The sequence below is a fragment of the Amycolatopsis sp. NPDC114504 genome, from assembly GCF_055633595.1.
The window spans coordinates 1-56,009 of record NZ_JBVKDU010000005.1 but is presented as its reverse complement, the minus strand read 5'-3'; the positions used below and the strand labels follow the sequence as shown (position 1 = coordinate 56,009).

The following is a 56,009-nucleotide window of genomic DNA, read 5'->3' as shown; positions in this document are numbered from 1 at the left end:
AAGTGGGTCGGCAACACGATCAGCGGCCCGCAGGACATCCAGTCCGCTGCCACCGACCAGACCGACTTCGGCGGCGCCTTCACCGGCGCGGTCGTCAAGCTCGCCGAAGCGGGCGCGCCGATCAAGGCGGTCGTCAACTACTACGGGTCCGACGACAAGGCGTTCATCGGCTACTACACCAAAGAGGACAGTCCGATCCGGACCGCCCGTGACCTGATCGGCAAGAAGGTGGGCGTCAACACGGCCGGGGCCAACCTGGAGGCCGCGCTCGACACCTGGCTGAAGGGCCAGGGCCTGTCCGGCGACGAGATCAAGCAGGTTCAGCTCGTGGTCATCCCGCCGATCAACGCCGAGCAGGCGCTGCGCAACGGCCAGCTCGACGTCGTCGCGCTGCAGGGCATCCTGCAGGACCACGCCCTCGCCGCCGGCGGGATCCGCCGGCTGTTCAGCGATGTTCAGGCGTTCGGCCCCTACAACGGCGGCCCGTACGTGCTGCGCACCGACTTCATCAAGAAGTACCCCGAGACCACGAAGATCTTCGTCTCCGCCGTGGCGAAGGCGATCGAGTGGGAGCGCACCACGCCGCGCGACGAGGTGATCGCCCGCTTCACGAAGATCATCCAGGCCCGCGGCCGCAACGAGAACACCGCCACCCTCAAGTACTGGAAGAGCGTCGGCATCACCCGCGGCGGCCTCATCGGCGACCAGGACTACACGCTCTGGGAGCCGTGGCTCAAGCAGCAGGGCTACATCAAGGGCGACCGGATCGACACCTCGAAGCTCTACACCAACGAGTTCAACCCCTACCGCGACGGCGCGCCGGCGGTGACCAAGTGATCAGCATCCGCTCGGTGACCAAGACCTTCGGCGCGCTCACCGCCCTCGACGCCGTCTCCCTCGACGTCGCCGACGGCACGTTCCTCTCCCTCGTCGGGCCGAGCGGCTCGGGCAAGTCGACGCTGCTCGACCTCCTCGGCGGGCTCACCACGCCGACGTCCGGCGAGGTGCTCATCGACGGCGTCCCGGTCCGCGGCCCGGGACTCGACCGCGGCGTCGTCTTCCAGCAGTACGCGCTGTTCCCGTGGCGCACCGCCCGCGCCAACGTCGAGTTCGGCCTCGAAGGCGGGCCGCTCGGCAAGCGGCAGCGGGCCGAGCGGGCCCGCGAATACCTCGACCTGGTCGGGCTTTCCGGGTTCGAGGACCGCTACCCGCACGAGCTGTCCGGCGGGATGAAGCAGCGGGTCGCGATCGCCCGCAGCCTCGCCTACGACCCCGCCGTGCTGCTGATGGACGAGCCGTTCGCCGCCCTCGACGCGCAGACCCGCGAGCAGCTGCAGGACGAGCTGCTGCGGATCTGGCGCCGCACCGGCAAGACGATCGTGTTCATCACCCACGGCATCGACGAAGCCGTCTACCTCGGGCAGCGGGTCGCCGTGCTGACGTCGCGGCCCGGCCGGCTCAAGGCCGTCGTGGACATCGACCTCGGCGACCGCACCGGGGACGTCCGGTCCGACCCGGCGTTCGGGCGGCAGCGCCACCGGCTCTGGGAGTTGCTGCACGACGAGGTCCGCAAGGCGGCCGAACACGAACGGAGCGCGGTCGGATGACCACCACCCTCGAGAAGCCGACAGTCCACATCGGACCCCCGGCCCGACCGGCGAAACCACGGCGCTGGCGCAGGAGGTTCACCCGCGCGGTCCACGCGTCCGCCGCGGTCGTGCTGTTCGTGCTGCTCTGGGAGCTCGTCCCCCGGTTCGTCCTCGACGAGAGCACGCGGACGTTCCTGCCGCCGCTTTCCGAGGACCTGCAGGCGTTGGGGGACCTCGCGCTCGACGGCCAGCTCGCCGACCACCTGCTGGCCAGCGTCGGCCGGTCGGGCGCCGGGTTCGTGATCGCCGTGGCGGTCGCGGTGCCGCTCGGGCTGCTGATCGGCTGGTACCGGCCGGTCGCGCGGTTCCTGCAGCCGCTGCTGGAGCTGGCCCGCAACACCGCCGCACTGGCGCTGCTCCCGGTGTTCACGCTGCTGCTGGGCATCGGCGAGCTGTCGAAGGTCACGCTCGTGGTGTACGCGTGCGTCTGGCCGGTGCTGCTCAACACGATCGCCGGCGTCAACACCGTCGACCCGCTGCTGGTCAAGGCCGCCCGCTCGCTGGGCCTGTCCAGCCCGCGGCTGTTCCGGAAGGTGATCCTGCCCTCGGCCGTCCCGACGGTGTTCACCGGCATTCGGATGGCGGCGTCCTACTCGATCCTGGTGCTGGTGGCCGCCGAGATGGTCGGCGCGAAGGCCGGGCTCGGCTACCTGATCAACACCAGCCAGGTGAACTTCCAGATCCAGCAGATGTACGCCGGGATCATCGCGGTCTCGGTGCTCGGAGTGCTCGTCAACTCCGGCTTCGTCGTCCTCGAACGACGGTTTTCGACCTGGCGTCCCAAGGAGAAGGCATGATGCACCTCAACGCGTTCGTGATGCCGAACGGCCACCACGAAGCCGCGTGGCGGCACCCGTCGACCGACCCGCACCGGGCGCGGACGCTGCGGCACTACGCCGACATCGCACGCACGGCCGAGCGCGGCAAGCTCGACTCGCTGTTCCTCGCCGACGGCGTCGCGCTGTGGGGCAACGTGAAGCACAACTCCCACAGCCACTTCGAGCCGTTGACGCTGCTCTCGGCGCTGGCCGCGAGCACGGTCCACATCGGACTCATCGCCACGGCGTCGACGACCTACAACGAGCCCTACCACCTGGCGCGCAAGTTCGCCTCGCTTGACCACCTCTCCGGCGGGCGCGCGGGCTGGAACATCGTCACCTCGGCGGGCGTCGACGAAGCCCGGAACTTCAACCTGGCCAAGCGGCCGTCGCACGCCGCGCGCTACGAGCGGGCGGACGAGTTCATCGAAGTCGTCAAGAAGCTGTGGGACAGCTGGGACGACGACGCCGCGCTCGTCGACCGGGCCAGCGGGATCTACGCCGACACCGGCCGCATCCGGCCGATCGCGCACGACGGCGAGCACTTCCAGGTCCGCGGGCCGCTCAACATCGAACGCCCGCCGCAGGGTCATCCGCTGCTCGTGCAGGCGGGCTCGTCGGAGACCGGCAAGGAGTACGCGGCCCGCCACGCCGAAGCCGTCTTCACCGCGCAGCAGACCTTCGCCGAGGGGAAGGCGTTCTACGACGACGTCAAGGGCCGGCTCGCGAAGTACGACCGGACGCCGGACGAGCTCAAGATCCTGCCGGGCATCTCGCCGATCCTCGGCCGCACCGAGGCGGAAGCCCGCCGACGCGAGGCCGAGCTGAACGCGCTGATCACGCCGGACTACGGGCTGCGGCAGCTGTCGAAGATGCTCGACCACGACGTCACCGGCTACCCGCTGGACGGCCCGCTGCCCGACGTCGGCAGCTTCACCGAAGGCGGCCAGAGCCGGTTCGAGCTGGTCGTCGGCCTGGCCCGGCGCGAAGACCTGACCATCCGGCAGCTGCTGGAACGCCTGGCCGGCGGGCGCGGGCACCGCGTCTTCGCCGGGACGCCCGTCCAGGTCGCCGACGAGCTGGAGGCCTGGTTCACCGGCGGCGCGGCGGACGGCTTCAACGTCATGCCGCCCACCCTGCCCGGCGGGCTCGACGACTTCGTCGACCTCGTCGTCCCGGAACTGCAGCGGCGCGGGCTGTTCCGCACCGAGTACGCCGGCACCACCTTGCGCGAGCACTACGGCCTCGCGCGTCCCGTCAACCGCAACCGAGTCAAGGAGCCCGCATGACCGCGATCAGCACCGACGTCCGCAAGATCACCGGGAGGATCGGCGCCGAGATCATCGGCCTCGACCCGGCCGGGGACCTCGACGCCACCCAGGTGGCGTTCCTCGCCGACGCCCTGCACGAGCACAAGGCGCTGGTGTTCCGGAACACCGAGCTCGACGACGAGGGCCAGCAGCGGTTCGCCGCGCGCTTCGGCGAGCTGACCAAGGCGCACCCGACGGTGCCCGCGGCCGACGGCGCGCCGACGATCCTGCCGGTCGACAGCGAGCTGGGCCGGGCCAACCACTGGCACACCGACGTCACCTTCGTGCTCAACCCGCCGAAGGCCAGCACGCTGCGCAGCCTCGTGGTGCCGCCCTACGGCGGGGAGACGCTGATCGCGAACGCGGGCGCGGCCTACCGGGACCTGCCGGAGCCGCTGCGGGCGTTCGCCGACACGCTGCGGGCCGTGCACACCAACGACTACGACTACGTCCGGCCGCCGGAGGACGTGGACGACAAGGAGCAGGCGCGGCGGGCCCAGTTCGTCTCGCGCAAGTACCGGACCGTGCACCCGGTGGTGCGGGTGCACCCGGTGACCGGCGAGCGCGGGCTGTACATCGGCGGGTTCGCGCAGCGGATCGAAGGCCTGTCGGTGAGCGAGTCGCGGGACCTGCTGCGGCTGCTGCAGTCCTACGTGACGCGGCCGGAGAACATCGTGCGCGTGGCGTGGGAGCCGAACCAGCTGGTGCTGTTCGACAACCGCATCACGCAGCACTACGCGATCGACAACTACGACGGCCTCCCCCGCCGCCTCAACCGGGTGACGGTGGCCGGCGACGTCCCGGCCGGTATCGACGGGCGGCCAAGCGAGTCCCTGGAAGGGGACGCCTCGCACTACACGTCGGTGGCGTGACCCCGGAGCGGGACGGGCGTGTGCTCAGCGCCCGTTCCGCCGCATCTCCCGGAAGTGGTCCCAGGCCCGGCTGACCAGCGCGGGGTGCGTCCGCAGGTCGATCGCCGTGCGGGCCAGCGCCGCCGCCGAGGCCAGCATCGCCGCTCGCCCTCGGGCGCTCACCGACGCGGCCGCGAACTCCTCCGTGTGCACCGCGTACTCCTCCGCCGTGATCGCCACGAACGGGTGGATCGCCGGGACGCGGGCGCTGAGGTCGCCGATGTCCGACGAACCCGGGTACACCCCCGGCTCCGGCGGCGTCGCGTGGATCCCGCGTGCCGCCAGGTGCTCGGTGAACCGCTCGGACAGCACCGGGTTGTCGCGGAAGTGCGCGTAGCCGCGCCCGAGGCGTTCGACGTCGACCTTCGCGCCGGTGGCCAGCGCCGAGCCCTCCGCGGCCGTCGTCACGTCTTCGACCAGGCGGTCCAGCGCGCCGGTCGTGAGCGCGCGGAGCCCGAAGCGGCCTTCGGCGCGGTCGGGGACGATGTTCGTCGCCTCGCCGCCGTGGGTGATGATCCCCTGGACGTGGGAGCTCGCGGGCAGCCGCCGGCTCAGGGCGGCGATCGCGCCGAACGCCTGGATCAGCGCGGCGAGCGCGTCGACACCGGCCTCCGGGTCGCCCGTCGGGTGGGCGGCGCGGCCGTGGAAGGTCACCTTCAGCTCGACCTGCGCGGTCAGCGGGGCCCAGGACCACGAGTGGACGCCGGGGTGGATCATCAACGCCGCGTCGACGTCGTCGAAGACGCCCGCCTCGGCCAGCGCCACCTTGCCGCCGCCGCGTTCCTCGGCGGGACACCCCACGGCGAGCAGCGAGCCCGGGCTGTCCGCGAGGATCTCCTTCGCGGCCAGCGCCGCCCCGAGGCCGGCCGCGGCGATCAGGTTGTGCCCGCACGCGTGCCCCAGTCCGGGCAGCGCGTCGTACTCCAGCAGCAGCGCGACGCACGGCCGCCCGCTCCCGGCCCGCGCGACGAACGACGTCGGCAGGCCCGCGACGCCGGTCTCGACCTCGAAGCCGTCCGCGCCCAGCTCGGCCGTCAGACGCTCGGCGGCCGCGTGTTCCGCATAGGACAGTTCCGGCCGCTCGTGCAGTGCGGTGGCGACCGCCCACAGCCGGTCGTCCAGCCGCTCGATCCGCTCGTCCGCCCGCTCGTGCAGCTCTTCGTGCCATTCCATGCCCACCGGAATACCCCCAACCGGCACGATCACGCCACTGCCAGTCTTGCACGAGGTCCATTCGCCGCCGGGGAACGCCGTTTGCGCCCCACCGCGCCCGGGTATTCCTCCGGCTCCCCCACCCCCAGGAGAACACCGGTGAATCCAGACGTGCTGACTTTCGGCATCGAAGAGGAGTTCTTCGTCGTCGACCGGCGTGGCCACCTTTCCCAGGCCGGCGACGACGTCGTCGACGCCGCGGAAGCCGCCGCGGACGTCCGGGGCGAGGTGCAGCACGAGCTGAACCGGTCGCAGGCCGAAGCCGCCACCGACGTCTGCAGCACGCACGACGAGGCGTTGCGCCGGCTGACCGGGCTGCGCGAAGACCTGGGCCGGTCGGCCCGGGAGCGCGGCTACCGGCTGCTGCCCGCCGGCGCGCCACCACTGTCCGAAGTGGAGCCGCCACGCATCACGCCGAACCCGCGCTACCAGCGGATGGCCGACCACTTCGGTGCCACCGCGTGGACTTCGCTCACGTGCGGCTGCCACGTCCACGTCGCGATCCCCGACCGGGAAAGCGGTATCCACGTCCTCGACAGCGTCCGGCCGTGGCTGCCGGCGCTGCTGACGATCACCGCGAACTCGGCCATCGTCGACGGTTACGACACCGGCTACGCCAGCTGGCGGTACCACCAGTGGAGCCGATGGCCCTCCGCCGGGCCGCCGCCGCGGTTCGCGTCGCTCGACGAGTACGAGAGCGTCGTCGACGGCTGGCTGCGCTCGGGGGCGATCCTGGACCGCGGGATGATCTACTGGGACGTCCGGCTGTCGGAGAAGCAGCCCACGCTCGAGTTCCGCATCGCCGACGTCGCCGCCACGCCCGTCGAAGCGGTGCTGCTGGGAGTGCTGGCGCGAGGTCTGGTCGCGACCGCGCTGGCCGAGCGCGTCCCGTCGCCGGAGCTGTCGAACGAGGTACTGCGCGGGCAGCTCTGGCGAGCGTCGAAGGAAGGGGTGACCGGGCCTTGCCCGCACCCGCGGACCGGCGACCTGGAGCCCGCGAAGGTGGTGCTCGACGACCTGATCGAGCTGATCGCGCCGGCGCTGGAGGCGGCGGGAGACCTGGACTTCGCCCGGGAGGGAACGGCGCGGCTGGTCGCCGAGGGCGGCGGCGCCGACCGCCAGCGGCGCGCCTTCGCCGCGGAGAACCGGGCGGAAGCGGTCGTCGACCTGCTGACCGACTGACCACGTTCCGGGCAACCGGAGCGCGCTCGGCGGCACGTGAGCGGCCGGGGTCGCGTTCGGACAGTCCGAACGCGACTTCGGCCGGCGCGGTGAGCTCGGTGCTCCCGGAGATGTCGTGGCGGGCTCCTACCCGCCGTCGTGGCCGCCGAGGGGATTGGTTCGCCTGGTCAGCACCGCCCACACGACCTTGCCGCCGGACCACGACCGGTTGCAGCCCCAGACCTTCGCGACCTGGGCGACCATGCGCAGCCCGAGGCCCGGTTCGAGGGCGCTGAGCCGCTCGCGCAGGACCGCCTGCTTCGGGTCGTCGTCGCTCACCGCCACGCTGAACATGCCGTTGCGCAGTTCCAGCCGCAGCCGCGGGGGTGAATCCGTGTGCCGGATCGTGTTTTCGACCAGTTCCGTCGTGACCAGGAGCGCGTCGTCGGTGAAGTCCGGGACCTCCCACTCGGCGCACACCCGCCGGACGAAGTCGCGGGCGAGGGCCGACGAGTTCGCCGACCGGGCCAGCAGCTGCGCGGCCCGGCGACGCCGGGGCCGGGACAGCTGGTGCTCGGCCGACTCGCGGTCGCCGTGCACCGGCACGAACCTGTCGACCGTCCGGTCGGCGAACATCGTCCGGTGCTCGGGATGGCCCGTGACGACCGTGAACGAGATGCCCGGCCAGTCGCCGATCCGCATCGCGACCAGCGAGAACACGGTCACCAGCGCCGGGTCGCGGATGGCCAGCCCGTCGATGTCCGCGATGAGCGCGTCCGGCGCTTCCGCGGCCAGCTTGAGCAGCCCGTCGCGGAGGTCGGGGTACGACTCGACGTCGAGGACCCCGGTGACGACGGCGGTCATCGCCCCGGCCCGGTACCGCGGAGCCAGGTGCACGTGACCGGCCACGGCGCTCACGGCACAGGCCCGTCCCGCGCGTCCGCCATCGCCGGGGCCGGGCCGGGTGACAGGTGCACGGTGACCGGGATCGAAGCGGGGAAGTCGAGCGACCGGGCCGGCGCACGGAGCGCATCGACGTCGCCGCCGGACGCGCCGACGACAACGTTGTCCCGCAGGGACGCGGGCACGGTCACCACCTCCTGCCACCACGTTAGCGCCCGGCCTTGCCCACGGGTAGCCCGGCGGCAACGGGGCGAAACCCGATGGTCACCCGTCGCGAACGGCAGCGCGTCGTGGATCCCCGCCCACGGCAGGCGGGGCCCCGGGCCCGAACGGTCCGTACGGCCTGGTTTCGGCGCACGGGAAGCGGGCACCCCGCGCGCATGGCCGCACTGCCCGAACCGCTCTCCCTCTGGGTCGACACCGCGCCCGCGCCGGACCGGACGGGGGTGCCGGTCCCCGCGGAGGCCGAGGTCGCGGTGCTCGGGGCGGGCATCGCCGGGCTCACCACGGCCCTGCTGCTCGCCCGCGCCGGCCGCTCGGTCGTCGTGCTGGAGGCCGAGCGGGTCGCCGCCGGGGTGTCCGGTCACACCACGGCGAAGGTCAGCGCCCAGCACGGGGCGAAGTACGCGGAGCTGACGTCCCGTCACGGCGCGGAAGCGGCCAGGACCTACGCCACGGCGCAGACGGCCGCCCTCGAGTGGATCGCGGCGACGGCGGCCGAGGCCGGGATCGACTGCGGCTTCACCCGCGAAGACAGCTACGTCTACACGACGCGGGAAGGCACCGTCGACTCGCTCAAGCGGGAGGCGGACGCCGCCGCGGCGGCCGGACTGGCCGCGTCCTTCGTCGGCGAGGTCGCGCTCGACGTGCCCGCGCTCGGCGCCGTGCGGACCACCGGGCAGGCGCACTTCCACCCGCGCCGGTGGCTGCTCGCCCTCGCCGCCGAGATCGAGCGCGCGGGCGGCACGGTCGTCGAACACGTCCGCGCGACCGCGCTCAACGGCCAGACGGTCCGCACCTCACGCGGTGACGTCGTGGCGGGCGAAGTCGTCGTCGCGACCCACTACCCGGTGCTCGACCGCGGCCTGTACTTCGCCCGGCTCGAGCCGGTCCGCGACCTCGTCGTGGCGGGCCCGGCGTCCGGGAACGCGTTGCCGGACGGCATGTTCCTCGACGCCGACACGCACCACTCCGTGCGCGGGTACACGGAGAAGGGCACACCGATCGTGATCGCCGGCGGCGAGCACTACCGGGTCGGGGCGCACGTGCACGTCGAGCGCCGGTACCGGCGGCTCGCGGACTGGGCGGACGCGCACGCGGGCCTGCACCGCGTGACCCACCGCTGGTCGGCCCACGACATGTCCACTCCGGACGGCCTGCCCTACATCGGCCGGTATCTGCCGGGGACGAAGAACCTCTGGGTGGCCACCGGCTTCGGCCAGTGGGGCATGACCGGCGGCACCGCGGCCGGGCACGTCCTCGCGGCGCGGATCCTCGGCGAGCCGCACCCGGCGGCGGACCTGTTCGACCCCAACCGGTTCGACGCCCGTTCGGTGCTCGGCGTGGCCGAGGACAACCTCACCGTCGCGCGGTACCTGATCGGCGACCACGTCGCCGCGCTGTGGCGGTCGGACAAGCTCGACGACCTCCGTCCCGGCGACGCGGAGGTCGTCCGCGTCGGCGGCGAGCTCGTCGCCGCCCACCGCGACGAAGCCGGACGGCTGCACACCGTCGGTGCGCACTGCACGCACCTCGGCTGCCTCGTCTCGTTCAACGACGCGGAACGGACGTGGGACTGCCCCTGCCACGGGTCGCGGTTCGGCGTCGACGGCGAAGTCGTGCAGGGCCCGGCGGTCCGCCCGCTGCGTCGCGGGCCCGCATGAGCGTCCTGCGCGTCCTCACGATGAACGTGCTCGCGCCCGAGTACGCCGGCTGGCCGGAACGCCGCCGCCTGCTCGCCGGGCGCCTGCGGGCCCTGGAACCGGACGTCGTGGCGCTGCAGGAGATCGCCCCGGACGGGGTGGCGGAGCTGCTCGGCGACGGCTGGCACGTCGTGGCCCACGCCGGCGTCTCCGACGGCGTGGGAGCGGCGCTCGCGAGCCGGTGGCCGATCGGCGAGACCCACGAGATCGACCAGCGGCCCGCCGGACGGGCGATCCGGCCGGCCTGGTGCGCCACGGTCGTGGCGCAGGTGCTCGCGCCGCCGCCGTGGGGTCCGTTGTGGATGGTCCACCACAAGCCGAGCTGGCCCTACAGCTACGAAGCCGAGCGCGAGGTGCAGGCGTTGCGGGCGGCCCGGTTCGTCGAGGAGCTGCTCCCCCGCGCCGAAGAGCACGTGGTGCTCCTCGGCGACCTGGACGCGACGCCGGACTCGGCGAGCATCCGGTTCCTGACCGGCAAGCAGGCGCTGAACGGCACGAGCGTCTGCTACACCGACGCCTGGGCGAGCCGGTACCCCGAGGAGCCCGGGCACACGTTCACCCCGGCGAACGCGCTGGTCCGCGCCGGTGACATGCCCCTGGAGACGGGCCGCCGGATCGACTACGTGCTGGTCCGCGGCGGCCCGTGGGGACCGCCCCTCGCCGTCTCCGCGTGCCGCCGGGTGCTGGTCGACGCGATCGACGGCGTCCAGGCCAGTGATCACTACGGTGTGTTCGCCGAGCTGACCGTCCCACCGCACCCGCCGGGCGCCTGGCCGGGGTGACGACCGGGTTTCCCGGCGCGCGGCGCGGGTATTCGCGCCGATGGGACGCACCCGACTCCGCCGCAGCGACCTGCGTGGCCCCGGCATCCGGCGGGTCCGCCGCGGCCGAGGGTTCTCCTACACCTCCTCCGACGGCGAGCCCGTCGCCGACGCGGAGCTGCTCGACCGGATCAAGGACCTGGTCATCCCGCCCGCCTGGCGCGACGTCTGGATCTGCCCGCACCCCAACGGGCACGTCCAGGCCGTCGGGACCGACGACGCGGGGCGGCGCCAGTACCTCTACCACGGGCAGTGGCGCCGGGACCGTGACGAGGAGAAGCACGACCGCGTGCTGGCGATGGCCCGCCGGCTCCCGGAGTGGCGGGCGGCGGTCGAGGCCGACCTGGCCGGGCGCGGGCTCACCCGGACGCGGGTCCTCGCGGCGGCGCTGCGGATGCTCGACCGCGGGATCTTCCGCACCGGCGGCGAGGAGTACGCGGAGGAGAACGGCACCCACGGCGTCGCGACGCTGCTGCGGTCCCACGCGTCGGTCCGCGGCGACGAGTGCCGGTTCCGCTACGTCGCCAAAGGCGGTCTCGACCGCGAGGTGGCGATCCGGGACGCCGCGCTGGCTTCGGTGGTGAAGTCCCTGCTGCGCAGCCGGTCCGGCAGCGACCGGCTGCTCGTCCACCGCGTGGGCCCGACCTGGCACGAGGTGCACGCGGCCGACGTCAACGAGCGGTTCAAGGAGCTGGCCGGCGACGACTGCACGGCGAAGGACCTGCGCACGTGGAACGCGACGGTGCTGGCGGCGGCCGCGTTCGCCGCGGCGGACCCGCCCTCGTCGGAGACCGCCCGCAAGCGCGCGGAGGCGGGCGTGATGAAGGAGGTTTCGCGGGCGCTCGGCAACACCCCGGCGGTGTGCCGAGCGTCCTATGTGGACCCGAGGCTGGTCGAGGCGTACCGCGGCGAGCGCACGATCGCGGCGGCGCTGAAGCGGGCGGCCCGCGTCGACGGGGACGACGCGCGGGCGGTGCTGGAGAAGGCGTGCGCGCGATTGCTCAGCCGCGCGTGATTGAACGTCACCCGGTCGGGGAAACCGCCCGGTGATCCGGAGCTGACGAGTGACAGGAGACACGGTGAGTGAGCGCCGATCCACCCGTCCGTGTACTGGCCCGCCGACCCGCCAGTCCGGGAACCTGGGACCGATGAACCCCGATGCTTCCCCCGTGCGCTGGCGCGCGTCGATCGGCCTCGCGGTCGGCGGCGGCGGGCCGGTGTCGAGCATCGTCGAGTCCGACCACGGGAGCGAGGGCTCGGCCCGGGAGTGGATCGAGCGGAAGCTGCCGGGGACGAGGTTTCCGGCGTGGATCCCGGCGGCCCGGCGCGCCGACGGGGTCGAACTGTTCGGCCGGGTCGCCCGCGGACGCGTCGTCACGGGGCGGCTGCTGCCGACGTGGGAGTCCGAAGAGACTCAGGTGTGGCACGCGGACCGGGCCGGGGACCACGTGTCGTGGCGCCGCTGCGCGGCCGAGCCCCCGGTCGGTGCCGACGGCCGTCAGGCTCCCACATCCGTGCGCAGCAAGCAGAACTCGTTCCCCTCGGGATCCTGCAGCACTTCCCAGGACTCGCTGCCGTCCTGACCGACGTCGGCCGGCCGCGCACCCAGTGCCAGCAGCCGCGCCAGCTCCGTCTCCTGGTCGCCGCCCGCCGGGCTCACGTCCAGGTGCAGCGGCAGCTTCCCGCGGCGGGGGTTCTCCGTCCGAGCCAGCACCAGCGTCGGCGGCCCCTGGCCGAAGCGGCCGCCGGGCGGGCCCAGCTCGAGACCGTCGGGCTCGTGGCCGATGACCTCGTAGCCGAGCACCGCGCACCAGAACTCGGCGAGCCGGTCCGGGTCCCGGCAGTCCAGCACGAGTTCGGTGATCCGGCAGGCCATCCGCTCAGCTCCGTTCGGTTTCCTTCGCCACAGCCGCGGCTTCGTCGTCGTCCATCGCCTTCGTGTCGCGCGGCGGCAGGAACGGCTCCTCCTGGTCTTCCTCGCGCCCCGCCTCGATCGTGCGGCCGCGGGCGACCTCGGCGTCCAGCTCCGCCCCCAGCAGCACCGCGAGGTTCGAGATCCACAACCATACAAGGAACACGATCACCCCGGCCAGCGAACCGTAGGTCTTGTTGTAGGAACCGAAGTTCGCGATGTACAACGCGAATCCCGCGGACGCCAGCACCCACAGCACCACGGCCACCAGCCCGCCCGGCGTCAACCACTTGAACCCCGGCTGCCGCACGTTCGGCCCCACCCAGTACAGCAACGCGAACGCCAGGCTGACGAGCAGCGCGATCACCGGCCACTTCGCGATCTCCCACACCAGCACGCCGGTCGAGCCGAGCCCGATCAGGTCGCCGATCCGGCGGGCGACCGAGCCGGTCGCGACCACGCCCAGCGCGCACGCCGCCAGCAGCACGACGATGCCGACGGTCAGCCCGATCCGCAGCGGGATCGTCTTCCAGATCGGGCGTCCTTCGGGCATGCCGTAGATCGAGTTCGAGGCGCGCATGAACGCGCCGACGTAACCGGACGCCGACCACAGCGCGCCCAGCAGGCCGATGATCGCCAGCGGCCCGGCCAGGCCGCGTGAGCCGGCCAGCTCCCTGATCGCACCGACGAGGATGTCCTTGCCCTGTCCCGGGACGACCTGGTTGATGTTGTCGATCACGGTCTGGATCGCGCTCGGGCCCAGGAGTCCGAGGATCGCCGTGAGCACGATGATGCCCGGGAACAGCGACAGCACGGCGTAGTAGGTGAGCGCCGCCGCCCAGTCGGTCAGGTTGTCCCGGTTGAACTGCTTGAACGTGCGCTTGAGCACCCCGCCCCACGTCGACTTGGACAGCTCACCCGGCCCGTCGGGTGTTTTTCGTCGTCCGGCCACCATCGCCACCTCCGCTTTCCGCGGCGGGCATACCCCGTCCACGACGGGGTACTCCTGATTCGTCCCGACAAGCAGGAGGAAACCGTGACCGAGGTCAGTCGTGTGATCGACGTGCCACCCGAGGCCGTGTTCGAGGTGCTCGCCGACGGCTGGCTCTACGCCGGCTGGGTGGTCGGGAGTTCTCACATCCGCGACGTAGACCTCGACTGGCCGGCCGTGGGCGCGCGGATCCACCACAGCGTGGGCCCGTGGCCGGTGCACATCCAGGACGAGACGGTGGTCCGGGCGGTCGAGCCGGGGCTTTCGCTGTCCCTGGAGGCCCGAGGCTGGCCCCTCGGCGCGGCGGCGGTCGGGCTCACACTCGTCCCGCACGGCGAAGGAACCCTGGTCCGCATGACCGAGCACATCGTCCGCGGCCCGGGGAAGGTGCTGCCGGCGGCGGTGCAGTCGCTGCTGGTGAAGCCACGCAACACGGAGTCCCTGGCCCGGCTGGCGGACCTGGCGACGGGCAAGCACGCCAGAGCCAAGAGCGGCCACCCGCGGCCTTAGTGCCGAACCGCTGCCCTCGGCAAGCGTCGCAGGCCGGCGCGGCGGCTGGTCACGATGGTCGGCCGCCCCGCGCCGGAGTCAGCCGTAGATCGCGCGGTGCGCGGCCCGGATCACCACCGCACACCCGGGCCGCCGCCCCGCGCCGGAGTCAGCCGTAAATCGCGCGGTGCGCCGCGCGGATCACCGCCGCGTACCCGCCGCCCAACCGCCCCGCCCGGGCCAGCGCCGCCCGGGCCGCGTTCGCCCCCGGCCCACCGTGCACCGCCCCTCCCGGGTGGGCCGAAGCCCCTGCCAGGAACAGGCGGTCGACCGGGGTGTCTGCGCGGCCCGTTCCCGGTACCGGGCGGAAGAACAGCTGCTGGTGGATCGCCGTCGTCCCCGCGTTGATCGCGCCGCCCACCAGTCCCGGGTTGCGGTCCGCCAGCTCCGCCGGCCCTTGGACGTAGCGGGCCTTGATCAGACCCGTGAACCCCGGCGCGTTCGCCTCGACCGTCTCCTCGATGCGCTTCGCCCGCCGCTCCAGGGCCGCGCGGCTCTCCATCGTGCCGCGCGGCACGTGCGTGTACGCCCACGCCGCCTCCGTGCCCGCCGGCGAACGCGTCGGGTCCGTCGTCGTCATCTGGCCGAGCAGCAGGAACGGGCGACGCGGGGTCCGGCCGCGCGCGAGCTCGCCGCCGAACGCCGACAGCCCGTCCAGGTCCGTGCCGAGGTGGACCGTCCCCGCGCCCCGCGCCCCCTCGGCCGTCCACGGGATCGGGCCGGACAGCCCCCAGTCCACCTTCACCGTCGCACTGTCCCATTCGAACTTGCCCAGGTCCTCGACCAGCCGCGACGGCAGCCACTGCTCCCCCACCAGCTCGCGGTACAACACCGGCGCGGGGACGTCGGCCAGCACGGCCTTGCGGGCCCGCACCGGAGACCCCGAACTGTCCCGCACGCCCAAAGCCCGGCCGTCACCGATGAGGATCTCCCGCACCGGACGTCCACAGTGGACCTTCCCGCCGCGGGACTCCAGCCGGCGCACCAACGCCGAGATCAGCTCGCCGGCGCCGCCTTCGGGCACCGGGAACCCTTCGTCCTGCCCGATCATCGCCAGCAGCCAGCCGAAGACCGCGCTACCCGCGTTGTCCACGGAAAGGTCGCTGTGCGCGGAGTTCCCGGCCACCAGGAGCCGGGCGCCTTCGCCGTCGAAGAGCTCGTCCCCGAACCGGCGAGCCGGCAGCGTCAACATACGGGCCAAGCGCAACGCGTCGGCCGAGCCGGTGCGGCGCAGCAACTTCAGCGCCGGGCGGACCGGCGGGAACGGCGTGAACAACGCGTTCAGCAAGGGCTCGCGGATGTCCCGCCACTGCTCGAACAGCCGGCGCCACGCGTCGCCGTCGCCGGGCGCGAACTCCTCGACCGACGCCGCAGTGCGGTCGACGTCGCGCGAGAGCACCACGCTCCGGTCGTCGGGCAGGACGTGCGCCAGGACGTCGGGCGCGTGCCGCCAGCGCAGGCCGTGTTCCTCCAGCCGCAGGCTCTTGATCGCCGGTGACACCGCCGTCATCGGGTAGAACGCGCTGAACAGGTCGTTGCGGAAGCCGGGTTCGGTGACCTCGGCGGTGCGCACCGCGCCGCCCGGGTGCTCCGTGGCCTCCAGGACGAGCACCGACCAGCCCGCGTCCGCCAGGACGTTCGCCGCCACCAGGCCGTTGTGCCCGGCGCCGATCACGACGGCGTCGACGGCTTCGGTACTCACTGGCGGCCTCCCGGCGATCAGGACTGTGACTGGTGGCTCGGCCCGACCCGCGTGAGGGAGCGGAGCCGGGCCAGTGCCCCGTCGCGGCGCGGCGGGGCCAGGGGCGCACTCGCCGCCCCCGCGCCCGACCGGAGCCCGGCGACCAGCTCGGCGAGCGCGGACGCGGCGTCGTACCGAGGTTGCCAGCCCAGCTCGATCTTGGCCAGCGCCGGATCACCGAGCGCGGCCCGGTCGGCGAGCTCGAGCCAGCCCGGGTGCAGCGGCAGCGCGCCGGTCCACCACGCGGCCCGCGCCGCGACCTGCACCAACGGCTTCGGGACCGGCACGCGGACGCCGCCGAGGACCGCGGCCAGCGCGTCGGCGTCGAGTACCTCGGGCGCGGCGAGGTTGACCGGGCCGGTGAAACGGGCGTCAAGGATCAGCCGGATCGCCTCGGCGACGTCGGAGGTGTGCACGATCTGCGCGCGCAGGTCCGTCCACAGCGGAACCGGCAGCACGCGGCCGCCGACGAGGCCGGCGGGCACCACCGGGTCGAGCAGCCAGCGCGCGAACTCGCCGGCCGCGCGCCGGTGCAGGATCGCGCACGGCCGCAGCCGCGCCACCCCCACCTCGGGGTGGCGCTCTCCGAACCGGTCGAGCAGGGTCTCCAGCGCGGCCTTGCCCCGGCTGTAGGCGCTGGAGGCGATCCCGGTGCACGGATGCGTTTCGGGCACCTTTTCCCAGCGCGGCGCCGGTCCGTAGGCGGCGACGGACGACGCGACGACCAGGTGCGGCACCCGAGCCGCCGCGACCGCCGACAGGACGTGCCGGGTGCCGTGGTCGTTGGTCCGCCACATCGGCGGATCGCCGCGCACCGGCGAGATCGCCCAGGCGAGGTGGACGACGGCGTCGGCACCCTCGAGCAGGCTGGTCAGCTCGCGGTCCGCACCGGGCTCGCCGATGTCGACGGCGCGCCAGCCCGCGGCGCGGTAGGGCTCGGCCGTCGTGTCGGGCAGCCGCCGGGCCAGCCCGACCACGTCGTGGCCGGGTTCGAGGGCGTCCAGCAGGGCCGTTCCGACGTTGCCGGTGGCTCCGGTGATCACGATGCGCACACCCGACGCGTACCCCGTGTCGCGGCGGCGAAACTCAGACCAGGTCGCGCGGGATCCGCCGTCGTCGGCGTGACTACGGCTGCAGCAGGATCTTCTGGGCGCCGTCGAGCTTCTTCTGGAAGATCTCGTACGCGCGGGGCGCGTCTTGCAGGGGCAGCTTGTGCGTGGCGAAGCCCTCGACGCCGAGCGGGTCGCCGTCCGCGGTGAGCACCGGCATGATGTCGTCGAGCCAGTGCCGGACGTTGGCCTGGCCCATCCGCAGCTGGACCTGCTTGTCGAACAGCTCCATCATCGGCATCGGGTCGACCATGCCGCCGTAGACGCCGGACAGCGAGATCGTGCCGCCGCGGCGGACGCTGTCGATGGCCGCGTACAGCACGCTCAGGCGGTCGATGCCGGCCTTCTCGGTGATCTTCGCGCCGAGCTGCTGCGGCAGCAGGTTGACGAAGTTGTGCGCAAGCTTGCCGATCGGGGCGCCGTGGGCCTCCATGCCGACGGCGTCGATGACCGAGTCCGCGCCGCGGCCGTTCGTGAGCTGGCGGATGCCGTCGCCGATGTCCTTGTGGTCGCGGGTGTCGATGGCGGTGGCGCCGTGCTCGCGGGCCCGGGCGAGCCGCTCGGGCACGAGGTCGACGCCGATCACCTGGCCGGCGCCGCGGTGCCGCGCGATGCGGCAGGCCATCTGCCCGATCGGCCCGAGCCCGAAGACGACGACCGTGCCGTCCGCCGGGACGTTCGCGTACTCGACGGCCTGCCACGCGGTGGGCACGACGTCGGAGAGGTACACGAACCGCTCGTCCGGCGGGCCGTCCGGGACCTTGATCGGGCCGTACTGCGCCTGCGGGACGCGCAGGTATTCGGCCTGGCCGCCGGGAACCTGGCCGTAGAGCTTGGTGTAGCCCAGCAGCGCGGCGCCCTTGCCCTGCTCCTTGACCTGGGTGGTCTCGCACTGGGACTGCAGGCCGCGCTCGCACATCCAGCAGTGGCCGCAGGAAATGTTGAAGGGGATCACGACGCGGTCGCCGGGCTTGATCCCGGTGACGGCGTCCCCGACCTCTTCGACGATCCCCATCGGCTCGTGGCCGAGGATGTCGCCTTCGGTCATGAACGCGCCGAGGACTTCGTACAGGTGCAGGTCGGAGCCGCAGATCCCGGTCGAGGTGACGCGGATGACGGCGTCGGTGGACTCCTCGATCTTGGGGTCCGGTACGTCCTCGACGCGGACGTCGCGCTTGCCGTGCCAGGTCACTGCCTTCATGGCTCTCCCTTGTCCGCGTGCGGGTCTCGGACCCGGTTTCCCGCACGCGGGTCAGGCAAACGCCCCTCAGGTCAGCGCGTCGGCCACCAGGTACACCGCCGCCGCGACGGCCGCCGCGGCCGGGAACGTCAGGACCCAGCCCAGGACGATGTCGCGGGCGATCCCCCACCGCACCGCCGACAGCCGCCGCGTCGCGCCGACGCCCATGATCGCCGCCGTGATCACGTGGGTCGTCGAAATCGGAGCCTTCACCGCGAACGCCGTCACGTACAGCACCGACGACGCCACCGACTCCGCGACGAACCCGTGCGGCGGGTCCAGGGGGAACACCCGTCGTCCCAGGGTCCGCATGATCCGGAGCCCGCCCGAGTAGGTGCCCAGCGACAGGGCCCCGGCGCACAGCAAGGTGGCCCACAGCGGGACGTCGAACGTCTTCTGCTCACCCGCCGCCACCAGCGCCAGGACGATCACGCCCATGCCCTTCTGGGCGTCCTGGAGACCGTGGCCGAGGGCGAGCGCCGACGCCGAGAGGATCTGGAACCGGCGGAACACCCGGCCGCTGCGGTGCGGGTTGGCGCGGCGCAGCAGCCACAGCGCCGCGACCATGGCGAAGTAGCCGAGCCCCAGCCCGAGCAGCGGCGACGCGACCATCGGGATCAGCACCTTCTCGCCGATCCCGGCCCAGTGCACGGTGCTCGCGGCGGCCAGCGCGGCGCCGACCATCCCGCCGATCAGCGAATGCGAGGACGACGACGGGAGCCCGAAGTACCAGGTCGTCAGGTTCCAGGTGATCGCCCCGGCGAGCGCGGCGAAGACGACGGTGAGCGCGTCCGGGCCGGCCGGGACGTCGATGATGCCCTTGGCCACCGTCGCGGCGATGCCGGTGGACAGCAGCGCGCCCGCCAGGTTCATCACGGCCGCCAGCAGCAGCGCCGCGCGCAGGGTCAGCGCCCGCGTCGACACCGCGCTCGCGATCGCGTTCGCCGCGTCGTGGAAACCGTTGGTGTAGTCGAAGAAGAGCGTCAGGACGATGACGACGACCAGGGCGGCGGTGCCCGTCACTCACGACTCCTTGACGGCAATGGTCTGCACCACGTCGGCGACGTGCTCGAACGCGTCGGCCGCCAGCTCGAACTGCTCGACGACCTCCTTGGTCTTCAGCACCTCGAGGGCGTCGCCACCGGGCTCGAACAGGTGCGCCAGGATCCGCCGGTAGATCCGGTCGGCCTCGTTCTCCAGCTCGTTGATCTCGATCCAGTACGGCTCGAGGTCGCCCACCTTGGCCAGGCCGGGCATCGAGGCCGCGGTCAGCTCGGCGCACCGGGACAGCACCCGCACCAGCAGGTCGGTACCCGGCGGGAACGCCTCGATGCGGTACAGCACGGCCAGGTCCGCGGCGGTGTCCATGAAGTCGAGCGCGTCGTCGATCTTCCCGGCCAGCGCCTGGATGTCCTCGCGGTCGAACGGGGTGACGAACGAGCTGTTCAGCTCCACCATGATCGTGTGCATCAGCTCGTCGCCCTGGTGCTCGACCTCGTGCAGGCGCTTGGCGAGGGGCTCGCGATCGGCCGGTTGGGCGGCGACGAGGTCGTGCAGCACCGCGGTGGCGGTCACCAGGTTTCTCGCGGCGTCGGTGAGCAGGTCGAAGAACCGGGTACCCCGCGGGGTGAAGCGCATGAAAAGCCGTCCCTTCGTCGACGCGACCGCCACGAACCGGGTACCCCCCGATCCGGCGCCCGAGCGTACTGCCCGGCCCCGCACCCGGCGCGCGGAGGCACGATGACCAGGCGCGCCGGGCTTGCGGGGACCGGAGCCGGGTGGCCGCGTACCGGCAGCTCGACCCCTTCGGCGAACGCGACGCTGGTCTGTACGGCCTGCCGCCGGTATCGCGCCGAGGCGGAAGCCGTCGCCGTCCGCTGAGCCGGTCAGCGGTCCTCCAGCTTCTCCACCAGGAGCCGGGCGGGGAGCGTCATCGTGCCCAGGCCGAGGCGGGCCGGGACCCCGTCGCCCTCCGCCGTCACCAGCCGCAGCTCCAGCTTCTCCAGCAGCGCGCGGCACTCCTCCAGGTCGACCGGCTCGCCGGCCACCGCCACCGACTGGACCGCGCCGGCCAGCAGGTGCACCAGGTCCGCGAGCGCGTCCCGCGCGTCCGGCCAGGGGTATTCGAACGGGTGCTGTTCGCGCCGGACCGCCGTGGTGCGGACCGCGGCGATCAGCTGCGCCACCGAAGGCCACAACGCGATCAGTGTCCGCAGTGGACGCTCGTGGCGCGCCCCGGCCTTCGGGCGGCCGCGGCGCAGGTTGAGCCGCCGCCCTTCCCGCGTGAGGCCGGCCGCCTCCTCGGCCGCCAGCACCTGGCTCCGCGCGTCCTGGGCCTGCGACAGCAGGTCGTCGAGGTTCCCCGGCTCGTCCCGGCGGACCAGGTCGGACAGCGACTCGAGCAGGTCCGCCAGCGCCGTCCCGAGCCGGTCGGCCGCGGTGGCCAGGCGTTCGCCGTAGAGCGGCGGGAAGATCAGGGTGTTCACCGCGACGCCGATCGCCGCGCCCAGCGCCGTCTCCAGGAGCCGGTCGCCCATCAGCGCCGAGTCCCGCGCTGTGCCGTAGGAGACCAGCAGCATGCCGGTGACGCCGACCCAGACCCCCGAGGTGCCGAAGCGCCGCCAGTTCCCCGCGAGCAGCCCCACGAAGACGACGACGGCCAGCGCGACCGCCTGCGACGGGATCAGCCGACCGGCCACGGCCGCGAGGAGCACGCCGGTCGCCACCGACCCGACTTGCTGGAGCCACCCGCGCAGCGACCGGTACACCGTCGCCTCGACCAGGAAGATGGCCGCGTAGGGCGCGAGAAACGGCTGCGGCAGCTCGAGCAACAGCGTCGCCAGCAGCCACGCCCCGGTCGCGGCCAGCGTGGCCTTGGCCGCCTGGACGACGATCCGGCGTTCCCGGCCCGGCACCCGCAGCGCGCGGGCGATCCACGTCACGGGAGTCCGGTCGTGCTGCTCGGTTTCCGCCGGGGCGAACGCGGCGGCGAGGCCGCGCTTCACGTCGTCGCCCGCCTTCAGCCGGAGCGCGCGGACGCGGGCACGCCGTCCGGTCATCCCCACCTCGCTTCGTGTCCCTGTCCGGTTACCCGCGCGCCCCGCGGTCGACACGCCGGGTTCTCCCGTCCACTTCGGATCCCGTGTTTAGTCCGTCGAGGACGTGGTAGCCGCCGAAGAGAGTTTCCCCGAGACCAGGGGCTCGCGTTCCGGCTGCAGGGACCGGCGCGGGTCCCGGCCGCGGGCCGGACGACGGATCTCCCAGCCCCGCCGTCCGGCCCCTCCCCCTTGCGCGAGGAGGTCCCATGACGTCCGCCGAGACCCGCTCTCGGATCGGTGCGGCCTGGCTGCGCCCGGTCGGCGGCGGCGCATGACGAACGGCGAGACGGCGGTCGTCGTCCAGCACCGCCTGCACGCCGGGTTCGCGGTCCGGTTCCCGTGGCTGCGCCGCGCGCTGGGTCCCCGTAGCGGGCTGGAGCTCGACGCCGGCGGCCTGCGCGTCCGGCTCGGGCCGTGGCTCGTTTCGACCCCGCTGAGCAACGTCGCGGGCGCCGAGGCCGGCGGTCCGTACAGCCCGCTTCGCGGTCTCGGCGTGCGGCTGTCGCTCGCCGACCGCGGCCTGACCTTCGGCACGACGACCGGCGGCGGCGTGTGCGTGCGGTTCCACGAACCGGTGCCGGGCATCGACCCGTGGGGCCTGATCCGCCACCCGGGCCTGACGGTCACGGTCGCCGAACCGGACCTGGTCGCCGCGGCGATCAACCGGGTGGTGACGGGGGCGTGAGCACGGTGAAGAACCGGCTGCACCTCGACCTCGCCCCGGGGTCCCGCGACGAGCGCGCGGAGGTGGAGCGGCTGGTACTGCTGGGCGCGAAGGTTCTCCGGCCGCGCTGACTCAGGCTTGGCCCTCGGGCAGGCAGACGTCGTCGCTCGCGTACGTCGCGAGGCGTTCGTCGAAGCCGTCCTGGGCCCCGGGTCTCCGGAAGTCCGGTGGGTCCGGCTGGCCCGGGTAGCTGTCGCCGTAGAGACCTCGCACGAACGCCACCACCGTCCTCGGGGACGGCAACACGTCTTCGCCGAGGTACGCGAGCACCACCACGTCCTCGCCCGTCGCCGACTCCACCGCCGCCGCCCAGCCGTCGCGCTCGTCCCACAGCAGCGCCGTCTCGTGCTCCGGGAACCGCGCCAGCCGCTGCTCCAGCGCGAGGTACGCCGTGGCGGGTGCGTCCACCTCGCAGAACCAGGCGGGCGCGTCCAGCTCGGCCGCGACGGCCAGCAGGTACTGCCTCAGCCCGCGCGCCGCCGCGCCGAGCCCGTCCCGTTCGATCATCGCGCGCCTGCCCATCCGGTCGGAACCCCCGCCGGGTGGTACCCCGCCGCCCAGCCCGTCAACCCCGCTGTTCCCCCAGGTGGAGCAGCAGGTCAAGGACATCTTCGTCACTCGTCTGACGGAAATCCGCGTACCACTGGCCGACCGCGCGAAAGTCCGGCGGTTCGGTCACGCAGACGACGTCGTCGGCTTCGTGCCGCAACCCCGCCACCGCGTCCGGGGCACCGACCGGCGCCGCGAACACGACGGTCCGCGGGTGCCCGGCCCGCACGTCGCGCAGGGCCGCCGTCGCGGTGACGCCGGTCGCGAGCCCGTCGTCGACGAGGATGACGTCACGACCGGTGACGCCGATGGCGGGCCGGCCGTCCCGGTAGCGCCCGAGCCGGCGGCGTGCCTCCGCGCGTTCCCGGCGCTCCGCCCGCGCCATCCGGGCGGCGGTGAGCTCGAGCCCGCGCAGGATCGCCTCGTCGTAGATCGCGGGGCCGTTGGGGGTCACCGCGCCGACGCCGAACTCGCGCCGGCCGGGCGCGCCGATCTTGCGCGCCACCGCGACGTCCAGTTCGGCGCCGAGCCGCCGCGCGACGACGGCGGCCACCGGCACGCCGCCGCGGGCGAGGCCGAGCACGAGCGGACCGGTCCAGGTGCGGCGCGCCAGCTCGTCGGCCAGCCGGCGGCCGCCGTGCTCGCGATCGGCGAAGACCCGCTGACCGGCCATCCCCGCTCCCTCCGCGTCGGTCGCCAGGGTAAGCCCGCTCAGGCCCGACGAGAGAGCGCGGAGTGCGTGAATTCCTGTCCGAAACCTGTCTCGGTGAGGACTGGACCAATATTATTAGCTCCCGAGAATGGAGACATCGCCCTTCAGCGCGGAAGGTGACCGATGAACCTCCTCCTCCCCCTGCTGTCCGTGGTCCTCGCGGCCACCCCCACTCCGGCTCCCTCGCCCGCCGCCGCGGCACCGCTGGCGACGATCTGTGACAAGTACTGCGACGCCAGGGATCCCGCCCTCTCCCCCGGCGATCGCGAAGGCGCGTCGGCGTCCATCAGCGGCCGCCGGCTGTCCCTGCACCTCGACGACGGCGACGACATGGGCTGGGCCGCGATCACCGGCGGTGCGGCCGGCGACCACGTCTGGCTGGACCGCTCGTTCGACGCCGGGCGCACGTGGGCGTCGGGCAGCAAGCTGGGCGACACGGCGACGCCGTCCGGGTCGACCGGCTGGCGGACCCTGATGTACAACGCCGACGACTGGAACAACCGCGGCGTCGGCCTGCTGCGCGCCTGCGGGCAGCCCGCGGGTTCGGGGAGCATCGCCTGCACCGGGTGGGCCCGCCCGACGTGGAACGCCTGGGACCGGCGCACCGCGGCCGCGACGGCGCTGATGGAGCGCTACAACCAGGGCACCGGCCTCTTCGACACGACCGGCTGGTGGAACTCGGCCAACGCGCTGACCGCGGTCATCGACAACGCCCGCATCAGCGGCATGGACAGCTACCGCTACGCGATCGACACGACGTACACGAAGAACCTCGGCGCGCAGGGCGGCCAGTTCCGCAACGACTACATCGACGACACGGGCTGGTGGGGCCTGGCGTGGGTGGACGCGTACGACCTGACGGGCGACAGCAAGTACCTGAACACCGCGCGCGCCGACGCGGACCACATGTTCGCCTACTGGGACGGCGTCTGCGGCGGCGGAGTCTGGTGGAGCACGAGCCGCACCTACAAGAACGCGATCCCGAACTCGCTGTACATCCAGCTCAACGCGGCGCTGCACAACCGCATCGCGGGCGACACGACGTACCTGGCGCGCGCCCGCGCGGGCTGGACCTGGTTCGCCGGCAGCGGCATGATCAACGGCTCGAACCTGGTCAACGACGGGCTGACCACGTCGTGCGCCAACAACGGCCAGGCGGTCTGGTCGTACAACCAGGGCGTGCCGCTGGCGGCGCTGACCGAGCTGAACCGCGCGACCGGGGACGCGAGCCTGCTGACGAAGGCCCGCGCGATGGCGAACGCGTCCACGACGAACGGCTCGCTGAACCCCGGCGGCATCCTCCGCGACCCGGGCGAGTCGGCGGGTGGCGGCGGCGCGGACGGGCCGACGTTCAAGGGCGTGTACGCCCGGGATCTGGCGGCCCTGAACAAGGTGCTGTCCGACCACCCGTACACGGCCTACCTGCAGCGGCAGGCGAACTCGGCCTACGCGAACGACCGGAACAGCGCGGACGCGTACGGCCTGCTGTGGGCCGGCCCGTTCGACCAGGCCGACGCCGCGCGCCAGCAAAGCGCCCTCGACCTGATGAACGCGGCCCCCTGACCGGGTCGTGAGTGAGAAACAGGGTTAGAACACTGTTTCTCACTCACGACCTCTCAGAGCGTCTTCTCCAGGCGGCTGGCCAGGAGCTTGATGAAGCGGGCCGGGTCGCCCAGCTCGCCGCCTTCGGCGAGCAGCGCCATCCCGTACAGCAGCTCCGCCGTCTCGGCCAGGCCCTCGTCCTCCGGACGAGCCGTGTGCGCCTCGCGCAGGCCCGTCACCAGGCCGTGCTCCGGGTTCAGCTCCAGGATCCGCTTGATCGGCGGCAGCTCCTGCCCCATCGCGCGGTACATCTTCTCCAGCGTCGGCGACAGGTCGTGCGTGTCACCGACGATGCACGCCGGCGACGTCGTCAGCCGCGACGAGAGCCGGACCTCCTTGACGTCCTCGCCCAGCGCCGTGCCCATCCACGACAGCAGGCCCTCGAAGTCCTTGTTCTGCTGCTCGCGCGCGACCTCGGTGGCCTTCTTGTCCTCGTCCGACTCGAGGTCGACCTGGCCCTTGGCGATCGACTGGAACTGCTTCCCGTCGAAGCCCGGCACCGCGTCGACCCACATCTCGTCGATCGGGTCGGTCAGCACCAGCACCTCGTAGTCCTTGGCGCGGAAGGCCTCCATGTGCGGCGAGTTCTCGATCGACGAACGCGACTCGCCGGTCATGAAGTAGATGTGCTCCTGGCCGTCCTTCATCCGCTCGACGTACTCGCGCAGCGAAGTCGGCTTCTCCGCGTCGTGCGTCGAAGCGAACGACGAGATCTCGAGGATGGCCTCGCGGTTCTCGAAGTCGTCGAGCAGGCCCTCCTTGACCGCCCGCCCGAACTCCCGCCAGAACGTCGCGTACTTCTCGGCGTCGGCGGTCATCATCGTCTTGACCGTCGAGAGGACCTTCTTGACCAGGCGACGGCGGATCAGCTGGATCTGCCGGTCCTGCTGCAGGATCTCCCGCGAGACGTTCAGCGAGAGGTCCTGGGCGTCGACGACGCCCTTGACGAACCGCAGGTACTCGGGGACGAGCGACTCGCAGTCGTCCATGATGAAGACGCGCTTCACGTACAGCTGGACGCCGCGCTTGCGCTCCCGCAGGAACAGGTCCATCGGCGCGTGCAACGGCAGGAACAGCAGCGCCTGGTACTCGAACGTCCCCTCGGCCTGCAGCCGGATGGTCTCCAGCGGGTCCTGCCAGTCGTGGCTGACGTGCTTGTAGAACTCGTGGTACTCGGCCTCGGTGACCTCGCTCGACGAGCGCGCCCACAGCGCCTTCATCGAGTTGACGGTCTCGACCTTCGGCTCTTCGCCCTCGGTGGCGTCGGTGGCCTCGGTGGCCATCCGGATCGGCCAGGTGATGAAGTCGGAGTACTTCTTCACGATCTCCCGGACCTTCGCCGGGGACGTGTAGTCGTAGAGGTGGTCCTCGGCGTCCTCGGGCTTGAGGTGCAGCGTGACCGCGGTGCCCTGCGGCGCGTCCTCGACCGGCTCGATCGTGTACGTGCCTTCGCCGGACGACTCCCAGCGGACGCCCTCGGTGGTGCCGGCCTTGCGGGTCACCAGCGTGACCTTGTCCGCGACCATGAAGCTCGCGTAGAACCCGACGCCGAACTGACCGATGAGGTCCTGCGACGCGGCGGCGTCCTTGGCCTCCTTCAGCTTGCTCAGGAAGTCGGCGGTGCCGGACTTGGCGATCGTGCCGATGAGGGCGACGACCTCGTCGCGCGTCATGCCGATGCCGTTGTCGCGCACCGTCAGGGTCCGCTCGGCCGGGTTCGTCTCGAGCGCGATGTGCAGGTCTTCGGTGTCCGCGCCGAGGTCCTTGTCGCGGTACGACTCCAGCCGCAGCTTGTCGAGGGCGTCGGAGGCGTTGGACACGAGCTCCCGCAGGAACGTGTCCTTGTTCGAATAGATCGAATGGATCATCAGCTGGAGCAGCTGACGCGCTTCCGACTGGAACTCGAGCGTCTCGATCGGGGTGGTCACTTCCGGTCCTTTCCGGTGCGGGGTGCCGAGCGGGCCGATCCTACCGAGGCGGTCCGACATTCCCGGTGCTCACCCGGTCGCGCACTTTATGAACGCAATGTAGGTGGGCCCCGGCTCCCGGGGTGATGCTGGCCACGCCCCGCTGTCGATCAAGGAGGATCGAGTGCCCGGACCCCTGCCCCGGTTGGCGGCCGTTTTCGCCGCGGCCTGCGCCCTGACCACCGCTTTCGCCGCTCCCGCCGCCGCGTCGACCGTCGTCGACCACCCCGTCCGCACCACCGGCTGCGGCCGCGCCGCGCCGGTGCCGTCCGGGGTGACGACCACCCGGCACGTCGGCTCCGGCGGGCTCGACCGCGAGTACACCGTCCACCTGCCGGCGCACTACGACCCGCGCCGGGCGTACCCGCTGCTCCTGTCGTTCCACGGGCACAAGCGCACGTCGCAGTACCAGGAGGAGCTCTCCGGCTTCTCGGCGCTCGACGCGATCTCGGTCTACCCGCAGGGCCTGATCGGCACCGACGGCGAGTCGGCCTGGACCGGCGCGCCCTACTCGGCCGCCGCCGACGACGTCCTGTTCACCAGCGACCTGCTGAACTCGCTGCAGCGCGAGCTGTGCGTCGACAACGACCGGATCTTCGCGGCGGGCAAGTCCAACGGCGGCGGGTTCGTCGGCCTGCTGGCCTGCCGGCTGCCCGGCCGGATCGCGGCGTTCGCCCCGGTGTCGGGCGCGTTCTACCCGCAGGCGGCGCCTGCCACCCGAGCCGGCCCGCGCCGATCCTCGACTTCCACGGCACCGCCGACACGACCATCCCCTACACCGGCAACCCGGCGAAGGGCCTGCCGTCGATCCCGGACTGGCTGGCCGGATGGTCCACAAGGGACGGTTGCTTCCCGAAGCCGGTGTCGTGGACGCCGGTGCGCGGGGTCGTCGCGCAGAAGTGGCTCGGCTGCGACCGGCGGAGCACGCTGGAGCACTACCGCGTCGAAGGTGCCGGGCACGTCTGGCCCAGCACTCGGCCGAACAACGACTCGGCCACGCCGACGGTGATCGACGCGACGCCGGTCATCTGGCGGTTCTTCCGCACGCATCCGCTGCGGTGAAACACGATTGACGCACCACTTTCCTCTCGGCGACGATTTCCGCCGAGAGGAAAGAAGGTGTGTTGTGAAGGTGCTCGTCCTGAACGCCGGATATGAGCCGCTGCAGACGGTCTCGGTGCCGCACGCGATCCGCATGCTGGTCCGGCACGTCGCCGAGATCCACGAGGCCGAAGACGGTCTCGCGTACGGGCTGTTCCCGCGCCCGAAGATCGTGCGGTTGCTGAGGTACGTCGTCATGAAGTGGCGATATACGCAGCCGCCCCGCTGGTCACGCCGCGGGGTGCTCACCCGTGACGGCCACCGCTGCGCGTACTGCGGCCGCCGCGCCACGACGATCGACCACGTGACGCCGCTGAGCCGCGGTGGTCCGCGGACGTCGTGGCTGAACACGGTCGCGGCGTGCGGCGGCGCATCCCGCAGCTGCAACGCGCGGAAGGCCGACAAGCTGCCGGCGGAGGCGGGGATGACGCTGCGCTTCACGCCGTACGTCCCGACCTGGGACCAGCTGCACGCGCTCGCGGGGTGAGGCGCTCGTCGGCACGCACGGGCGGGGGTCGTTAAGCTCGAACCGAACGTCCCCCGCATCCGTGTGTTCCGGGGAAGGCCGGGAGGTCGTCGTGACCGACGCAGGAGAGCTGATCGCCGGGCGCTACCGGCTGGTCGACCGGATCGGCCAGGGCGCGATGGGCGTCGTCTGGCGTGCCCGCGACGACCGGCTCGACCGCGTCGTCGCCGTCAAGCAGCTGGGCTACGACCCCTCCGGCGGCGGCCAGGGCGGCGCGCGGGCGCTGCGGGAGGCCCGGCTCACCGCCCGGCTGCGGCATCCGCACGCCATCACCGTGCACGACGTCGTCGAGCACGACGGCGCCCCGTACCTGGTCATGGAGTACCTGCCGTCGCAGAGCCTGGCCGACGTCCTGCTGGAGCGCGAAACCCTGCCGGCCGACCAGGTCGCGCGGATCGGCGAGCAGGTCGCTTCGGCGCTCGCCGCCGCGCACGCCGAAGGCATCGTCCACCGGGACGTCACGCCCGGCAACGTCCTCACCACGCCCGAGGGCGTCACGAAGATCGCCGACTTCGGCATCTCCCGCGCCACCGGCGAAGGGACCGTGACGGGCGGCGGGTTCATCGCCGGCACGCCCGCCTACCTGGCGCCCGAGGTTGCCGGAGGTGCCGAAGCCGGGTTCCCCTCGGACGTCTTCTCCCTCGGCGCGACGCTCTACCGCGCGCTGGAGGGCACCCCGCCGTTCGGCACCGAGGACAACACGATCGTCCTGCTGAAACGGATCGCGCGCGACGAGGTCATCCCGCCGAAGCACGACGGCCCGCTGGCCGAGGTGCTCGGGCGGCTCCTGCACCGCGACCCCGACCAGCGGCCGGCCATGGCCGAGGTGCAGGAGCTGTTCGAGGCCGTCACCGGCGGCCGTCCGCTGCCGCCGCCGCGCCCCCGGCCTCGCACCGAAACCCGCATGCTGCGCGTCCACCGGCCGCGCCGCCGGGTGGTGCTGGCGTCCGCGGGCGGCGCCGTGCTGCTGGCGCTCGGCGTGGTGATCGGGACGGCGCTCGTCCCGGACGGCAGCACCCCGGTCGCCGCGCCCGCGTCGTCGGCTCCCGCCACCACCAGCGCGCCGCCGACGACGTCCGGCACCCCCGCCGACCTGGGCTGCGCCGCCCGCTACGACGTGACGAACTCCTGGCCGGGCGGCTACCAGGTCCAGGTGACGGTCCGCAACGACCACGACACCGGGCTGCGCGGCTGGAGCGTCCGCTGGTCCCTCCCCGACGGGCACCACATCGCGGGCCTGTGGAACGGGACGTTCACGGTCGAGGGCACGACGGTGACGGTGGACAGCGCCGACTGGAACGCCAAGCTCGACGCGGGCGGCTCGACGACGTTCGGCTTCAACGCCGTGACCGGCACCGGCAACGCCGCCGACCGCCCGGAGCTCACCTGCCGGACGGTCTAGGCAGCGTCGGCCAACGCCCCCCTCAGCCGCGGATCCGGTCGAACGGCAGCCGCAGGACCTGCCCCGCGGGAACCGGCGCGTTCCGCACCCGGATCGCGTCGAGCTCCGCCGCCGACAGCGCCCGGCGGTAGAAGCGGACCTCGTCGAACGAGCCGTTCCAGCGGAACTGGTTGTCCAGCCGCTGCCCCAGCTGCAGCTGGAACGACACCGTCTGGCTGACCGACCCGGCCGCGGCGGTTCCCGAAGCGACCTGGACGCCGTCCACCCACAGCAGCAGCTTCCCGCCGGTGCGCTCGAGAGCCACGTGGTGCCAGGCCTGGTCGTCATAGGCCTGGGCCGACAAAATCGACGCACTCCCGGCCGACGTCGTCATCATCGCGATCAGCCGGTGGTTGGCCGGCTCGCCGCGCAACCACAGCTGCGGTGCGGTCGTGCCCATCCCGCCCAGCCAGAACAGCACCTGGTTGCCCTTCGTGGCGCCGTACCGGAACCAGCCGGTCCACGTCAGGTCGCCGTCGCCGGGCGGTTGCGCCGGGTCGTACGGCACCCGGACGTAGTCGTCGACGCCGTCCAACGCCACCGCGCTCCCGAAGCGACCGGCGGCGAGGGAAGCGCCGCCGAGGACCCGGGCGTCCGCGTGTCCCGAAACGTCCGGTGTGGACGGTCCCGCCGAGTTGTGCCGGCCCAGGTACGACTCGTCGAAGCGCGCGAACCGGATCTCGTCACGCGCGTCGACGGCGCCGCCCTCGTACAGCAGCCCGATCCGCGAGCCGCCGATCCCCACCAGGTCCGAGTACCCGGACCAGTCGGTCGTGATCTGCGTGCCCTGCTCGGCGTTCTCCCACGTCCGGCCGCCGTCGTAGGACGAGCGGATCATCATCCACCGCCGCCGGTCGGTGTCCGACGGTGACGAGAACAGCAGCCGGTCGCCGAGGCGCAGCACCGCTCCCTGCACCATCGGCGTCACCAGGTCGGGGATGGTGGTGAAGGACCGGGAGAACGTCTCGCCGCCGTCGCGGCTGAGGGCGTAGTCGCGGTTGCCGATGTCGGTGCCGCCCTGCTCGCGGCCGCCGGCGTAGATCGACCCGTCGGGCAGCTCGGCGACCGTGACCTCGGACGGCTTCTGCGTGTACGTGGCGCCGACGGGATGCGGATAGCTGTTCACCGCGCCGACGTGCCAGCTGCGCCCGCCGTCGTCGCTGTAGACCAGGCCCGCGTGGTTCTCGATCGAGTTCTTGCCGTCGCTGGTTTCCGCGTTGAAGCCGAACACCAGACGTCCCGCGTGCCGGCCGCGGGTCAGCTGGATCCCGTGGACCGGCCCGGACGCGTACCACGAATCCCAATTGGGGAGCTTGGCCTGCGCGCTGATGTCGACCGGAGTGGACCACGTCAGGCCGTCGTCGTCGCTGTACTGCGAATGCGGCGTGCGCGGGCACGGGACGTCGCACGCCTTGTCGTCGGTGCGGCCCTTGTTGTACGTCGTGATCAGCACGATCCGGCCGGTGCGGCCGTCCACGATGGGGACCGGGTTGCCGTGGGTGTCCCCGCCGCCGGGGTTGACGACCTGCAGCGGCGACCACGTCTTCCCGCCGTCGGTGGAGCGCTTGAGCACGAGGTCGATGTCGCCGGTGTCACCGCAGTTGTCGATGCGGCCTTCGGCGAACGCCAGCAGCGTGCCGTGCGTGGACTTCACGATCGCCGGGATCCGGAAGCAGCTGTACCCGGGGTCTTGCGAGGCTTTGAACAGGACCTGCTGGTCGAACTGCGGCGCGGCCTGCGCCGGGCTGACGGCGAGCAGCGTGCTCGCCACCAGGGCCACCAAGGCGGCCCATCTCCCCAGTGTTCTCATTCTCATCCCTTCAGGACGGCGACACCTCGCGGGGCGAGCCGGACCTCGCGCACCGGCCGCGACGGGTCGGTCAGCAGGTCCGGCGCGGCGTGCGGCAGGTCGACGGTGACCGGCTCGGTGCCGTGGTTGAGCAGGATCAGGTAAGCGCTTTCCTCACCGTGCCGGACGACCGCCTGGACACCCGGCGGCGCACTCAGCACCGGCGTTACCCCGGCTTCGGCGGTGACGCGGCCCAGCAGCGAAGCCAGGTCGGGCCGGGTCCCCACGTACCAGGCGACGCCGTCGCCGAACGCGTGGCGGGTGATCGCGGGCCGCCCGGCCAGGTCGCCGGAGGCGAAGGACGCGACCACTTCGGCGCCTTCGAGCTCGATCCATTCGGACCAGATCGCACCGGAATCCGTTGTCCCGTCGGCGAAATCGAGCGGGATCGGACCGTCCAAGGGCCAGAACTCGTCGACCCGCAGACCGAGGATGTCCCGCAGCGGTGCCGGGTGGCCGCCGGGGTACGCGCGGTCACAGCCGTCGACGATGCCGGAGAAGTACGACACCACGAGGTGCCCGCCGCCGGCGACGTACGCGCGCAGGTTGTCCGCGGACGCCTGTTCCAGCAGGTACAGGTTCGGGATGACGACGAGCCGGTAGCCCGACAGGTCACGCGACGGATAGACGACGTCGCAGGTGATGTTCGCGTCGAACAACGGCGCGTAGTGCGCGAGGTGTGTCTCGAGCTGGTCCAGCGACGCCGGGTGCGAGTCGAGTTCGAGGCCCCACCAGCTCGGCCAGTCGTGCAGGAGAGCGACGTCGGCCCGCACGCGCGTCCCGGCCAGCTCGGGCACCCGAGCCAGTTCCTTCCCCAGCGAAGACGTCTCGCGGAACGTCCGAGTCTCGCGGCCACCGTGCGGGACCATCGCCGAGTGGAACTTCTCGGCGCCGCCACTGGTCTGGCGCCACTGGAAGAACAGCACGGCGTCGGCGCCCTGGGCGATGGCCTGCCAGCTGCCGAGCCGCATCGCGCCGGGCGGCTTGGGACTGTTGCGGGGCCGCCAGTTCACCGCGCTGGGCGCCTGTTCGAGCAGCATCCACGGCCGGTCCTTCGTGGACCGCACGAGGTCGTAGGCGAACGCGGCTTCGACGTGGGTACGCGGGTCGTACGGGTCGGGGTAGGAGTCGAGGCTGACGACGTCCTCGTGCGGCGTCCACGTGTGCCAGTCGAGGGCTTTCTGCACCAGGCCGACGAAGTTGGTCGTGATCGGTGTGTCGGGGGTGAGCCGCCGCAGCACCGCCTGTTCGGTCAGGAAGCAGCCGAGCGCGGCGTCGGAGGAGAACCGGTGGAAGTCCAGCTGCTGCGCGGGGTTGGGGAACGTCGGCGCGACGCGCGGCGGCAGGATCTCGTCCCACTCGGAGTAGTGCTGGGCCCAGAAGGTCGTCGTCCACGCGGTGTTGAGCGCCTCGATCGAGCCGTAGCGCTCCCGCAGCCAGCGACGGAAGTCCGACGCGGACTCGTCGCAGTAGCAGGCGCGGATGTGGCAGCCGAACTCGTTGCCTACGTGCCACATCGCCAGGGCGGGGTGCCCGGCGTAGCGCGTGGCCAGCTGGTCGACGAGCCGGGCGGCATGCGCGCGGTAGACCGGGCTCGACGGGCAGAACTGCTGCCGCGCACCGGGTGAGAGCCGGACGCCGTCGGCGCGCACCGGCAGGATCTCCGGGTGCGCGTGGGACAGCCACGCCGGCGGCGACGCGGTCATCGTCGCCAGGCACACCCGGACGCCCGCGCCCGCGAGGTCGTCCAGGACGTCGTCGAACCAGCCGAAGGCGTACTCCCCCGGCCGCGGTTCGACGCCGGCCCACGAGTAGATCCCCGCCGTCACCATCGTGACGCCCGCTTCGGCCATCAGCTTCAGGTCTTCCCGGCGGACCTCTCCGGGCCAGTGTTCGGGGTTGTAGTCGGCGCCGTAGTGGAGCACTAGAGCAGACCCGCTTCGGCGAGCTTCTCCTTGATCCGCAGGAGTTCCTCGTCGTCCAGGGGAAGCTGCGGCGGTGCCATGACAGCGTTGTCGATGAACCCGCGCATCTTCATCGCGGCTTTGAAGGCCCCGAGCCCGGCCGAGCCGCGGCCCATCCGGCTCGGCGGCGCGACGGAGGTGATCGAGAACAGCTTCAGCAGGCGCTCCTGTTCGCGGCGGGCCGCGGCCAGGTTGCCGGACTTGAAGTGGTCGTGGATGAGCACGTACCCGACCGGGTCGACGTTGCCCAGGCCCGGGACGGCGCCGTCGGCCCCCATCGCCAGGGCCGCGTCCACGACCAGCTCGGACCCGGTGAACACGGCGAAGGTGTCGAGGCCGCGCTCGCGCTTGCCGAGCAGCACCGAGCGGAACGCGGCTTCGTCGCCACTCGAGTCCTTGAGCCCGGCGATGACGCCGTCGGCGGCCAGGTCGAGGACCATCCCGCCGTCGAGCTTGGTGTGCACCGCGACCGGGATGTCGTAGGCGACGATCGGCAGCGCCGTGCGCTCGCGCAGCAGGCGGAAGTGCCGGTCGACCTCGGCGACGTGCGTGCGCGTGTAGTAGGGCGCGGTGACCACGACGGCGTCCGCCCCGGCGGCTTCGGCCGTCTTGATGTGCTCGGCGACCCGCAATGTCGTCATGTCGATACAGCCGACGAGCACCGGGACGCGGCCCGCGACCTGGTCGACCGTCGTTTCGACGACGACGCGGCGCTGGGCGTCGGGCAGGAAGGCGACCTCGCTGGAGGAGCCGAGGACGAACACGCCGTGCACGCCGGCGTCGAGCTGGACCTCGACGTGGCGCCGCAGCGAGTCGGTGTCCACGCTGAAGTCGTCGTTGAACGGCGTGCACAGCGGCGGGACGATTCCGGCGAACTTCGGCATCAGGTGCTCACTCCGGTCGGGATCTCGGGATGGATGCAGCGGTAGGTGTGCCCGCCCTCGGCCGCGGCGAGCGGCGGCAGCTCGGCCGCGCACTCGTCGGTGGCCTTCGGGCAGCGGGTGCGGAACGCGCAGCCGCTCGGCGGGTTCGTCGCCGACGGCACCGGGCCGGTGAGCACGATCGGCTCGACCGGGTTCAGCAGGCTGGGCGTCGCCGAGAACAGGGCCCGCGTGTACGGGTGGCGGGCCTCGGCCCGCACCGGCGCTTCCTCGACGATCCGGCCCAGGTACATCGTGACGATCCGGTCGCTCATCTTCGACACGGTCTGGATGTCGTGGGAGACGAAGACCATCGCCAGTTCCAGCTGTTCGCGCAGGTCGAGCAGCAGGTTGAGGATCTGGGCGCGGACCGAGACGTCGAGGGCGGACGTCGGTTCGTCGGCGACCAGCAGCGCCGGTCGCAGGGCCAGTGCCCGCGCGATGGCGACGCGCTGCCGCTGGCCGCCGGAGAGCTGGCCGGGCACCGCGTCGGCGGCGCTGGCGGGCAGGCCGACCAGCGACATCAGCTCGCGGACGCGGTCGTCGCGCTCGGCCGGCGTCCCGACGCGATGCACGTCGAGGGGGTCGCGGATGATCTTGGCGACGGCGAGCCGCCGGTTCAGCGCGGTCGACGGGTCCTGGAAGACCATGCCGACCTCGCGTCCGAACCCCTCGTCGAGGGGCTTGCCGCGGAACCGGACCGTGCCCGCGGTCGGCGGCTGCAGGCCGACGATCACCTTGGCCAGGGTGGACTTGCCGCACCCGGACTCGCCGACGACGCCGATCGTCTCCCCCGGCTCGACGACCAGGTGGGCGTCGGTCAGGGCGTAGACGCTGTCGTGGCCGAACAGGCCCCGGCCGCGGATCTTGTGGACGACGTGGACGCCGTCGAGCTCCAGCAGGCTCACGCCGTCGCCTCCTTCTCGCGGGCGATGTCGACCGCCGGGAAGTGGCAGGCGACGAGGTGGTCGACCGGCTCGCCGAAGCGGACCGGGGTCTCGTCGTGGCACTTGGCGCGCGCGGCCGGGCAGCGGTCGGCGAAGCGGCAGCCCGCCGGGAACTCCGCCGGGGCCGGGACGACGCCCTTGATCTGGGTGAGCCGGGCCTCGTTCTCCTCCAGCGACAGCACCGCGCTGAGCAGGCCGCGCGTGTAGTGGTGCCGCGGCGAGCCGACGACCTCAGCGGTGGCGCCCAGCTCGGCCACCTGCCCGCCGTACATGACGACGACGCGGTCGGCGATCTCGGACACCAGCGCGAGGTCGTGCGAAACAAGGATGAGCGCGAAGCCGAGCTCCTCCTGCAGCCGCAGCAGCAGCGCCATGATCTGGGCCTGGACCGTGACGTCCAGGGCCGTCGTCGGCTCGTCGGCGACGATCAGCTTCGGGTCCCGCGAGAGCGCCATCGCGATCAGCACGCGCTGGCGCTGACCGCCGGACAGCTCGTGCGGGTAGGCGCGCAACGTCCGCTCCGGGTCGAGGTTGACCAGTTCGAGGAGCTCGGCCGGGGTGCGGGTGCCGCCGCGGCGGGTGAACTGCTTGAGCTGCGCGCGGATGGTCATCGCCGGGTTGAGGGAGCTCAACGCGTCTTGGTAGATCATCGCGATGTCGTGGCCGAGGTGCCTCCGCCGTTCACCGGGGCGCAAAGCGAGCAGGTCGCGCTGCGCGAACCGGATCTGCCCGGACACGCGCGCGGTCGCCGGCTGGAGGCCGAGGATCGACAACGCCGTGAGCGTCTTGCCGCAGCCGGACTCGCCGATCAGGCCGAGGACTTCGCCCGCGCGGACGCTGAACGACACGCCGTCCACGACGTCGACGCCTTCGTGGCGGCCCGGGAACGCGATCCGGAGCCGGTCGACCTCGAGGACCGTGTCGCGGTGGTCCAGGGACCGGGCGGTGCGGGCCAGCCGCTCCCCCGCTTCCCGCAGGCCGGCGATCGGCAGGACGGGCGCAGTGTCGGCGTCTTCGCGCTTCTCGACGGCCTTCGCGACTTCGGCCGCCTTGACCGCGCGGGCCGAGGGTGCGGCCCAGGCGTCCGAGATCCGCTCGGACAGGATGTTCAGCGCGAGCACCGTGACGAGGATCAGCAGGCCGGGGAACAGCGTCGCCCACCAGCCGCCGGTCAGCACCAGGTCCTTGCCGTCGGCCAGGACCGAACCCCAGGACGGGTCCGGCGGCTGGATGCCGGCGCCGATGAACGACAGCGACGCCTCGAACACGATCGCGTCGGCCACCGTGACCGTGCAGTAGACGAGGACCGGTGCGGCGCAGTTGATCGCGACGTGCCGGGTCAGCACGAAGAACCGCCGGGCACCGATGACGCGTTCGGCCGCGACGTAGTCCTCGCCGTACTGGGCCAGGACGTTCGCCCGGATCACCCGGGCCACCGGCGGCATGTTGAGGAACCCGATGGCCAGGATCAGCACGAGGATGCCGTGGCCGAACACGGCGACGAGCACCGCGGCCAGCGCGATGCCGGGGAACGCCATGATGACGTCCAGCACGCGCATGACCACGGCGTCCACCCGGCGGTGCGAGGTCGCGGCGAACGCCCCGATCACCGCCCCCGACACGAGCGCGAGCGCCACCGCCCCCAGGCCGATGGCGAGCGACCAGCGCGTGCCGGCGACGAGCCGGGAGAAGATGTCCCGGCCCGACGTGTCCGTCCCGAACCAGTGCGCCCCGCTGGGGCCGCCGGTGTCGGTGCTCAGCGCGTCCGGGTTGTGCGTCGCGAGCAGCGTGCCGAGCACGGCGACCAGGAGCAGGACGCCGAGGATCGCGAGCGCGGGCCAGGCCGCGCGCAGGCGCTTCACGCGTGGCTCCGCAGGCGCGGGTTCGCGATCAGGTACAGGACGTCGACGATCAGGTTGACCAGCACGAACCCGATCGCGATCGTGATGACGAAGCCCTGCACCTTGGCGGTGTCGCCGTCGGTGACGGCCTGGATCATGTTCTGCCCCATCCCCGGCAGCGCGAACATCGTCTCGATGACGACGGCGCCGCCCAGCAGGTAGCCGACCCGCAGGCCGAGCACGGTCAGCGGTGTGACCAGCGCGTTGCGCAGCACGTTGCGCCCGACCACGACCACCGGCGGCAGGCCGCCGCCGCGGGCGGTGCGGACGTAGTCCTTGTCCAGCTCCTCGACCATCGACGTCCGGATCACCCGGGTCAGCTGCGCGGCCACCGGCAGCGCCAGCGAGACCGCGGGCAGCGTCAGCGAGTTGAGCCAGCCGCCGAAGGAGTCGGCCGGGCTGACGTACCCGCTGGTCGGGAACAGCCCCTGGCCGACGGCCAGCCACTGGACCAGCAGCAGCGCCACCCAGAACGCCGGCGCGGCGACCCCGGCCAGGGTGACCACGCGGATCACCTTGTCCGGCCAGCGGTCGCGGAACAGCGCCGACGTCACGCCGAGCACCAGCGCCGTCACCAGCGCGATGACCAGGCCGAGCAGGGTCAGCTGGACGGTCAGCGGCAGCGCGGTCGAGATCGTCCGGCCGACCGGCTGCTTCGTGATCACGCTGGTGCCGAAGTCACCCTGGACCAGGTGCCAGACGAAGTGGACGTACTGCAGCGGCAGCGGGTCCAGCAGCCCGTTCTCGAGCCGGAACTGCTGCAGCTGCTCGGCGGTGGCGTTCGCGCCGTCGAACGCGGCCAGCGCCGGGTCGACCGGCGCGAACCGCATCACGATGAACACGAACAGGATCACGCCGAGCAGCAGCGGGATCAGGGCGAGGATGCGGCTGAGCAGCATCCGCACGACGACGGCCACGGGTGTTCTCCTCCTAGACCGGCTTGGCCTGGTTCAGGTAGATGCCCGGGTAGCCCTGGGCGCGCACGCCGGAGATCGCCTTGGGGTCCCAGGCCGTGCCGAGCTGGGTGAACACGACCGGGTAGATGACGGCCTGCTCGGAGATCCGGTCCAGCAGCTGCTTGTTCAGCGTCGTCCGCTTGCCCTCGTCCGTCTCGGCCGCGGCCTGGTCCTGCAGGGCCAGCAGCGACTGGGCGTCGGAGCCGGTGAAGCGGGCGTACTTGCTCGTGAGGATGGACTTGGCGTCGTAGTAGTAGCGGATCATCAGGTCGGGGTCGTTGCCGAACTGCAGCGGGTTGTTCGTCGTGGCGACGACCTGGAAGTCGGCGCCCGCGTCCAGCTTGGAGAACAGCGCCTTGGTGTCCTGGGAGTCCAAAGTGGTCTGGACGCCGATCGCGTCCCAGCCCTCCTTGATCACCTTCACGCAGTCGGCGACCAGCGAGGTGTTCGTCGTCGACAGCGTCACCTTCAGCCCGGTGGCGCCGGCCTGCTGCAGCAGCTGCTTGGCCTTGTCGGGGTTGTAGACGAAGTCCTGCGACGCCGGCTGCGAAGACGGGAGCTTCGGGTTGATGAACGACGTGCCGGGCGAACCGGCGCCCTTCAGCCCGATGTCGATCATCTTCTGCTTGTCGATGGCGTAGTGCAGGGCTTGGCGGACCAGGTTGCTGTCGAACGGCTTGTGCGCGGTGTTGAAGAGCAGGAAGAGGTTGTTGCCGCCGTCGGCGAACTCGACCGTGCGGCCGGCCTTGCGGAGCTGGTCGGCGTTGGCGGCCGGGATGTTCTCGGCGATCTGCGCGTCCGGCGTGGCGCCGGAGATCGCGGCGACGCGCGGCGCGGAGTCCACAATGGACTTCCAGAGCATCTTGTCGTAGGCCGCCGGGCGCGGGCCGTTGTAGTCGGCGAACTTCTCGAAGCTGGTGTGGCTCAGCGGCGCCTGCTCGACGACCTTGTACGGGCCGGAGCCGACGACCTTGCCGCCCTTGGCGTCGTCCCACTTGCCGTCGTAGACGTGCTTCGGGACGATCTTGCAGCACTGGATCCGCTGCAGCGCGTACGGGAACGGGAACTTGAGGACGAACTCGACCGCGCGGTCGCCGGTCTTGCGAACCTCCTGCAGCCAGTGCGAGAAGAAGCTGTGGATCAGCACGTTCTCCTTCTCGTCGAGCGCGCGGGCGTAGGTGAAGACGACATCGTCGGCCGTCACGGGCTGGCCGTCGTGCCACTTCGCGCCGTCTCGCAGCTCGAACTTCAGGCTCGTTCCGCTGACGTCGGCGGGCAGCGCCTTCGCCAGGCCGGGGAACGGCGCGCGGGTGATCGGGTCACCCTCCACGAGGGACTCGTAGCAGTGCAGGATCGCGGCCATCGAGAAGGCGGACGCGGTCTGCAGCGGGTCCCACGTCTGGTTGTTGCCGTAGCCGATGACGGCGGTCAGGGAGCCCGCCGAGCTGCCGGTCTTGTTGGTGGACGCCGGCCCGCCGCACGCGGCGAGCACGGTCGGGAACGCCATGGCCGCCCCGGCGAAGGTGGTGTAGCGCAGCAACTGGCGGCGGCTGAGCGACGGGCTCTGGGACATCGGTGTCTCCGGCTGGCCTCGAACGGTAGGACATGGGACGTCCTATGACCGGCGTGAGCCTAGGATGGGTTCGCGTGCTGGTCAACCCTTCTGGACGTATGACGTAGGATGTCCTCTCACGACGCATCCGGGGAGGACAGCAGTGGCCCGTCCGCAGCGCAGCGAAGAGATCACCAAGCGCATCATCGACCTGATCGTCGAGCGGGAGCTCCCGCCGGGCGCACCCATGCCCACCGAGCTGAGCCTGATGGAGGACATCGGCGTCAGCCGCAACTCCATCCGCGAGGCGATCAAGGCCCTGCAGGCCCTCGGCATCGTCGAGATCCGCCACGGCTACGGCACGTTCGTCGGGTCCGCCGGGTCGGAGTCCCTGCAGACGTGGCTGCTCTTCCGCACCCGCGCCCGCGGCGCCACCGACGTCGGGCGGCTGCGTGACCTCCTGGAGGTGCGGGAGATGCTCGAGACCGAGCTGACCCGGCGCGTCGCGACCGACCACCGGCCCGGCCTGATCGAGGAGCTGCAGGCCTGCGTCGCGCGGATGAAGCGCAAGGGCCCCGACGCGGCGGAGGCCGACCGCGAGTTCCACGACCTCATCTGCGCCGAGGCCGGCTTCGACCTCGCGCGCGAGCTCACCGGGCTGTTCTGGGACGTCTACCGGATCGCCGAAAGCGAGTTCGGCGGACCGGCCGCGTCGCCGACCGCCACCGCGAAACGCCACCAGGTCATCGTCGACGCGCTCCTGCTGCGGGACGCCGACGCCGCGGCCGAAGCCGTGCACCGGCACTTCGACGAGGTCCGCAAGCGCGCGAAAGCCGGTCCGTACGGCGGTTTCGGCGTCGCCCGGCCGGTGCCCGCGGCCCATTCCTGACTCTGGGTCGTTGACCCGATCGAGGTAACTTCGCGAAGATCGAGAACCGGGCTCAACGGGTCCGGCGTCTGGCTCGTCGGTAGTGGTGATCAACCACCACACGGAGGTGCCAGTGCGAAGAACTTTGTCCGTCCTGGGGGTCGTGCTCGCCGGGCTCGGGGGAATCGCTTCCCCGCAGGCCGGCGCCGCGGTGCCCACGACGTCCGCCACCTTGGTCACCGGCGAACGCGTCAGCGTCCGGACCACCGCCGACGGCCGGTCCCTGTTCGAAGTCCAGCCGGCCGCGGAGAAGGGCATGGCCCGGACCCTGGTGCACCTGCGGCTCGGCGACCGTGACTACGAGGTCCCCGGCACCGCGCTCCCCTACCTGGGGCGGGGCCTGGACCTCGGTCTGTTCGACGTCGGTGCGCTGCTGGCCGGCGCGCCGCTGCCCGCCGACCCGGCGACGTTCGGGCCGGCGCTGGCGAAGCAGTTCAAAGAGGACAACGCGCGCGGGCACTTCGGCGGGCAGGGGCTCTTCGCCGGCGGCGCTCGTTTCGCGTTGCCCGGGGCGCGCCCGGCCGTCCAGCCGCGTTCGGTGATGCGCACGGTGTCGGTCGATGCCGATGACATCGTGGGTCAGCCGGCCGACACCGGCGTCGCGTTCCTCTACAACACCGACGACGGGAACCTCCTCGACCCGGACGAGAGCCTCAACTACTTCTCGGGTGGCACGGCGAAGTTCAGCGTGCCCGACGGGAACTACAGCGCACTCGGCCTGTTCTGGACGGCCGACGCCGACGGCAACCCGACGGAGGTGCGGTTCAGCGCGCAGCCCGAGTTCGCGGTCAAGGCGGACAAGACCGTCCGCGTCGACGCTTCCCGCGCTTCGAGCAAGCTGACGTGGGTGACGCCGCGGCCGGCACTGCTCGACGACACCGGGTTCCTGTTCCGCCGGGCGGCGAAGACCGGGCCGGCGCTGCTCGTCGACTTCGACGCCGGGCCCGGCGTGCCGATCTCGGTGTCGCCGACGGCCGTCCCGGTCCGGACCGGCGCGCTGCAGACGTACCCGTACAGCAGGCTCGTGTCCCCACCGGGGCCGGGCACGCCGTACGAATACGTGCTCCAGAAGGCGAGCGTCGGCACGATTCCGCAGCAGCGGTACGTGATCACGGCGAAGGACGTCGCCGCGGTGGACGCGACCTACTTCAGCGAATACGCGACGCTCGGGCGGCGGCAGCGCAGCGGGATGTTCTCCTTCGAGGACAGCAGCGGCCGGGCGTCGCACCTGATCGAGACGCCCCGGAAGCAGACCGAGTACGTCTCGGCCGGGCCGGACCTGCGCTGGTTCGGCGGGTTCTCGAAGTACGTCGTGCCCGGTCCGTTCCCGGCGTGGGCCGGCGGTCAGTACGAGCCGTTCCACTCCTACCAGGGCGGCTCTTCCGTCACCGAGGACTGGAACAAGTTCCCGCTGCACCCGGCGGGCGGCGTCGCGCTGCTGCCGCTGTCCGACGGCAGCGCACCGGAGATCCCGGCCGCGACCCGCGCCGGTGACCTGCTGCGGGTGAACATCACGCCGTTCAGCGACAACCAGCCCGGCCACACCGGCTTCGGCTTCTACGGCGAACCGACGGACACGATCACCGGGCACTACACGCTGACCCAGGACGGCGCGACGATCGCCGAGGGCAGCCCGGTGGGGGCGACCGCACTGGCGCTGGAGCAGGAGGTCGCGCCCGGGCCGTCGACCCTGGGGCTGACGATCGACGCGGGCCGCACCGGCCCGATGTACCACCAGAGCACGGCGACCCACACCGAGTGGACGTGGCCGTCGCAGCACGCCGACGGCACGCTCCCCCCGGCGCTGCACTGCGCGCGTGGCGCGGACCGCGCGTGTGCGGTCGAACCGATGCTGACGCTGGGGTACGCCGTCGGCGGGCTGCGGCCGGACGGCTCGACGCCGTCGGGTCGTCAGGGCCTCGACCTCACGGTGGGGCACCTGCAGCAGAGCGCGGGTTCGCCGGTGACCGCCGCGACGGTGCAGTACTCGACCGACGGCAAGACCTGGCACGACGCGACGGTCACGCCTCGCGGCGACGGCGTCTTCCACGCGGACTTCGCCGCGACCACGGACGCGTTCCGCGGCGGAGACGTCTCCCTGCGCGTCACGGCGTCCGACGCGGCCGGGGCGACCGTCGCCGAGTCGATCGCCGCCGCCTACCACATCTACACGTCCTGAGGGAGGGTCCACTGTGAACAGACGAATGATCGGCGTGCTGAGCGCCGTGGCGGTCGTCGCCGGGGTGTTCGCCCCCGCGGCGTCCGCCGCCCCGGTGAAGCGCGCCGCGTGTCCCGACCGGCCCGGTGAGCTGCGCTGCCTCACCACGTACACGCCGGTGCACGCGTTGGTCGACGGCCCGGCCGGCTGGGGTGCCGACGACCTGGCGTCGGCGTACGGGCTTCCGTCCGACCCGGGTCCGGACACCGTCGTCGGCATCTCGATCGCCTACGACGCACCGAACCTGGAGGCCGACCTCGCGGCCTACCGGGCGCAGTACGGCCTGCCCCCGTGCACGACGGCGAACGGCTGCTTTCGCAAGGTGAACCAGCAGGGCCTCGCCGCACCGCTCCCCGCGGCGAGCTTCGGCTGGGCGATGGAGTCCACTTTGGACGTCTCGATGGTGTCGGCGGCGTGCCCGTCGTGCCGGCTCGTGGTCGTCGAAGGCGACTCACCCGGCTTCGCCGACCTGGCGGCGACGGAGGACACCGCGGTCCGGCTGGGGGCGAAGGTGGTGTCGAACAGCTACGGCGCCCGGGAAAGCGGCGCGCCGCTGGCGTTCGCGAGCCACTACCAGCACCCGGGGGTGACGGTGGTGGCGTCCTCGGGCGACGCGGGGTTCACGGCGGCGAGCTACCCCGCGGTCCTCGCGACCACGATCGCGGTCGGCGGGACGGCGCTGGCCCGTGACCCGTCCTCGGCGCGGGGCTGGACGGAGTCCGCGTGGCAGTACGGCGGCAGCGGCTGCTCGGCGTACATCGCGAAGCCGTCGTGGCAGCGGGACACGCACTGCGGCAAGCGCACGGTCGCGGACATCGCGTCGGCGGCGGAGGACATCGCGATCCACTACACGGACGCGGGCGGCTGGCTCCCGGCGAACGGCACCAGCGCGTCGGCGCCGTACATCGCGGGGCTGATCGGCCGTGCCGGCCACGCGGGGGTGACCCAGCCGGCAGACCTGTACGCGTCCGCTTTCGTCGACATCACGGCGGGCAACAACGACCCCGCGGGCGGCGGGAAGAAGTGCGGCGACGACTACCTGTGCGTGGCGGGGCCGGGCTATGACGCCCCGACCGGACTGGGGGTGCCCCACGGCCTGACCGGCTTCTGAAATCCGTGAAGGCCGCCTACCGGCTCTTAGGGTCGGTAGGCGGCCGTCACGGCCGTTCGGTGCCCGGCCGGCACAACCCCCGCTCGTAGGCCAGCAACCCCGCCTCGGTCCGGTGCGCGCACCCGAGCTTCCGCACCACCTGAGCCACCAGGCCCCGCACCTCCGGCTCCCCGACCCCGAGCCGCGTCGCGATCTCCGCGTTCGTCAACGCGGACCCGACGCCGACCAGCACCTCGCGCTCCCGCACCGACAGCCGGTCCACCCCGGCCAGCCGCTCGTCCCGCGGTCCGGACAGCCGCGTCGCGGCCGACACGAGCCGGCGCGACGCGTCCGGGGAGAGCACCACGTGCCCGTCGGCGGCCAGCCGGACCACCTTGATCAGCTCGTTGCGCCGGGCCGAGCGCAGCACGTACCCCGATGCCCCGTCGCGCAGCGCCCGCAGGATGCCCGTGTCGGAGTCGAACGTCACCAGGGCCAGCACCGCGGGGCGGCGGAACACCGGCCCGAGCGGCCCCAGCCGCAGGTCCAGCAGCACCACGTCCGGCAGCCGGCTGCGCAGCGTCGTCCGGGCCGCCGCGGCGTCCGGGGCCGAGCCGATCACCTCGATGCCGTCGACGTCGGCCAGCAGGGAGCCCAGGCGGGCCCGCACCGCCGGGTCGCGTTCGGCCACCAGGACCCGGACCGGCGGCGGTGGCAGCACGGTCAGTCCTTGGGTCGCAGGCGGATCAGCGGCAGGTCGGTCCGCGACGCGCCCACCAGGTCACGCCCGCCCGGGCCGCGCAGCCGCAGCTCGCGGAACCGCACCGAAGACAGCTGCGCCGCTTCGATCGGGTACACGTCGCCGTAGCGCTTGATCTTGTCGACCAGTTCCTTGCCCAGCAGCTCCACCAGGCCAGTATGCCGGTTCGAGCCGCCGCCGAGGGGGACGTCCAGCTGCCGGCGCACCTCGGGGAACCGCTGGTCCAGCTCGACGGCCAGCTGGTGGATCGTGACGTAGGCCGGGCCGAACTCCGACGCGTCCGGCCCCGGCGGGATCTCCGTCAGCACCTTGATGAGCTTGTCGTCCATCCCGAGTTTGTCCCACAGGGTCACGTTTTCCTCCTGTCGTGGCCGCCGCAGGTCTACCAGAGGACCGGCACGCGGTCCACTCCCCCGGTGACCCGGTTGGTCCGGACCGCCAGCTCCTCGACCGGCACCGCCAGCCGCAGTCCCGGGAACCGGCGGAACAGCGAGCCGAACACGACACGCAGCTCCGTGCGGGCGAGACTCGCGCCGATGCAGAACCAGCCGCCGTAAGCAAACGACACGTGCGAGTTCGGCTTGCGCTCGGGGTCGAACTCCGCGGCGGCGGGGAAGACCGACGCGTCCCGGTTCGCCGCCGCCATCGAGAGGACGACCGCGTCGCCCCGGGCGATCGCCACCCCGCCGAGCTCGACGTCGTCGTGCGCGTACCGCAGCGCGCCGAGCCCGCCCGGCGCGGACAGCCGCAGGACCTCCTCGACGACGCCGTGCACCCGGCCCTCGGGGTCGGCGGCCAGCGCATCGCGCCGCGTGAGGTCGGCGAGCAGGTAGAGGACGCCGAGGTCGATCCGGTTGGACGTCGTCTCGTGGCCGGCGAACAGCAGGCCGGCGGCCAGCCGGGCGAGGTCGCCGTCGGTGAACGTGGGGTCTTCGGCCTGCGTGCGCACCATGTCGGAGACGACGTCCTGACCGGGCGAGCGCCGCTTGGCCGCCGCCAGCCGGCCCATGTACCCCGCGAACTCGTCGAGCGCGGCGTCGGCGCCGGACCCGATGTCCATCCGGCCCATCCGCTCGGACAGCACCCGGAACGTGTCGCGGTCTTCGTAGGGGACGCCGAGCAGCTCGCAGATCACCAGCACCGGCAGCGGGAACGACAGGTGCTCGTGCAGGTCGACCGGCTCGCCGGGGTGCCGGGCGCGCTCCATGGCGTCGAAGCAGCCGTCGGCCAGCTCCTGGACGTGACCGGCGAGCCGCCGGATCCGGTTGGCGGAGAAGGCGGGCACGAGCATCTTCCGCATCCGCGCGTGCTCGACGTGCTCGGTTTCGTGGTCGCCCTGCGGCCGGCTGAGGATCGCCGCGTCCGACAGCGACGACGCGGTCTCCGGCGCCGGGTGCGACCGGCCGAAGCGCGAGTCGGTGAACACCGCGCGGACCTCTTCGAACCCCGTGACCAGCCACGCCGGGTCGCCGGTCGGCGTGGTCACCGGCACGACCGGCCCCTGCCGGCGCAGCACGTCGTAGAGCGGGGCGATCTCCAGGACGTTCGGCCGCTCGAACGGCAGGCGTGGGGTGTCCGTGGTCGCGGTCATCGGGTTCTCCTCCCGGCTGCGCGGCCGGTCGGCGCGGACGCGGGCGGCCCGGTCACCGGCCGCTCCCGCCGGTCCTCCCCGCGTCCCACGGTACTCAGAAACCCGCGCGAGAGCGGCGATCGCGCGATTCCCCGCCCTTTCGGGCCAACGACCCACGACCGCGGGCGCGGGGCACCGGCACGACCCATCGGCCGACCTGGTGCCTGTCTTGCCCGCTTCACCCGGTAGAGGTGGATACCGAGGGCCGAAGCCCGCCCGCTCACCCGGAACTGTCGGTGCCCTCCGCTACCGTGGAAACCGGGGGCCGGAGGGCCGCCTACAGCAACTTCCACGCCTGGGTCAGCGTGTCGCGCAGGATCTGCTCCATCTCGTCGAACTCCCGCTGGTCGCAGATCAGCGGCGGCGACAGCTGCACGACCGGCTCAGCCCGGTCGTCGGCGCGGCAGTACAATCCGGCGTCGAACAACGCGTCCGACAGGAACCCGCGCAGCACCCGCTCGGACTCCGCCGCGCTGAACGTCTCCTTGGTCGCCTTGTCCTTCACCAGCTCGATGCCGTAGAAGAACCCGGCGCCGCGGACGTCCCCGACGATCGGCAGGTCGGTCAGCTTGTCCAAAGTGGACCGGAACGCGCCTTCCCGCGAGAGCACGTGGTCGTACAGGCCCTCACGGTCCATCAAGTCGAGGTTCGCCAGCGCCACGGCGCACGAAACCGGGTGCCCGCCGTAGGTCGAGCCGTGCATGAACGTCGTCGCGCCGCGGGTGAACGGTTGCATCAGCCGCTCCGAAGCCAGCACCGCGCCCAGCGGCGCGTACCCGGACGTCAGGCCCTTCGCCGTCGTCATGATGTCCGGCTGGTAGCCGTAGCGCTTGGCGGCGAAGTCGTACCCGACGCGGCCGAACGCGCAGATCACCTCGTCGGAGACCAGCAGCACGTCGTGCTTGTCGCAGATCTCCCGCACCCGCGCGAAGTACCCCGGCGGCGGCACGAAGCAGCCGCCGGTGTTCTGCACCGGCTCGAGGAACACCGCGGCGACGGTGTCGGCGCCTTCGAACTCGATGGCCTGCTCGATCTGGTCGGCGGCCCACCGGCCGTAGGCCTCGTAGTCGTCGGCGTGCTCGGGCGCGCGGTAGAAGTTCGTGTTCGGCACCCGCAGCGTGCTCGGCACCAGCGGCTCGAAATCGGCTTTCGCACCGGGAATGCCGGTGATCGACAGCGCGCCCTGCGACGTCCCGTGGTAGGCCAGCGACCGGCTGACCACCTTGTGCTTGGTCGGCTTGCCGACGAGCTTGAAGTACTGCTTGGCGAGCTTCCACGCCGTCTCGACCGACTCGCCGCCGCTCACGGTGAAGAACACGCGGTTCAGGTCGCCGGGCGCCGCGTCGGCCAGCCGGGTGGCCAGCTCGATCGCCGTCGGGTGCGCGTGGCCCCACAACGGGAAGTACGCGAGCTGCTTCGTCTGCCGCGCGGCGGCTTCGGCGAGCTCCTCGCGGCCGTGGCCGACCTGGACCGCGAACAGGCCGGCGAGCCCGTCCAGGTAGCGCTTCCCGCGGGCGTCCCAGATGTAGGCGCCTTCGCCGCGCACGATCACCGGGACGTCGGTCTCGTCGTAGGCGGAGTGGCGCGTGAAGTGCATCCAGAGGTGGTCGCGGGCGGCCTGCGCGAGGTCCGAGGCGGCGGTAGTGGTCATGGCTCGGTTATCGCACGCGGTGACGACCGAGCGCAAGCGATTCAGTCGCCCAGACGAACATCATCAACTAATCCATCGGAAGAATTTCCGCTGAACCTTCGGATTTAGTCGTCACGGTCAGCGAGAGCCCCACTGGTAGGTCTGCTTCCGCAGCTTGAGGTAGACCATCGCCTCCGCGTGCCGGACGCCGGGCAGCGCGCGGATCCGCGTCGAGATCAGCCGGAGCAGCGCCTCGTCGTCCGCGCAGACGGCCTCGCAGAGCAGGTCGTAGCGCCCGGCGCAGAGGATCACGTACGCGATTTCGTCCATTTCGGCCAGTGCGTCGCCGACCGGTTCGAGGGGTCCCTCGACGGTGATCGCGATCATCGCCTGCCGGAACAGCCCGACCTGCAAGGGATCCGACACCGCGACGATCTGGATGACGCCGGAGTCGGACAGCCGCTGCACCCGCTGCCGGACGGCGGCCTCCGACAGGCCGACCGCCTTGCCGATCGTCGCGTACGCGCGCCGGCCGTCCTCCTGCAGCTGCGCGATGATCTGCCGCGAGATGTCGTCGAGCACCGGCGGCGCGGGCCGGCTCGGGGTGTCCTGGCTGCTCACGCCCCGGATCATCCCCGACACGGGTGACACAGGGCAAACGCAGCAGCCCGGTCACGATGAGTGACTAAATCCGAAGGCACTGTCCGCACAGGACAACGATTTCAGTCGTCTTTGTGGCGTTGACAACACCGAATCGGTGCTGTTCCATCCGTCGCACCTTGCCCCGGCCGGAGGGAACGCCCATGCCCCGCACTCCCGCCCCGCCCGACGCCGACACGGCCACCGCGTCCACCGCGTCCACCGGAGCCCGCACGCTGACGCGGTCCATCGGTGTCGGCGGCGGCACCCTGCTGACGCTCAGCTGCGTGACGCCGGCGTCGTCGTTGTTCGTCCTCGTGCCCCCGCTCTTCGCCGACCTCGGCACCGGCACCGCGCTCGCGATCGCCCTCGCGGTGCTGCTCTGCGTCGGGATCGCCTTCTGCTACTCCGAACTCGGCACGCTGGTCCCGAGCGCGGGCGGCGAGTACGCGATGGTGACGACCGTGGCGAACCGGTTCGCCGGCTGGCTGACGTTCATGCTGTCGTTCATCGTGATCCTCGTCGTGCCACCGATCATCGCGATCGGCGTCGCCGACTACGTCGCCGCGATCGCGGACATCAACCCGTCGGTCGCCGGCGCGCTCGTGATGCTCGCGTCCACCGTGATGGGCCTGCTGAACCTGCGCTCCAACGCCTGGATCACCGGGATCTTCCTGGTCATCGAGATCGTCGCGATCTTCGTCGTGTCGCTGCTCGGGTTCACCCACACCACGCAGAGCCCGGCGGTGCTGGTCAAGCCGACGCTCGGCACGAGCGGGATCGGCCTGATCGCCGTCGTGGCCGGGCTCGCCGTCGCGCTGTTCGTCGTGCAGGGCTTCAGCACCGCCGTCTACCTCGCCGAGGAGATGCGCGAGCCGCGCAAGACCGTCGCCAGGACGGTGTTCTGGACGCTCGGGATCAGCGCGGTGGTCATCCTCGTCCCGGTCGTCGCGGTCACCCTCGCGGTGCCGGACGCGGCCGCGCTCGCCGGCGTGGACCTCACCGCGCTCGTCACCGGCTGGAGCAACTCGGCGGTCGGCGCCGCGATCAGCCTGTGCATCGCGGCGGCGATCGTGAACGCGGTGATCGTCATGGTCATCCAGAATTCGCGCGTGCTCTACGCGTCCGCGCGCGACCAGGCGTGGCCGTCGCCGGTGAACCGCGCGATGAGCGTCGTGAGCGAGCGGTTCGGCGCGCCGTGGGTCGCGACGCTCGTGGTCGGGCTGTCCGAGGCCGTCCTCTGCTTCGTGCCGGTGGACACGCTCAGCGGCGTCACCGGGGTCGCCGTCGTCGCGCTCTACCTGAGCGTCGCGACCGCCGCGCTGGGCGCCCGCCGGGCGGCGCACGGCAAGTCGCACGTGTGGCGCATGCCCGCGTGGCCGGTGGTGCCGGTGCTCGCCGTCGCGGCGCTCGCCTACGTCCTGGTCGAACAGAGTGCGCTCGACCTCGGCATCACCGCCGGGGTGCTGGTGGTCTCGGCGCTGTACTGGTGGGGCTACCTGCGCCGGCGGCCCGAGCGTTGGGTCGTGACGGTGCCGGGCGAGAAGTAGCTCAGTCCTTGCCGCGGCCCTTCAGCTGGCGGAGGCCGACGATGATCACCGCGAGCAGCCCGACGACCCCGACCACGACCCAGATCCAGTCGGGGATGCCGGTGGTGTCCACCGCGGTCGGGGCACTGGGCGCCTGGGCCTGCCACGCGGTGCCGGTGACGGGCTCCGGTCCGGCGTGGGCCGAGGCCGGCCCGGCGAGCAGGACCAGCCCGGTGAGGGCGGCGAGGACGGCTCCGAACGCACGACGCGGGATCATCCGGACATCCTGCCCTATCCGGCCGTGCAGTCTTCGTGTCCACCCGTGCACCCGGGTGGGGTTCCCTTCTCATCCCGGCGCGCAGTGGCCAGGATGGACGCCTGGGTGGCGAGGGAAGGAACTCCATTGGCGACTGTGCGCGACGAGGCCGACGCGCGGCGGCAGCTGCGGGCCGAGCACCAGCCCCAGAAGGACGAACCGAGGGAGCGCGCCTCGGGTGTCGCGGAACCGCGGGGTACCGGCGCGGCCGCGCTGGTCGCCGGCGGCACCGACGTCCTCGAGCTGGACTACGCCGAGATCGACGCGGCCAAGAACGCCCTCGACGCGCGTCACCAGGAGCTGTCCGGCTACCTCGAAAGCGCCCGCGAGCTGGGCACGCCCCTGGCCGACGGCAAGGGCCCGGTCTCCCACTGGATGCGCCGCTCGTTCGGGCTGCGCGGCGGCGCCGAAGCCGGCGGCGTGCAGGCGGCGCTGGAGTCGTACCTCGGCGAGCTCGCGTCGCTGCGGCAGGCGCTCGACACCGTCGCGTCGTCGCACCGGGCCAACGACGAGGAGGCCGCGGCGGCGCTGCGGACGGGTGAGCGCGATGCCTGAGTTCCACTCCACGCACCACGAGCCGACCGCGCGTGAGAAGGCGAAAGCGCGGCGAGTGCGTCGCGAGAAGGCCGTGAACGACCGCGAAGACGCGTTCGGCAAGATCAACTGGGACAGCTACGACCACCGCGAGCTGTGGGACATGGTGCAGTCGGCCGACCCGCCGAGGCTCGGCGAGCAGGCGCACCGGTGGGCCGAGCTGGCCCGCAGCGTCGACACGGCCACCGGCGACGTCCACACGCTGGTCCAGAAGCTGCTGCTGTCGTGGCGCGGTCCGTCGGCGGCCCAGGCGGCGGACTCCGTGCAGCGCCTGACCGGCTGGGCGAGCACGGCGGGCGAGAACGCCAGGCACATCGGCGACGGCCTGGACACGTACACCTCGGCGATCGGCGAAGCGCGGCGGAAGATGCCGGAACCGGTGCACTACTGGGCCGAGCGGTGGTTCCAGGAGGGGTACGCGGTCAAGCGGCTCGACGGCCCCCAGGGCGCGTACATGCTGGACGAGCTGCTCGACGACAAGCTGCCGACGAAGAAGCAGGCGGACGACGCGAAGGCCGAAGCGGTCCGCGTGATGGAGCAGTACGAGGGCGCGAGCCACGACGTCCGCCACCGCCTGCCCCCGGCGTTCGACACGGCGCCGCAGGTGAGCGCGGCGGGTTCGGACGTTGTGGTTCCGCGTGTGCCTGTGGTCCATGATCCGCTGCCTGATCACGACCCCGGGGTTCCGGACGATTCGACGTCGACCGCGTCGGCTTTGCCGCCCACGTTGACCGGGGCCGGGGCGCTTCCCGGCGTTCTGGACGGAGTGATCGGCGCGGCCGGGCCCGGGGCTGCTTCCGGGGCAACAGGTTTCACGGGCATCGTCGGCCCTGGTGGCGCTGGCGGCTCCGTTGGCTCCGGTGGCTCCGTTGGCGACGGTGGGCGGGCCGGCGTCGGACGCTTCGGAACGGCGACCTCGGGTTTCGGCCCGGGAGCGGCCGGCGGTCGCGGCGCGGGAACCGGGTACGGCATGTACCCACCGGGCCAGGGCACCCGCCGCGAGGAGGACACGGAGCACCGCGACAAGTACGCGGACGGTTACGACCTGCTGGACGATCTGCCCCCGGCCTACCCCCCGGTGTTCGGCGAATGACGGGCTTCCATGCGGACCCGGCGGCTCTCGACGCCTTGGCGGTCCGCCTCGAGGACACGTCGGAGGAGTACGGCGAGGCGGCGGCCCAGGTCGAGGCAGCGGCTTCGGACGAGCTGGGGCCGCCATCGGTGTCGGCCGCACTCACCGCGCTGACCGGCGAGTGGTCCGGCAGGATACGAGCGGTGGAAGCGGACTTCGCAACGGCGGCAGGCAGCGTCCGTGCGGCGGCGAAGGCTTACCGGACATCGGACGCAGCCGCGGCCGAAGAGCTGGGCCGCGCCGATGGCTGAGTTCCGCGGCCTCGGCTTCGACCCGGTCCCCGGCCGACCCGATGCCGTTGCCGAAACCGCGCGCCGCTACGCCGCCGCAGCAACGAAACTCGGCGAAGTCCCTGCCATCGGAGCGATCCCCGAGTGGGCCGGCCGATCCGCGCAGGCCCTCGCCGACCGTGCCGAGCGTGCCTCGGCCGGCCTCGCCCCCGTCTCCGAAGCTCTCCGCTCGGCCGCCGCGATCCTCGACGACTGGGCCGGCACCCTCGTCGCCCACCACCGCCGCGCCGAGGAACTCGACCGCCGGGCCATCAACGCACGACGAGCCGTCACCAGCGCCCAAGACGACGTCGACCAAGCCGAAACCGAAGCGCAGTTCTCCCCCGCCACCCAGCCGAACCTCACCGCCGCCCGGGCCCGGCTCGCCACGAAACAAACCGACCTCGACCGCGTCCTCGCCGAAGCCCGTGAGCTGGAACGCGCCCACATCAACGAAGCAACCCGCGTCGCCGATCGGCTTCGAGCCCTCGGCGACGGCACCCCCCAACCGAGCGCCCCGGATTTCCGTGGCGTGGCAACACATATGCAGACGTTCTCGACCATCGGACGCGAGCTGGGCGTCAACGTCGCGAAAACACCCGCGACACCCGTGACGCCGCCACCGGGCGCGGTCGGCGCCTTCGCCGCGGCACTGGGTGGCCGGTGAAACTGCCCGCCGTTCCGGGGATCACCCCGGTGAACCTGGACTCGGTCGCGCGCACCACCGCCGAGCTGCACGCGCTCATGGCGCGCCTGCGTGGCCCCGATGCCGCCCGCGATCTCGGCCTGGAGGCCGCCGCCGTCCAGTGCGCCGAGATCGCTCACGAGCAGCGGGCCGGGTTGCTCGCGCTCGTCGAGCACCGCGACGCCGATCCCGCGTTGCTCATCGCCGGGGTCGTCGCGGTCGACGCCACCCTCGACGAAGCCGCGGACCTCGGCCACTTCGTCGCCGACACGACCCCGGGCATCCGCGAGGTCAGCACCGCGCGGACCGGCCGCGGCTACCCGGTGGTGATCGTCGAGCGGATCGGGCTGTCCGGCGCTCAGCTGCAGGCCGTCGTCCTCGATCCGGACCGGCCGCGCGCGGCCGTGTTCACGCTCCACTCCCCCGGTGGCCGGGGCTGGCTGGAGGTCGCCGGGCTGGCCGGGACGCTCGTCGCCGGCGTCGACCTCACGCCCGCAGCGCCCGCTCCCGGAACTCGCGTGGGGTCCGGCCCGTCGCGCGGCGGAACGTCCGCGAGAAGTGCGGGGCGCTCGTGAACCCGCAGTCGCGCGCGATCTCCGCGATCCCCCGCGCCGCCTTCGCCGGGTCCGCCAGCAACGCCTTCGCGCGCTCGACGCGCAGGCCCTTCAACCGTTCCGAGACGCCTTGGCCGTCGTCGAAGAGCTGGTACAGCCGCCTTCGCGAGATGTACAGCGCTTCGGCGATCCTGTCCGCGCTGAGCGACTGTTCGCCAAGGTGCGCGCGCATGTACTCGAGCGCTTCACGCCTTCGCGTCGCCAAAGCGTCGACGCGGTCTAGTTCGACGCGTAGCGCGCTACGCAGCACCAGTTCGGCCAGCCCCAGCAGGTGGTGGGCCAGCCCGTGCGGGTCCAGCCGCGGGCCGGCCGCCAGGACGTGCGCCACCGCGCCGGCGAACAGCGACCGCAGCGGCGCGTCGACCTCGACCGGCCGGAACATCAGCGGCCGCAGCTCGGCGAACGAGATCGACAGCTTCGCCGTCGCGACGGTCAGCATCACGACGCCGGACGGCAGGAGGTGCAGCGTCGCGTCGGCGTACGTCAGCTTCGCGCCGGACTCGGCCACCGCGCGCGGGACCGGGCAGCGCAGCAGCAGCTGGATGCCGTCCGGGTCGCGACGGCCGCCGAGGATCGCGGCGACCGCGGCCGCCGCGCCGGAAGCGCGGACGACGAGGTACCCGCTCGCGGGAACGTCCATCGACTGCGGCTCGGCCATCGGCACCATCGTGCCTGACGGCGGCCGCGCACCACGGGAAGGGTGACCATGGCGCGGCGCACCGCGACGGCGGCCGGAGTGATCCTGTCGCATCTCGAGTTCGATCTCCTCTGGGCGGACCTCGGGCCGGGCGGGCCGCCGCCGTACCCGTTCGACGTGCCCTCGCACGGCGCGACCCACGCCGAGCGCGACGACCTGGGCGTGCGTGTCTTCGCCGGGCTGGCGGAAGCGGGTCTCACCGACGGCGACGACGTCGACCCCGGGCTGGCGGACCTGTTCGTGCTGCTGGGTGCGCCGTCGCTGAGCGTCGACGCGCTGGTGCTGGGCGAAGCGCCGTGGCGGCTGCTCGCGGCGGTGCGGGACACGGCCGGGGTGCTCGCGGTGCTGGACGAGCGCGACCTGGTGCTGGAGCCGCTGCGCCCGGCCGACCTGGTCCCCGCGGTCGCCCGGATGCTCGGCGACGCGGAGGCGGGCCCGGGCGACCAGCTCCGCCTCCCCCGCGCGACGTACTCGGCGGCGATGGACGCGTACGCGCGCGGCGGCTACGACGCGTTCGAGCGAGCTTTGGCGGCGGCCGGGATCACCGGCCGCGCGGTCCGTCCCCTGGCGACGCTGGTCACGGCGCAGCGGCACGCGGCGGGCCAGCTGGCGGCGACCGGCCCGGCGGGCCGCACCCCGATCCTGGCCTGGTTCGACACGGCGGCGGGGCGGTACGCGGTGACGCCGGAGGACGTGGCCGGCGAGCCATGGGTGACGATCACACCGGCGGACGGCGCCTGGCTGGCCGACCGCCTGGCCCGCATGGTCGACGACGCCCGCTGACCGCACACGTTCACGGGAAAGCGCCGCCCTCGCGCGGCCCCGGCCAACGGCGCCCAGCCGGCCGGCACGCCTGGTCGACAACGCCCGCTAAGCGCTCGCTTCCACCTGAAAGCGCCGCCCCCGCCCGGCCCCGACCGACGGCGCCCGGCCGGCCGGCACGCCTGGTCGACAACGCCCGCTGAGCACGCGCTTCCACATAAAAGCGCCGCCCCCGGCCGGCCGTGCCCCGGACCGAGGGCCGCTCGCCCCTGTCCCGCCTCCACGCGACCCCGACAGACCGGCGTCGACCAGGAGGACGCCCGCCGACCCGAGTCCTCCGCGGCCGGTCGTGGGGGGGGAAAAAGGGTTTTTACCCGCTTTTTTCCCACCCCCCCCCCCGCTCCCCTTCCCCCCCTCCTCCTGGAGGAAACCCCCCGGTCCCGGGTCTGTCCATTGCA

Annotated in this window: 54 protein-coding genes and 1 pseudogene (1 of these 55 running past the window's edge); 27 read left to right on the top strand and 28 right to left on the bottom strand. The window is 72.3% G+C overall.

Features of this window, described 5'->3' with window-relative positions:
- The 5 genes in view from ACZ7PG_RS36415 to ACZ7PG_RS36395 are tightly spaced (each overlapping or abutting the next) and all read left to right on the top strand, a layout consistent with a single transcriptional unit that may run on beyond the window.
- Positions 1–837 carry the 3' portion of an ABC transporter substrate-binding protein gene (locus tag ACZ7PG_RS36415; RefSeq protein ID WP_470243723.1) on the top strand. 183 nt of this gene lie to the left of the window's left edge, so only the last 837 of its 1,020 coding nucleotides appear in the window; the start codon falls outside the window, past its left edge; it ends in the stop codon at positions 835–837.
- Positions 834–1,607 carry an ABC transporter ATP-binding protein gene (locus ACZ7PG_RS36410; protein ID WP_470243722.1) on the top strand — a complete coding sequence of 258 codons (774 nt, stop codon included), beginning with the start codon at positions 834–836 and terminating at the stop codon, positions 1,605–1,607. The genes ACZ7PG_RS36415 and ACZ7PG_RS36410 overlap by 4 nt, the downstream gene beginning before the upstream one ends.
- Positions 1,604–2,446, top strand: coding sequence for an ABC transporter permease (locus ACZ7PG_RS36405; RefSeq protein WP_470243721.1), 843 nt, complete (start codon positions 1,604–1,606; stop codon positions 2,444–2,446). Before ACZ7PG_RS36410 ends, ACZ7PG_RS36405 begins: the two co-directional genes overlap by 4 nt.
- Complete coding sequence (locus ACZ7PG_RS36400; RefSeq protein WP_470243720.1) at positions 2,443–3,756, top strand: LLM class flavin-dependent oxidoreductase; 1,314 nt, start codon at positions 2,443–2,445, stop codon at positions 3,754–3,756. The genes ACZ7PG_RS36405 and ACZ7PG_RS36400 overlap by 4 nt, the downstream gene beginning before the upstream one ends.
- Positions 3,753–4,649, top strand: coding sequence for a TauD/TfdA dioxygenase family protein (locus ACZ7PG_RS36395; protein ID WP_470243719.1), 897 nt, complete (start codon positions 3,753–3,755; stop codon positions 4,647–4,649). The genes ACZ7PG_RS36400 and ACZ7PG_RS36395 overlap by 4 nt, the downstream gene beginning before the upstream one ends.
- Before the next feature lie 24 nt (positions 4,650–4,673).
- On the opposite strand, the gene ACZ7PG_RS36390 is transcribed toward ACZ7PG_RS36395, so the two are convergent.
- Positions 4,674–5,861, bottom strand: coding sequence for an amidohydrolase (locus tag ACZ7PG_RS36390; RefSeq protein WP_470243718.1), 1,188 nt, complete (start codon positions 5,859–5,861; stop codon positions 4,674–4,676).
- Positions 5,862–5,999: 138 nt separating this feature from the next.
- On the opposite strand from ACZ7PG_RS36390, the gene ACZ7PG_RS36385 reads away from it, so the two are divergent.
- Positions 6,000–7,082 carry a carboxylate-amine ligase gene (locus ACZ7PG_RS36385; protein ID WP_470243717.1) on the top strand — a complete coding sequence of 361 codons (1,083 nt, stop codon included), beginning with the start codon at positions 6,000–6,002 and terminating at the stop codon, positions 7,080–7,082.
- A 126-nt stretch (positions 7,083–7,208) separates the two neighbouring features.
- On the opposite strand, the gene ACZ7PG_RS36380 is transcribed toward ACZ7PG_RS36385, so the two are convergent.
- Positions 7,209–7,925 carry an ATP-binding protein gene (locus ACZ7PG_RS36380; RefSeq protein ID WP_470244706.1) on the bottom strand — a complete coding sequence of 239 codons (717 nt, stop codon included), beginning with the start codon at positions 7,923–7,925 and terminating at the stop codon, positions 7,209–7,211.
- A 50-nt stretch (positions 7,926–7,975) separates the two neighbouring features.
- Positions 7,976–8,149 (bottom strand): hypothetical protein, encoded by a 174-nt coding sequence (locus ACZ7PG_RS36375; protein ID WP_470243716.1) that lies wholly within the window; start codon positions 8,147–8,149, stop codon positions 7,976–7,978.
- 195 nt (positions 8,150–8,344) lie between these two features.
- On the opposite strand from ACZ7PG_RS36375, the gene ACZ7PG_RS36370 reads away from it, so the two are divergent.
- The 4 genes from ACZ7PG_RS36370 to ACZ7PG_RS36355 all read left to right on the top strand — a co-directional run bounded on the left by ACZ7PG_RS36370 (position 8,345) and on the right by ACZ7PG_RS36355 (position 12,290).
- Positions 8,345–9,847, top strand: a complete 1,503-nt coding sequence (locus ACZ7PG_RS36370; protein WP_470243715.1) for an FAD-dependent oxidoreductase — start codon at positions 8,345–8,347, stop codon at positions 9,845–9,847.
- Positions 9,844–10,668, top strand: coding sequence for an endonuclease/exonuclease/phosphatase family protein (locus ACZ7PG_RS36365; protein ID WP_470243714.1), 825 nt, complete (start codon positions 9,844–9,846; stop codon positions 10,666–10,668). The genes ACZ7PG_RS36370 and ACZ7PG_RS36365 overlap by 4 nt, the downstream gene beginning before the upstream one ends.
- Before the next feature lie 40 nt (positions 10,669–10,708).
- The gene (locus tag ACZ7PG_RS36360) at positions 10,709–11,722 is read left to right on the top strand and encodes a DNA topoisomerase IB (RefSeq protein ID WP_470243713.1); all 1,014 of its coding nucleotides are present in this window, start codon (positions 10,709–10,711) and stop codon (positions 11,720–11,722) included.
- Between the two features lie 133 nt (positions 11,723–11,855).
- Positions 11,856–12,290, top strand: a complete 435-nt coding sequence (locus tag ACZ7PG_RS36355) for a hypothetical protein (RefSeq protein ID WP_470243712.1) — start codon at positions 11,856–11,858, stop codon at positions 12,288–12,290.
- Here the strand turns inward: ACZ7PG_RS36355 and ACZ7PG_RS36350 are convergent.
- Both ACZ7PG_RS36350 and ACZ7PG_RS36345 read right to left on the bottom strand, forming a co-directional pair.
- The gene (locus tag ACZ7PG_RS36350; RefSeq protein ID WP_470243711.1) at positions 12,206–12,583 is read right to left on the bottom strand and encodes a VOC family protein; all 378 of its coding nucleotides are present in this window, start codon (positions 12,581–12,583) and stop codon (positions 12,206–12,208) included. The two genes, ACZ7PG_RS36355 and ACZ7PG_RS36350, sit on opposite strands and share 85 nt — an antisense overlap.
- A 4-nt stretch (positions 12,584–12,587) precedes the next feature.
- On the bottom strand, positions 12,588–13,574 hold the full coding sequence (locus ACZ7PG_RS36345) for a YihY/virulence factor BrkB family protein (RefSeq protein WP_470243710.1): 987 nt from the start codon (positions 13,572–13,574) through the stop codon (positions 12,588–12,590).
- An 81-nt stretch (positions 13,575–13,655) separates the two neighbouring features.
- Between ACZ7PG_RS36345 and ACZ7PG_RS36340 the strand changes: the two genes are divergently transcribed.
- Positions 13,656–14,120, top strand: a complete 465-nt coding sequence (locus ACZ7PG_RS36340) for an SRPBCC family protein (RefSeq protein WP_470243709.1) — start codon at positions 13,656–13,658, stop codon at positions 14,118–14,120.
- A 148-nt stretch (positions 14,121–14,268) separates the two neighbouring features.
- Here the strand turns inward: ACZ7PG_RS36340 and ACZ7PG_RS36335 are convergent, their stop codons facing one another.
- The 6 genes from ACZ7PG_RS36335 to ACZ7PG_RS36310 form a co-directional block, all read right to left on the bottom strand.
- The gene (locus tag ACZ7PG_RS36335; RefSeq protein WP_470243708.1) at positions 14,269–15,861 is read right to left on the bottom strand and encodes a phytoene desaturase family protein; all 1,593 of its coding nucleotides are present in this window, start codon (positions 15,859–15,861) and stop codon (positions 14,269–14,271) included.
- 17 nt (positions 15,862–15,878) lie between these two features.
- Positions 15,879–16,952, bottom strand: coding sequence for an NAD-dependent epimerase/dehydratase family protein (locus ACZ7PG_RS36330; RefSeq protein ID WP_470243707.1), 1,074 nt, complete (start codon positions 16,950–16,952; stop codon positions 15,879–15,881).
- A gap of 73 nt (positions 16,953–17,025) precedes the next feature.
- Positions 17,026–18,210 (bottom strand): zinc-dependent alcohol dehydrogenase, encoded by a 1,185-nt coding sequence (locus ACZ7PG_RS36325; RefSeq protein WP_470243706.1) that lies wholly within the window; start codon positions 18,208–18,210, stop codon positions 17,026–17,028.
- 66 nt (positions 18,211–18,276) lie between these two features.
- Positions 18,277–19,272, bottom strand: coding sequence for an inorganic phosphate transporter (locus ACZ7PG_RS36320; protein WP_470243705.1), 996 nt, complete (start codon positions 19,270–19,272; stop codon positions 18,277–18,279).
- Entirely contained in the window at positions 19,273–19,887 is a 615-nt protein-coding gene (locus ACZ7PG_RS36315; protein ID WP_470243704.1) for a DUF47 domain-containing protein, read from the bottom strand. It abuts the gene before it with no gap.
- Between the two features lie 248 nt (positions 19,888–20,135).
- Positions 20,136–21,308, bottom strand: coding sequence for an FUSC family protein (locus tag ACZ7PG_RS36310; protein WP_470243703.1), 1,173 nt, complete (start codon positions 21,306–21,308; stop codon positions 20,136–20,138).
- A gap of 310 nt (positions 21,309–21,618) precedes the next feature.
- On the opposite strand from ACZ7PG_RS36310, the gene ACZ7PG_RS36305 reads away from it, so the two are divergent.
- Together ACZ7PG_RS36305 and ACZ7PG_RS36300 are read left to right on the top strand one after the other, a co-directional pair.
- Positions 21,619–22,032 (top strand): hypothetical protein, encoded by a 414-nt coding sequence (locus ACZ7PG_RS36305; RefSeq protein ID WP_470243702.1) that lies wholly within the window; start codon positions 21,619–21,621, stop codon positions 22,030–22,032.
- The gene (locus tag ACZ7PG_RS36300; protein ID WP_470243701.1) at positions 22,029–22,142 is read left to right on the top strand and encodes a VOC family protein; all 114 of its coding nucleotides are present in this window, start codon (positions 22,029–22,031) and stop codon (positions 22,140–22,142) included. The genes ACZ7PG_RS36305 and ACZ7PG_RS36300 overlap by 4 nt, the downstream gene beginning before the upstream one ends.
- Before the next feature lies 1 nt (position 22,143).
- On the opposite strand, the gene ACZ7PG_RS36295 is transcribed toward ACZ7PG_RS36300, so the two are convergent.
- On the bottom strand, positions 22,144–22,578 hold the full coding sequence (locus ACZ7PG_RS36295) for a DUF6292 family protein (RefSeq protein ID WP_470243700.1): 435 nt from the start codon (positions 22,576–22,578) through the stop codon (positions 22,144–22,146).
- A 58-nt stretch (positions 22,579–22,636) separates the two neighbouring features.
- Positions 22,637–23,293, bottom strand: a complete 657-nt coding sequence (locus ACZ7PG_RS36290; RefSeq protein ID WP_470243699.1) for a phosphoribosyltransferase — start codon at positions 23,291–23,293, stop codon at positions 22,637–22,639.
- Between the two features lie 162 nt (positions 23,294–23,455).
- On the opposite strand from ACZ7PG_RS36290, the gene ACZ7PG_RS36285 reads away from it, so the two are divergent.
- Entirely contained in the window at positions 23,456–24,895 is a 1,440-nt protein-coding gene (locus tag ACZ7PG_RS36285; protein WP_470243698.1) for a glycoside hydrolase family 76 protein, read from the top strand.
- A 53-nt stretch (positions 24,896–24,948) separates the two neighbouring features.
- Here the strand turns inward: ACZ7PG_RS36285 and htpG are convergent, their stop codons facing one another.
- Entirely contained in the window at positions 24,949–26,862 is a 1,914-nt protein-coding gene (gene htpG, locus ACZ7PG_RS36280; protein ID WP_470243697.1) for a molecular chaperone HtpG, read from the bottom strand.
- Between the two features lie 163 nt (positions 26,863–27,025).
- Here htpG and ACZ7PG_RS36275 point away from each other — a divergent pair.
- From ACZ7PG_RS36275 to ACZ7PG_RS36265, 3 genes and pseudogenes are all read left to right on the top strand, one after another.
- Positions 27,026–27,963 (top strand): annotated as a pseudogene (locus tag ACZ7PG_RS36275) (CE1 family esterase).
- Positions 27,964–28,027: 64 nt separating this feature from the next.
- Entirely contained in the window at positions 28,028–28,489 is a 462-nt protein-coding gene (locus tag ACZ7PG_RS36270; protein WP_470243696.1) for an HNH endonuclease, read from the top strand.
- Between the two features lie 91 nt (positions 28,490–28,580).
- On the top strand, positions 28,581–29,930 hold the full coding sequence (locus ACZ7PG_RS36265) for a protein kinase domain-containing protein (RefSeq protein WP_470243695.1): 1,350 nt from the start codon (positions 28,581–28,583) through the stop codon (positions 29,928–29,930).
- 22 nt (positions 29,931–29,952) lie between these two features.
- Here ACZ7PG_RS36265 and ACZ7PG_RS36260 read toward each other — a convergent pair whose 3' ends face one another.
- The 7 genes from ACZ7PG_RS36260 to ACZ7PG_RS36230 are packed head-to-tail and all read right to left on the bottom strand — an operon-like array spanning position 29,953 to position 40,079.
- Positions 29,953–31,779 (bottom strand): exo-alpha-sialidase, encoded by a 1,827-nt coding sequence (locus tag ACZ7PG_RS36260; RefSeq protein WP_470243694.1) that lies wholly within the window; start codon positions 31,777–31,779, stop codon positions 29,953–29,955.
- Positions 31,780–31,781: 2 nt separating this feature from the next.
- Positions 31,782–33,743 carry a beta-galactosidase gene (locus ACZ7PG_RS36255; RefSeq protein ID WP_470243693.1) on the bottom strand — a complete coding sequence of 654 codons (1,962 nt, stop codon included), beginning with the start codon at positions 33,741–33,743 and terminating at the stop codon, positions 31,782–31,784.
- The gene (locus ACZ7PG_RS36250) at positions 33,743–34,666 is read right to left on the bottom strand and encodes a dihydrodipicolinate synthase family protein (protein ID WP_470243692.1); all 924 of its coding nucleotides are present in this window, start codon (positions 34,664–34,666) and stop codon (positions 33,743–33,745) included. Before ACZ7PG_RS36250 ends, ACZ7PG_RS36255 begins: the two co-directional genes overlap by 1 nt.
- Complete coding sequence (locus ACZ7PG_RS36245) at positions 34,666–35,610, bottom strand: oligopeptide/dipeptide ABC transporter ATP-binding protein (protein ID WP_470243691.1); 945 nt, start codon at positions 35,608–35,610, stop codon at positions 34,666–34,668. Before ACZ7PG_RS36245 ends, ACZ7PG_RS36250 begins: the two co-directional genes overlap by 1 nt.
- Positions 35,607–37,511: a dipeptide/oligopeptide/nickel ABC transporter permease/ATP-binding protein gene (locus ACZ7PG_RS36240; RefSeq protein WP_470243690.1), complete on the bottom strand. Its 1,905-nt coding sequence runs from the start codon at positions 37,509–37,511 to the stop codon at positions 35,607–35,609. Before ACZ7PG_RS36240 ends, ACZ7PG_RS36245 begins: the two co-directional genes overlap by 4 nt.
- Positions 37,508–38,467 carry an ABC transporter permease gene (locus tag ACZ7PG_RS36235; RefSeq protein ID WP_470243689.1) on the bottom strand — a complete coding sequence of 320 codons (960 nt, stop codon included), beginning with the start codon at positions 38,465–38,467 and terminating at the stop codon, positions 37,508–37,510. The genes ACZ7PG_RS36240 and ACZ7PG_RS36235 overlap by 4 nt, the downstream gene beginning before the upstream one ends.
- Positions 38,468–38,480: 13 nt before the next feature.
- On the bottom strand, positions 38,481–40,079 hold the full coding sequence (locus tag ACZ7PG_RS36230) for an ABC transporter substrate-binding protein (protein WP_470243688.1): 1,599 nt from the start codon (positions 40,077–40,079) through the stop codon (positions 38,481–38,483).
- Between the two features lie 142 nt (positions 40,080–40,221).
- On the opposite strand from ACZ7PG_RS36230, the gene ACZ7PG_RS36225 reads away from it, so the two are divergent.
- The 3 genes from ACZ7PG_RS36225 to ACZ7PG_RS36215 all read left to right on the top strand — a co-directional run bounded on the left by ACZ7PG_RS36225 (position 40,222) and on the right by ACZ7PG_RS36215 (position 44,315).
- Positions 40,222–40,947 carry a FadR/GntR family transcriptional regulator gene (locus tag ACZ7PG_RS36225; RefSeq protein WP_470243687.1) on the top strand — a complete coding sequence of 242 codons (726 nt, stop codon included), beginning with the start codon at positions 40,222–40,224 and terminating at the stop codon, positions 40,945–40,947.
- A 112-nt stretch (positions 40,948–41,059) separates the two neighbouring features.
- The gene (locus ACZ7PG_RS36220) at positions 41,060–43,165 is read left to right on the top strand and encodes a hypothetical protein (protein ID WP_470243686.1); all 2,106 of its coding nucleotides are present in this window, start codon (positions 41,060–41,062) and stop codon (positions 43,163–43,165) included.
- Between the two features lie 13 nt (positions 43,166–43,178).
- Positions 43,179–44,315 (top strand): S53 family peptidase, encoded by a 1,137-nt coding sequence (locus ACZ7PG_RS36215; RefSeq protein WP_470243685.1) that lies wholly within the window; start codon positions 43,179–43,181, stop codon positions 44,313–44,315.
- A gap of 46 nt (positions 44,316–44,361) precedes the next feature.
- On the opposite strand, the gene ACZ7PG_RS36210 is transcribed toward ACZ7PG_RS36215, so the two are convergent.
- The 5 genes from ACZ7PG_RS36210 to ACZ7PG_RS36190 all read right to left on the bottom strand — a co-directional run bounded on the left by ACZ7PG_RS36210 (position 44,362) and on the right by ACZ7PG_RS36190 (position 48,947).
- Positions 44,362–45,015, bottom strand: a complete 654-nt coding sequence (locus ACZ7PG_RS36210; protein WP_470243684.1) for a response regulator transcription factor — start codon at positions 45,013–45,015, stop codon at positions 44,362–44,364.
- A gap of 2 nt (positions 45,016–45,017) precedes the next feature.
- Positions 45,018–45,407 carry a hypothetical protein gene (locus tag ACZ7PG_RS36205; RefSeq protein WP_470243683.1) on the bottom strand — a complete coding sequence of 130 codons (390 nt, stop codon included), beginning with the start codon at positions 45,405–45,407 and terminating at the stop codon, positions 45,018–45,020.
- A gap of 29 nt (positions 45,408–45,436) precedes the next feature.
- Positions 45,437–46,645, bottom strand: a complete 1,209-nt coding sequence (locus ACZ7PG_RS36200; RefSeq protein WP_470243682.1) for a cytochrome P450 — start codon at positions 46,643–46,645, stop codon at positions 45,437–45,439.
- 316 nt (positions 46,646–46,961) lie between these two features.
- Positions 46,962–48,335 (bottom strand): aspartate aminotransferase family protein, encoded by a 1,374-nt coding sequence (locus ACZ7PG_RS36195; protein WP_470243681.1) that lies wholly within the window; start codon positions 48,333–48,335, stop codon positions 46,962–46,964.
- A gap of 117 nt (positions 48,336–48,452) precedes the next feature.
- The gene (locus tag ACZ7PG_RS36190) at positions 48,453–48,947 is read right to left on the bottom strand and encodes an Lrp/AsnC family transcriptional regulator (RefSeq protein ID WP_470243680.1); all 495 of its coding nucleotides are present in this window, start codon (positions 48,945–48,947) and stop codon (positions 48,453–48,455) included.
- 170 nt (positions 48,948–49,117) lie between these two features.
- Between ACZ7PG_RS36190 and ACZ7PG_RS36185 the strand changes: the two genes are divergently transcribed.
- A complete protein-coding gene (locus ACZ7PG_RS36185) occupies positions 49,118–50,503 on the top strand; it encodes an APC family permease (protein WP_470243679.1) in 1,386 nt (461 codons plus the stop codon).
- 1 nt (position 50,504) lies between these two features.
- Here ACZ7PG_RS36185 and ACZ7PG_RS36180 read toward each other — a convergent pair whose 3' ends face one another.
- On the bottom strand, positions 50,505–50,759 hold the full coding sequence (locus ACZ7PG_RS36180) for a hypothetical protein (protein ID WP_470243678.1): 255 nt from the start codon (positions 50,757–50,759) through the stop codon (positions 50,505–50,507).
- Between the two features lie 126 nt (positions 50,760–50,885).
- Here ACZ7PG_RS36180 and ACZ7PG_RS36175 point away from each other — a divergent pair, with 126 nt between their 5' ends.
- Genes ACZ7PG_RS36175 through ACZ7PG_RS36155 form a run of 5 tightly spaced genes read left to right on the top strand, consistent with a single transcriptional unit; the run spans position 50,886 to position 54,053 of the window.
- Positions 50,886–51,353, top strand: coding sequence for a hypothetical protein (locus tag ACZ7PG_RS36175; RefSeq protein WP_470243677.1), 468 nt, complete (start codon positions 50,886–50,888; stop codon positions 51,351–51,353).
- A complete protein-coding gene (locus ACZ7PG_RS36170; RefSeq protein ID WP_470243676.1) occupies positions 51,346–52,485 on the top strand; it encodes a PPE domain-containing protein in 1,140 nt (379 codons plus the stop codon). Before ACZ7PG_RS36175 ends, ACZ7PG_RS36170 begins: the two co-directional genes overlap by 8 nt.
- Entirely contained in the window at positions 52,482–52,775 is a 294-nt protein-coding gene (locus ACZ7PG_RS36165; RefSeq protein ID WP_470243675.1) for a hypothetical protein, read from the top strand. The genes ACZ7PG_RS36170 and ACZ7PG_RS36165 overlap by 4 nt, the downstream gene beginning before the upstream one ends.
- Positions 52,705–53,460: a hypothetical protein gene (locus tag ACZ7PG_RS36160; protein ID WP_470243674.1), complete on the top strand. Its 756-nt coding sequence runs from the start codon at positions 52,705–52,707 to the stop codon at positions 53,458–53,460. The genes ACZ7PG_RS36165 and ACZ7PG_RS36160 overlap by 71 nt, the downstream gene beginning before the upstream one ends.
- Entirely contained in the window at positions 53,457–54,053 is a 597-nt protein-coding gene (locus ACZ7PG_RS36155; protein WP_470243673.1) for a hypothetical protein, read from the top strand. The genes ACZ7PG_RS36160 and ACZ7PG_RS36155 overlap by 4 nt, the downstream gene beginning before the upstream one ends.
- On the opposite strand, the gene ACZ7PG_RS36150 is transcribed toward ACZ7PG_RS36155, so the two are convergent.
- Positions 53,965–54,750 (bottom strand): helix-turn-helix transcriptional regulator, encoded by a 786-nt coding sequence (locus ACZ7PG_RS36150; protein WP_470243672.1) that lies wholly within the window; start codon positions 54,748–54,750, stop codon positions 53,965–53,967. The genes ACZ7PG_RS36155 and ACZ7PG_RS36150 overlap by 89 nt on opposite strands.
- Before the next feature lie 48 nt (positions 54,751–54,798).
- Between ACZ7PG_RS36150 and ACZ7PG_RS36145 the strand changes: the two genes are divergently transcribed.
- Positions 54,799–55,572, top strand: a complete 774-nt coding sequence (locus ACZ7PG_RS36145) for an ESX secretion-associated protein EspG (RefSeq protein ID WP_470243671.1) — start codon at positions 54,799–54,801, stop codon at positions 55,570–55,572.
- Positions 55,573–56,009 lie beyond the last annotated feature (437 nt).

Excerpts from the sequence above, each read along its gene's own strand:
- ACZ7PG_RS36290 (WP_470243699.1), bottom strand. The coding sequence starts at position 23,293 with ATGGCCGGTCAGCGGGTCTTCGCCGATCGCGAGCACGGCGGCCGCCGG.
- ACZ7PG_RS36350 (WP_470243711.1), bottom strand. The coding sequence starts at position 12,583 with ATGGCCTGCCGGATCACCGAACTCGTGCTGGACTGCCGGGACCCGGAC.
- ACZ7PG_RS36380 (WP_470244706.1), bottom strand. The coding sequence starts at position 7,925 with ATGACCGCCGTCGTCACCGGGGTCCTCGACGTCGAGTCGTACCCCGAC.
- ACZ7PG_RS36355 (WP_470243712.1), top strand. The coding sequence starts at position 11,856 with ATGAACCCCGATGCTTCCCCCGTGCGCTGGCGCGCGTCGATCGGCCTC.
- ACZ7PG_RS36310 (WP_470243703.1), bottom strand. The coding sequence starts at position 21,308 with ATGACCGGACGGCGTGCCCGCGTCCGCGCGCTCCGGCTGAAGGCGGGC.
- ACZ7PG_RS36325 (WP_470243706.1), bottom strand. The coding sequence starts at position 18,210 with ATGAAGGCAGTGACCTGGCACGGCAAGCGCGACGTCCGCGTCGAGGAC.
- ACZ7PG_RS36285 (WP_470243698.1), top strand. The coding sequence starts at position 23,456 with ATGAACCTCCTCCTCCCCCTGCTGTCCGTGGTCCTCGCGGCCACCCCC.
- ACZ7PG_RS36180 (WP_470243678.1), bottom strand. The coding sequence starts at position 50,759 with ATGATCCCGCGTCGTGCGTTCGGAGCCGTCCTCGCCGCCCTCACCGGG.
- ACZ7PG_RS36145 (WP_470243671.1), top strand. The coding sequence starts at position 54,799 with ATGGCGCGGCGCACCGCGACGGCGGCCGGAGTGATCCTGTCGCATCTC.
- ACZ7PG_RS36150 (WP_470243672.1), bottom strand. The coding sequence starts at position 54,750 with ATGGCCGAGCCGCAGTCGATGGACGTTCCCGCGAGCGGGTACCTCGTC.
- ACZ7PG_RS36365 (WP_470243714.1), top strand. The coding sequence starts at position 9,844 with ATGAGCGTCCTGCGCGTCCTCACGATGAACGTGCTCGCGCCCGAGTAC.
- ACZ7PG_RS36305 (WP_470243702.1), top strand. The coding sequence starts at position 21,619 with ATGACGAACGGCGAGACGGCGGTCGTCGTCCAGCACCGCCTGCACGCC.
- ACZ7PG_RS36400 (WP_470243720.1), top strand. The coding sequence starts at position 2,443 with ATGATGCACCTCAACGCGTTCGTGATGCCGAACGGCCACCACGAAGCC.
- ACZ7PG_RS36165 (WP_470243675.1), top strand. The coding sequence starts at position 52,482 with ATGACGGGCTTCCATGCGGACCCGGCGGCTCTCGACGCCTTGGCGGTC.
- ACZ7PG_RS36230 (WP_470243688.1), bottom strand. The coding sequence starts at position 40,079 with ATGTCCCAGAGCCCGTCGCTCAGCCGCCGCCAGTTGCTGCGCTACACC.
- ACZ7PG_RS36195 (WP_470243681.1), bottom strand. The coding sequence starts at position 48,335 with ATGACCACTACCGCCGCCTCGGACCTCGCGCAGGCCGCCCGCGACCAC.
- ACZ7PG_RS36200 (WP_470243682.1), bottom strand. The coding sequence starts at position 46,645 with ATGACCGCGACCACGGACACCCCACGCCTGCCGTTCGAGCGGCCGAAC.
- ACZ7PG_RS36345 (WP_470243710.1), bottom strand. The coding sequence starts at position 13,574 with ATGGTGGCCGGACGACGAAAAACACCCGACGGGCCGGGTGAGCTGTCC.
- ACZ7PG_RS36250 (WP_470243692.1), bottom strand. The coding sequence starts at position 34,666 with ATGCCGAAGTTCGCCGGAATCGTCCCGCCGCTGTGCACGCCGTTCAAC.
- ACZ7PG_RS36395 (WP_470243719.1), top strand. The coding sequence starts at position 3,753 with ATGACCGCGATCAGCACCGACGTCCGCAAGATCACCGGGAGGATCGGC.
- ACZ7PG_RS36390 (WP_470243718.1), bottom strand. The coding sequence starts at position 5,861 with ATGGAATGGCACGAAGAGCTGCACGAGCGGGCGGACGAGCGGATCGAG.
- ACZ7PG_RS36405 (WP_470243721.1), top strand. The coding sequence starts at position 1,604 with ATGACCACCACCCTCGAGAAGCCGACAGTCCACATCGGACCCCCGGCC.
- ACZ7PG_RS36295 (WP_470243700.1), bottom strand. The coding sequence starts at position 22,578 with ATGATCGAACGGGACGGGCTCGGCGCGGCGGCGCGCGGGCTGAGGCAG.
- ACZ7PG_RS36370 (WP_470243715.1), top strand. The coding sequence starts at position 8,345 with ATGGCCGCACTGCCCGAACCGCTCTCCCTCTGGGTCGACACCGCGCCC.
- ACZ7PG_RS36185 (WP_470243679.1), top strand. The coding sequence starts at position 49,118 with ATGCCCCGCACTCCCGCCCCGCCCGACGCCGACACGGCCACCGCGTCC.
- ACZ7PG_RS36315 (WP_470243704.1), bottom strand. The coding sequence starts at position 19,887 with ATGCGCTTCACCCCGCGGGGTACCCGGTTCTTCGACCTGCTCACCGAC.
- ACZ7PG_RS36170 (WP_470243676.1), top strand. The coding sequence starts at position 51,346 with ATGCCTGAGTTCCACTCCACGCACCACGAGCCGACCGCGCGTGAGAAG.
- ACZ7PG_RS36190 (WP_470243680.1), bottom strand. The coding sequence starts at position 48,947 with ATGATCCGGGGCGTGAGCAGCCAGGACACCCCGAGCCGGCCCGCGCCG.
- ACZ7PG_RS36360 (WP_470243713.1), top strand. The coding sequence starts at position 10,709 with ATGGGACGCACCCGACTCCGCCGCAGCGACCTGCGTGGCCCCGGCATC.
- ACZ7PG_RS36260 (WP_470243694.1), bottom strand. The coding sequence starts at position 31,779 with ATGAGAACACTGGGGAGATGGGCCGCCTTGGTGGCCCTGGTGGCGAGC.